The sequence below is a fragment of the Microbacterium sp. UBA1612 genome, assembly GCF_002321605.1.
Classification (GTDB): domain Bacteria; phylum Actinomycetota; class Actinomycetes; order Actinomycetales; family Microbacteriaceae; genus Microbacterium; species Microbacterium luteum.
Genome location: NZ_DCMW01000006.1, coordinates 126,423 through 184,093 on the forward strand (window position 1 = coordinate 126,423; position 57,671 = coordinate 184,093).

A 57,671-nucleotide genomic window follows, 5' to 3' on the forward strand; every position below is an offset into this window, starting at 1 on the left:
CTCGCCGTTCACAACTCCTCAAGATCTCGGCCACGAGGGGTCGAAAAGTCCGTCCCGGGCACATCGGTGGGCGAAATTGAGGAGTTGTGAACGCGCGGAACGTCCGTCTCCGCAGATTCGGGCGCCACGAGGGAGTATGCGGTGCCGGATGGAGTGCGTTCGATCAGGCCGTGGTCGACGAGGTGGCGCCGAAGAACCGCGACATCATGCGTGACGTCGCTCAACCGGGCGTTGATCCGCTGCTCGCTCAGCACCTCGCCGGGCTTCAGGATCGACGGGGCGATCGCGGCGAGGAGCTCGCCGCGGATCGTCGCGTTCGACGGGTAGACCGCGATGCGACCCTGCTCGTCGAAGAACCGGTCGAGCCCGGCGGGTTTCGGCGTCGGCGGTGCCGAGGCCAGCAGGTCTGCGAAGACGGCGTTGCCGGCGACGAGGCGTCCGTCCTTCTCCGAGACGAGGCCGGACTGCGTCAGCACCTTCGTGATCTGGCGACGTCGCGATGGCGACAGGGAGGCCAGGGTGGTGCTCTCGACGCCGAGGATCAGCTCGGCGTAGACGCGTCGCGCCGACTCGTTGGCCAGCGCCGCGATCACCGCGCGCCATCGCCGCGGCGCGACCTCCGCGGGTCCCACCGCCCTGGGCTGCTCGCTCATCCCTCCACGGTAGGCGGTGCAGGGTTGCACGCCATGACCGCCCGCGTCCACCCCTTGTGGCGAGCATCCGATCCACGCCACGGTGGAGCGTGGACTTCATCGATGCGCTCGCGGCCTGGATGACGACTCAGCGCTGGTATGCCGGTAAAGGGCACCAGCCGCGCCTGCGGATCCTCGACGCGCAACCCGGGCCGGCCGGCAGCACCCGCTATCTCGTCATGGACGACGCCGGAACGCTGCCCACCCTCTACCACGTCCCCCTCGTGCAGGCGTCGTCGGCCGACGACGCCGACGTCATCGACCCGCGCGACGGCAGCGCCCTCGTCGATGCCGCTCGGCAGCAGGACTTCGCCATCGACACACTCGCCGAAATGGGGGTGGATGTGCGCCGCGTGACCGGCGCGCGCGTGCTCACCGGCGAACAGTCCAACACGTCCATCGTGTTCGAGGAGCGGGGTGAGCCAACGATCATCCTGAAGCTCTTCCGCACCCTTCACCACGGCGAGAATCCCGATGTGACCGTTCAGCGCGCCCTCAGCGCCGCCGGCTCGCCCTACATCCCGCGGTTCTTCGGCAGCAAGGACGCGTCATGGCCGGATGTCGGACGCGAGGCGGGCTCCGCGCACGGCACGCTCGGCTTCGCGCAGGAGTTCCTCCCGGGCGTGCGCGACGGGTGGGCGATCGCTTTGGATGCCGCCCGCGATGGCCGCGATTTCACCGACGCCGCGCGGGATCTCGCGATCGCGGTCGCCGGCGTGCATGGAGCCCTCAGCGTCACGCTGGACACCGCCGATGCCGCCCCCGACCTGGTGGCGGCCACCGGCGACACCTGGCAGCGGCGGCTGCGGATCGCGGCATCCGAGGTGCCCGCCGTCGCCGATCGGGTCGACGCCATCGACGCCGTCTACCGCGCCGCGCTCGACGAGGCGTGGCCGCGACTGCAGCGCATCCACGGCGACCTGCACCTCGGTCAGGTGCTGGCGGTGCCCGGCCGTGGCTGGCGTCTCGTCGACTTCGAGGGCGAGCCGCTGCGGCCGATGGAGGAGCGGGCGATCCCGGATCTCGCGTTGCGCGACGTCGCGGGCATGCTGCGGTCCTTCGACTACGCCGGCGCGGTCGGCGGCGGCCCCGATGCGGCGACCTGGACGGCCGATTGCCAGCGGGTCTTCATCGACGCCTACGCCACCGCCGCCGGGTCAGCCGACCTCGACGGCACGCTGCTGCGTGCGCTCGTGCTCGACAAGGCGGTCTACGAGACCATCTACGAGGCCCGCAACCGGCCCGACTGGCTGCCCGTGCCGCTCGCCGGAATCGACGCCGCGCTCACCTTCCGCGCCGCCTGAGCCGCATCCGGCACCTCCCGGGCACCGCCCGCCTGGGCACGTCCGCCCGCCTGAACGTCCGCCGCCCGGAGTCAGTCCGCCGGTTCCTCGGATGACTCCGGTGCCTCGAGCAGGAGGAACATCGCGCCGTATGCGGGCAGCGAGACCGAGAAGCTGTGCAGATCGTCGACGGTTCCGACCGACTCGCCGCTCGCCTCGTCGATCACCTCGGCGCCCGGCGTGAGGTGGTCCGAGTGCACGGTTCCCTCGGTCGGCTCGCCGGCGAAGTTCAGCACGGTCACCTGCAACGGGGCCTCGGCCTGCGGATCACCCTCGTCGAGACGGTGCACCAGCACGAGCATCCCGGCGTGGGCGACCTGGGGGATGTCGACCTGGGTCGCGGTGGCGATGCCGTGCCGCCGGCGCAGTTCGAGCACCTCACTGAGCCGCGACGCGAAGGACTCGGGGTCGTCGAGCTGCGCGGGGAGGGGCCCGTAGAGCGAGCGGGCGCGTGGCATCCCCGCCGCCGATCCGGTCGCCTTGGGGGCCACGTCGAGCAGGTCGTGTGCGCCGCGCTCGATCCACCGGGTGTCTCCGGATGCGACGAGGTCGGCGACCTCGTCGGGCGCCACGGTGAGCATCCCGGTGAGATCCCAGCCCGACAGGGCGAACACGCCCGGCTGCCACGCGTTGTACGCGCACAGCAGCAGGTGCGCGTCGCGGATCGTGGGCACGTCGGCTTCGGTGATGTCGTCGAGGCGCGCGAAGCCGCGCGTCGCGGCGATGAGGGAGGTCGTCGTGCACGCGATGCCGTTCTGCGTGAAGACCCGGTTGTAGTCCGCGGTGCCCGTGAGACTCTCGGTGAGCTCCGCCCGCACGAGTTCGGCGAGGTCGCCGCCGGTGATCTCGGCCCCGCGGAAGCGGTACTCATCGTCGGCGTGCCGGGTCGCCCAGTGCACCAGCTCGTAGGTGAGCTCGTCGTGGTTCTGCAGTCCGTGCACGAGCTGCACCGGCTCCACGCCGAGCTCGAGCGACGTCGTGAGCGCGAGGCGCAGGAACTCGGTCTGCCCGGTCGCGAGGGCATGGTGGTACCCGGGGCGACCGACGAAGTCGTAGGACAGGTCGGCACCCACCGCACCGGTGTCGCGGATGTCCTCCATGGTCAGGTTCAGCTCCTGGAAGGTGAAGCCGCCGACCTTGCGAACCATGCCGCCGATGATGTGGTTCGCCGCGTGCGAGAGCGGATGCCCCTCCGACCATGCCGGCAGCCCCTCCGCGCTCTTCTCGACGCCGAGGAAGCCGTTGGCGTCGAGGCGCAGCGCCGTCGTCCCCAGCTCGCCGAGCGAGTGGAGGGCGTCGCCGATCACCAGGCGCATGCCGGCGAACGTGGGGTCGAGCCAGTTGATCGAGGGCTGCCCCTGCTTGAAGTAGTGCAGGTAGACCCACCGCCGGGTGACGCCGTCCGGGCCGGCGACGGGTGCGGTCGCGCTCCAGTTGGTCTCCTTCACGCCCGGCGTGTAGAAGATGACGCGCTGCAGGGCGCCGATGATGTACCCGCGCTCGGCGAGCTCGTGCTCGGTCGCGGGGTCGAGGTTGACGCTGTCGACGCCGTCGGGCACGTCGGGCAGGAGCCCCCAGTCCTCCGGCTGGATCTCGACCATGTGGTAGATCCCGGGGTAATCCTTGTACCCCATCTCGGCGAGGCGGAAGTCGGCGCCCTTGCCGGTGTGACCGGGAACGATGTCGTCGATGATGCTGCCGCCGTGGCCTTCTGCCGCATCGCACAGCGCACGGAACTGGTCATCCGTTCCGAAGGTGGGGTCGATCTGCGTGCTGATGCGGTCGAAGTGACCGTCGACGCTCGGGGTGTCGACCCATCCCGCAATGCCGCCCGCGCGCTTGACCGGACCGGTGTGGATCGCCGTGATGCCGATGCGCTCGAAGGCCGCCCACAGCTGCTCCTCGCCGAGGGCGGACAGGAACGACTGCCCCGGACGGGTGATGAGCGAGATCGGATACGCCGTGAACCACACGTCGGTCGCCGCGATCGCGCGCCGCGCATCCGGTCTCGCGTAGGGGTTGCGCCACATCGCCGGCTGCCCCGACACCTCGCGTGCGAGCACATCGGCGTCGTGGAGCATCGACTGGTTCACGAGCCACTCGACGTAGCGCGGGTTGGTGCCGTTCGCGGTTCGCGGATCCGTCGCCCGGCGCCGCACGCCGCCGCGACGCAGCTGGTCGCGCGGACGCAGCCGCCGCGGACGGGCCGGATAACGCTGCTCGTCGTACGTGATCTCCGGCGGGTCGACCTCGGACTCCGCCTCGGCGAGCTCGCGCAGCCCAGGCAGATCGATGGGACCGGTGTACAGCTCCTCGGGCCGGTGCTCGTGTCGCGCCATGCGTCCAACCTACGGAGGATCCGTCGCGGAAACGAGGAGTCGACACCCTGGCGTGGACGCGGTATGGGACGGCGCGTCGCGCGGGCACGCGCTTCTCCCGTTCACAACTCCTCACGATCGACCGGATGAGGCGGTGGATGGGGCCGGAGCTGCCAGGATGACCCGGATGTGAGGAGTTGTGAACGGCGGCGGCGGGGCGGCACGGCGGGGCGGGATGGCGCGGCTCGCGCGGATGCGGCGACGACGGGCGGCGGTGGGACGGCGCGGCGGCTCGCGCGGTGTCAGGAGCCGGCGGTGTAGATGAGCGCGACGCGGGCGGAGCCGTCGCCGCGGGACTGCCAGCGGTTGCGGAGCGCTCCCGGGTGGGCGATCGCATCCCCTTCGCTCAGTTCCCACACGCCGAGGCCTTCGATCTCGAGCGCGAGGGAGCCCTCGATGACGTAGTGCACGACCTCGCCGTCGGATTCGAACCAGTCGCCGACGCGCTCGCCGGGTCTGACCAGGTACTCCTGGAGCGAGGTGACACCGGCGTGGATCACGCGGGTGTGCGCCGTGTCGGGCGCCTCGGATACCGGCACCCAGCGCGCATCGGCGGCGCGCGAGACGTGCACGACCTCGGGGTCGGGATCGGCCGGCAGCAGGGCCGACGGTGACATGTCCAGCGCGTTCGCGATGCGGTACAGCGTGATGAGCGAGGGCATCGTCTGCCCGCTCTCGATCTGGCTGAGGAACGGCTGGCTGATCTCGGCGGTCGTGGCCAGCGCCCGCATCGACAGCTTCCGCTCGGACCGGGCCTCGCGGATCGCGCGCCCGAGACGGTCGCCGATCAGTTGATCGATCGAGGCGGGCTGGTCGCTGGCGGGCACCGCCTCACCTTAGCCCGTCGCCGAATCGGGCTGCGTCAGCCGCCACACCCGCTCGCGCGTGAACGGCTGGTGGAACGGGCGCGTTCCGAGGGCCCGTGCGATCGCATTGCCGACCGCCGGGGCGACGGGGTTGTAGGGCGACTCGCTCATCGACTTCGCCCCGAACGGTCCGATCGCGTCGTGGGTCTCGGCGAAGTACACCTCGGTGTCGGGGATGTCGGCCATCTGCGGCACCCGATACGTGCGGAAGACCGGGTTCAGCACCCGGCCGTCTTCGACGAGAACCTCTTCGTAGAGCGCGCTGCCGAGCCCCTGTGCGGCACCGCCCTCGACCTGCCCGCGGCACTGCGCGGGGTTCATGACGAAGCCGGCGTCGGCGGACTGGACGCTCTGCAGCACCCGCACCGTGCCGGTCGACCGATCGACGGCGACCCGCACGGCGTGCACGTTGAAGGCGAGGGACCGGATGTCGCCGCGCTCCCACCCCTCGGCGATCAGCCCCTCCGGGCGGCGCTCGTCCTCCGTCGCCGCATCGACGAGCTCGGCGAACGACACCACGCGATCGGCGGTGACGACACCGTCGGGCGTGAGGACGGCCTCGGTCGGCGACGTGCCGGTGAGGGATGCCGCCAGTGACAGCATCCGATCTCGCAGCGCCAGGCACGCGGCGTAGAGCGCCTTGCCCGCAACCGTTGTTCCCGCCGACGCGAACGCACCGGTGTCGTGCTCGACCGCATCCGTGTCGGCCTGCCACAGCCGCACTCGGTCGCCGGGGGCGGAGTACACGTCGGCGGCGATCTGCCGGAGCACGGTCGAGGTGCCGTTGCCGAACTCGGCGGTGCCGACGCCCAGCAGGTAGGTGCCGGCCGGGGTGAGGGTGACCGTTGCGTGCGCGACGTGCCCGCGCGGGGCCATGGTCGAGATCATCGACGCCGCCATGCCCTCGCCGACCGCCCAGCCCTCGGGGGCCTCGACGCCGTTGCCGCGACGGAGCGCATCCTGCGCGAGGTCGAGGCACTGATCGAGACCGTAGCTTCCCCACGCGACGTCGTCGTGGGGGTGGTCGTCCTGCAGCTCGTCGCCCTCGCGCACGGCGTTGATGCGGCGCAGGTCGAACGGATCGATTCCGAGCTTCTCGGCGAGCATGTCCATCGCCGACTCCACCCCGAGGATCACCTGACCCAGGCCGTACCCGCGGAAGGCGCCCGAGGGGACGTTGTTCGTGTAGACCGCCTCGGCGTCGATGCGGCGGGCGGGGCAGCGGTAGAGCATCTGAGACTCGGCGACCGCGTGGAACATCACGCCGATCGCGTGGTTGCCGTACGCGCCGGTGTCGCTCAGCACGTCGATCGTCATCGCCGTCAGCTCGCCGGCCGCGGTCGCGCCGAGGCTCACCGACACGCGCATCGGATGCCGCATCGACGCCCGCTGGAACTGGTCGGTGCGCGAGAACTCGTAGGCCACGCGCCGGCCGGTGCGCAGCACGGCGAGGGCGACGAGGTCTTCGGTGAAGATCTCCTGCTTGCCGCCGAACCCGCCTCCCACGCGCGGGGCGTACACGCGCACCTTCTCGGGCTCGAGGTCGAGCACGTGGCAGAGCTCGTCGCGGGTGAGGAAGGGCACCTGGGTCGAGGACCGGATGACCAGGCGCCCATCGTCGTCCAGCCATCCGATCGCGCCGTGCGTCTCCAGCTGCGCGTGCGAGACGCGGGATGTCTGCCACGTTCCGCTCACGGTCACGGCGCTGTTCGTCAGGGCGGCCTCGGGGTCGTCGCCCACGGTCTTGTGGGCCGCGGCGACCACGTTCCGCGCCGCCTCGACGACGCGGTCCGCGGGCGTGCGGTCGGGATGCAGGAGCGGCGCGCCCGGGGCGCGAGCGGCTTCGGGCTCGAAGACGGCCGGGAGCTCGTCGTACACCACGACCACCGCGGCGACGGCCGCATCCGCTGCTGTGGCGTCCTCGGCGACGACGGCCGCGACCCGCTGGCCGATGTGGCGCACGACGTCGTCGAGCATCCGCATGTCGTCGGGATCGTCGGTGCGGTGCTCGTGCCGCCCGGAGGAGTAGCGGGTCGCGGGCGCATCCTCGTGCGTGTAGACGGCGACGACCCCCGGGATCGCGAGCGCCGCCGTCGTGTCGATCGAACGGATGCGCGCGTGCGCCACGGGCGAGGTGACGACCTTCAGCACGAGGGCGCCGGTGGTCTCGTCGTCGAACGTGTAGGGCTCCAGCCCCTGCACCACGCGCCGCGCCGCTTCCGGCTGCGTCGAGCGCCCCACGCCTGCGGCCGCGCCGGATCCTGCCACACCCGCGCCGGATCCTGCCACACCCGCGCCGGATCCTGCCACACCTGCGCCCGCGCCACCTGCATCCATGTCCCACTTTCCGTCGGTATGAGGTGCCTTTGCCGACGGTTTTCGGGACATGGAAGGGGTGGGTGTGGAAGGGGTGGTGGTGGAAGAGGTGGTGGTGGGGGGATGCGCCGCGGCTGGACCTGTCTCACGGACCGGGCCGAGGACAGCCTCGCGGATCGACGCGCGAATGGGGCGATAGCCGGTGCAGCGGCAGAGGTTCCCCTTCATCCGCCGATCGAGGTCGTCGAGATCGTGCTCGCACAGGGTGGATGCGGTCACGGCCATGCCGGGCGTGCAGAATCCGCACTGGAAGCCGAAGTTCTCGACCAGCGCCTCCTGCACCGGATGCAGCTCGTCGCCCGGGGCGAGACCGGCGGCCGTGGTGACGGTGCGGCCTTCCATGCGCGCGGCGGGGATGATGCAGGAGTGCACCGGCTCGCCGTCGAGGATCACGCTGCAGGCGCCGCAGTCGCCGGCGTCGCATCCCTTCTTCACCTCGGTGTGCCCGTGCTCGCGCAGCAGCGTGCGCAGGCACTGGCCCGGGGCGGGGTCGGCCTCGATGGCGGAGCCGTTGACGTCGAACCTCACGCGGCCTCCTCCAGCTGCGCCCGCACGCGCCGCGCCAGCTCGACGCTCACCCCGCGACGCCAGTCGGCGGCCCCCAGCGGGTCGGTGTAGTAGCCGGATGCGCCGGCGACGGCATCCGTCAGCACCTGCTCCTCGGGCAGCGTAGCGAACCGCCGCACGGTCGGCGTGGCGGTGGCGGCGGTGACGGCGAACACGCTCGTGCCGTCGGGATCGATGCGCCCGGTGACCACGGCACCGGATCGGCCGAGCTCGGCCAGCGCGATCTTGCGCAGCGCGGCACGCGACCGCAGGGCGGCGTCGGGGATCTCGATCGCGCGCAGCACATCGCCGCGTGCGAGCGAGTTCATGCCGTTGCCGGTGATGATCTCGGCGACCGGTCGGCGTCGCTCGCGGAGGGTGCCGGGTGCGTCCGGATCGGGCGACCAGATCACCGCGACCCCGTCGAGGGCGACGGTGAAGGCGACCATGCCGGCTGCCGCGAACGAGCGGCAGATGTTGCCGCCGACGGTGGCGGTGTTCCAGATCTTGAACGACGCGAGCAGCGCGTTGGCCGCGTCGACGGCCAGCGGCGCGGCGGTCCAGGCCGCGGGAGCCTCGCGCTCGGCCCAGCGCACGAGGCGCGCGATCGTGCAGGTGGCGCCGATGCGCAGGCCCTCGGCGGTGACCTCGAGGTCCGGCCAGCCCATCGCCATGAGGTCGACGAAGCCGGTCGTGGCCGGCTGCGGTTCGCTCATCAGCCAGGTTCCGCCCGCGATGACGACCTCACCCTCGGCGAGGGCGAGGTCGTCCGCCGTGCGCGCGGCACGGAAGTCGCGGATGGTCGTGATGTCCACGGGCGCCTCGGGATGTTGATCACATGAACAGGTGTGGAGAGTCAACCACCGCGGCATTACGCCGGTGTTTCGCACGCGTGAGCCGCGCATCCGTGCGCGTGCTCACGGCCGTGTCGAATGCGCGAGAACTCGCCGAGTGCACGCCCTCGAGACCGTCGCCTCCTCGTTCACTCGCCGAGAACGCGTGCACTTGCCGCACCACCGCTGCCGCCCGAGAACCCGGGCCGGTGTCAGAGCGCGAGCTCGGCGGCGGTGTCGAGGGCCGCCTCGATCGAGTGCATCCAGCCGTCCTTGAGCGCCTGCTTGGTGTCGCCGTAGACCGAGGCGCCGTCGACGAGGTTGCTGGATGCCGCGCACACCATGCCGGCACGCATCCCCCGGAGGCGGGCGACGACGTACATCGCCGAGGCCTCCATCTCCATGTTGAGGATGCCCATGCCGTTCAGCTCCGCGATCAGCTCCGGCGTCTCGGCGTAGAAGGCGTCGCTCGATGTGCTGATCCCGGTATACGCGCGCGTGCCGGCGGCCGTGGCGATCCGCTCCGCGTTCCGCTTCAGCGCGAGTGTCAGCTCGGCATCCGGCAGCGACGGGAAGCCGCGAGGGAGGTACGCATCGGTCGTGCCGTCCATTCGGTAGCTGCCTTCGCTCACGAGGAGGTCGCCGGGCGCGATGCCCGACTGCAGCCCCGCCGACGACCCGACGCGGATGACGCTCGTCACGCCCACGCGCGCGAGCTCCTCGACCGCGATGGCCGTGGAGGGGCATCCCATACCCGTCGAGGTCGCGGTGATGTGACGCCCCTTGTACCAGCCGGTCATGGTGCGGTGCTCCCGGTTGTGCGCGACCTCCCGCACGTCGGTGAGGAACTCCGCGACCAGCGGCACGCGGAACGGATCGCCCGGCAGCAGGGCGACGCTCGACACCTCACCCGGTGCGATGCCGATGTGGTACTGACGGGTGTCGAGGCCGGCTTGCGACTTGTCGACGGGAGCGGGCGTGGTGGACATGGTTCTCCTTCGGGTGCAGCGTCGGATGCGCTGGTGTCCCCGCCCTGAACCGCCCGGAATCCGGTGCTCGGCCGAGAGGCCATGGTTGATAGGACCGCGTCGCGCGGCAGGCTAGCACGAGCGCGCCGGCGACTCCGCGCCGTTCGCGCCGTGACGCGCGCGATCGCGGGTGTCGTGCAGCGGGCCCGTCGTCTCGCGGAGGGGTGCGCCCGTGCCTCCGTGTCTGGCGGCGACGATCTCCGCCAGCGCCGCGATGGCCGTCTCGTCGGGTGAGTGTCCGCCGAGGTCGAGTCCGAGGGGCATGTGGATGCGCGCGATCGCGTCTGCGGACACCCCCCGCTCGGCGAGGAGGTGCGCGCGCCGGGCGACGGTGCGGCGTGCGCCGAGCGCTCCGACGAAGCCCACCGGCAGCGTGATGGCGGTCTGCAGCGCTGGGATGTCCAGCCGCTCGTCGTGGGTGAGGACGCACACCGCCGTGCGCAGATCGACGTCTTCCGGACCTTGGTCGGCGAGGTAATCGTGGGGAGCGGCGACGACGCGTCGTGCGGCATCCGGGAATCGCTCCGCGGTGACGAGCACCTCCCACGCGTCGACGATCGTCACCGCGAACCCCGCGGCGGTCGCGATACGGCACAGCGCCGCAGCGTGCTCGCCGGCGCCGGCGATGATGAGTCGCGGGCGCGGCGCGCGACTGAGCGCGACCATCTCCGGTGGGGTGAGCGTTTCGGATGCCGGCCGCTCACAGGCCGGGTCGGTGGAGGCGGCGTCGACGGCGGGATCCAGGCGCCGGCTCTCGCGGAGGAGGGCTGCGCGGGCGAGGTCGGCCTCGAGCGCGGCGGGGAGTCCCGAGGCGTCGTGGGACGCATACGCGCGTCCCGCGTCGGGCCCGGTGGTGATCAGGCCCACGGTGATCGCACGGTCGGCGTCCTCGCGCTCCAGCACGTCGGCAACGACGGGGTCGTCGACGGCGATGGGGTAGGCGAGCACGTCGATGCGGCCACCGCACGCGAGCCCCGCTGCCGGAGCGTCGCGGTCGGGCAGGCCGTATGTCGCGCGATGGGCCGATCCGGTCGCCAGCGCGAGACGGGCGAGCACGACGGCATCGGCCTCGACGCATCCGCCCGAGATCGAGCCGATCACCTCGCCCTCGACGGTGACCGCCATCGACGCCCCGACGCCGCGCGGCGCGCTGCCGGGAACTCCGATCACCGTGGCGACGCCCAGGCGCTCGCCGGCGCGCAGGCGGCGGTGCGCCTCGGATCCCAAGCCCAGCATGCCGTCACGCTACCCCCGTCGTGTTTCCGGCGCGCTACGCTTCCACGCCATGGGAGACCGCGCCGTGCCGATCGTCGGGCTCGTCCTCGCCGCCGGTGCCGGCACGCGATTCGGCGCTCCCAAGGGCCTGGCGCGAGACGCGGCGGGAACCCCATGGCTCGTGCGGGCGGTGCAGGCCCTGAGCCGAGGAGGGTGCGACCGCGTGCTCGTCGCGGTCGGCGCGCGAGGCGACGAGGTCGCGGGCCTCGTGCCGGCGGGGGCCGAAGTCGTGCACGTCGCCGACTGGGCGGCCGGCCTGTCGGCCACCTTGCGCGCGGGCCTCGTTGCGGCGAACGGCGCGGCGGTGGGCGGCGTGACGGCGCCCGGGGTGACGGCGGGCGGGGTGGCGGCCGTCGTGGTGCTGCCGGTCGACGTGCCCGACGCGCCAGCAGCCGCGGTGCGTCGGGTGATCGACGCCGCGGGAACGGACGTCGCCGGCGCCCTGGTGCAGGCGTCTTACGCCGGAGCCCCGGGTCATCCGGTGCTGCTCGGCGGCCGCCACCTGGATGAGATCGCCCAGCAGGTCGCGGGCGATGACGGCGCCCGCGCCTACCTGCGAGCCCACGCCGTCACGCGCGTCGACTGCGGCGACCTCTGGTCGGGCGCCGACATCGACACCCCCTGACCCGCCGCCACGTCCCGCGCGGCGCTACGTCCCGCGCGACGCCGCATCCCGTATCGAGCCGCGCTGCCGTGAACAACGCAGGAGATTCCTCGGTCCAGCCGCCGGAATGGCCCTGTGGCGGCCTTCGCGGCGCGGATCTCCGGTGTTGTTCGCCACGTGACGGCGTGCCGTCCGGCGGAGTCGGCGCGACTAGCCTGGGAGGGTGGAGATCCTCGCTGCCGCCGTGCTGTTCGTCAACGCCGTCTTCAACGTCGTGGTGTGGCCGCGCTTCTATCCGCGCATCGCGAATGATGCTCGCGCGACCGACGCGAGCGGGAAGCGCACGACGTTCTATCGCGTGCACGTCGTGCTCATCACGATCGCGCTGATCCTCGCCGCGCTGTCGATCGTCGCCGGCGTGCTCGTTCTGCTCTAGAGCCGCCCGGACACACCCGAGACCTGGCACACGGTCCGAGACCTGGCCGCACGCACCCGGTCTCGGAAAGACAGCCCGCTCTCGGGTGTCGCGGATCAGCCGCCGAAAACGACGTTCAGCGGCGCCTGGCCTGCGGCGAGCCGTTCGATCTGCGTTCGCACGAGCGCAGCGATGCGCGGCGTCATGGCGGTCGTCGCGCCGCCGACGTGCGGCACGATCAAGACGCCCGGCAGCGTCCACAGCGGATGGTCTGCCGGCAGCGGCTCGGGATCGGTCACGTCGAGCGCGGCACGGATGCGCCCGCGCGTCACGTGGTCGACGAGCGCATCGGTGTCGATCAGGGGTCCGCGTCCGACGTTGACCACGAGGGCGTCGTCGGGAAGCGCCGACAGGAAACCGTCGTCGATGATGTGGCGCGTGCTGTCGCCGCCGGGCAGCGAGGTGATGACGATGTCGGTGTGCGGCAGCAGCTCGCGCATCTCGGCGACGCCGTGCACGCGCACCCCGTCCTCGTCGCGCGCGCGCGAGGCGACGGGCATGATCTCGACCTCGAAGCCCGACAGGCGGCGGGCGATGGCCTTTCCGACGCCGCCGTAGCCGAGCACCATGACGCGCCGGTCGGCGAGGCTGGGGGCGACGAACGGCTCCCACTGACCGTGCGCCTGCGTGCGTGCGAACCGGTCGATTCCGCGCTGTGACGCAATGGCGAGTCCGACGGCCAGCTCCGCCGTCGACGTCTCGTGCACGCTCGAGGCGTTTGCGAAGCGTATGCCGTCGGGGACGAGGTCCTCGACGCCCTCGTAGCCGATCGACTGCGACTGCACGAGCGCCACATCTAGTCCGCTCAGATGCTCCAGCACCGATTTCATCGACATGTACGGCGGCACGACCATGTCGAATCGCTGCTGCGGGGCGGGGCCGTCCATCGGCCATACGACCACCTCGACGCCTTCGGGAAGAGGTTGGATGTCGTGCGCGAGGCGCTCGGTGGGGACGCTGACGACGAGGGATGAGGTGCCGGAAGTCACCTCGCCACGCTATCGCGTGCGCGCAGATCGGATGCGGTCGGCGCCGGTGGGCGATACGCTCGCGCCGAGCACACGCCGTCGGCGTGACGAGGAGGCCGAGATGACCATTCCCGAGATCAACTACTGGGCCGTGTTGATCGCGACTCTGTCTTCCATGGTGGTGGGGTCGATCTGGTACACGCCGAAAGTGTTCGGTACACGGTGGGCCCGGCTGGCGAAGGTCGACATGGACCGGCCCGCCGCGACCGCGCTGTGGCCGATCATCACGACCCTCATCGTGAGCTTCATCACCGCATGGGTGCTCGCCGGTGCCGCGACGATCGCGTGGCACTTCTACGGCGGCGGATACCTGTGGGCGACGCTGGCCACCTCGGTGATCCTCTGGGCGGGCTTCACCGCGGCGCGCTTCATCACCCACGACGCGTTCGAGGGTCGCCCGACCTCATTGACGGTGCTGAACATCGCGCACGAACTGGTCACGCTCGTCGTCATGGCGATCATCATCGGCGTCTGGCCCCCGGCCGGCACCGTCTGATCCCGCTCTCCCGCCCTCCCGCGGCCCGACGAGCCGCTTTCGCGATTCGTTTGTCACGCGATGTCGGCATCCCCGGCGGATGCGACATCCCGTGACAGGTGAACCGGGGAACGCGGGGCGGGGCGGGGTGGGGCGCGGGAAGGCGCCCCGGGTGACGTCAGGCGGCGGCGACGAGAGTCGAGACGGCCGAGGTGAAGAAGGACAGGCCGTCGACGCCGGAGCGCATCGCCGCAGCTGTGTCGGGCCCGAAGCCGGCCTCGACGGCATGTTCCGGATGCGGCATGAGACCGACGACGTTGCCGCGCTCGTTGGTGAGACCGGCGATGTCGTTGAGGGAGCCGTTGGGATTGACGCCCAGATAGCGGAACGCGACCAGCCCTTCTCCCTCGATGCGCGCAAGGGTGTCGGCGTCGGCCGTGTACCCGCCGTCGGCGTTCTTGAGCGGGATGACGATCTCCTGCTCCGCGGTGAACCGCGCCGTCCAGGCGGTGTCGGTGTTCTCCACGCGCAGCCGCTGATCGCGGCGGATGAATTGCTGATGGGCGTTGCGGATGAGCCCGCCCGGCAGCAGATGCGCCTCGACGAGCATCTGGAAGCCGTTGCAGATGCCGAGGATGGGCATTCCCGCCGCGGCGGCGTCCTTCACCTCGGCCATGATCGGCGCGAGGGCGGCGATGGCTCCGGCGCGCAGATAATCGCCGTAGCTGAAGCCCCCGGGCAGGACGAGTGCATCGACACCGTCGAGGTCGTGCGAGCCGTGCCACAGTGCGACGGGCTCTGCGCCGGCGAGGGCGATCGCGCGTCGCGCGTCGACGTCGTCGAGGGAACCCGGGAAGGTGATGACCCCGATGCGGGCGGTCACTCGACCACCTCGATGCCCACGACGTCTTCGATCACGGAGTTCGACAGGATCTCATCGGCGATCTTGCGCGCCGAGGCGAGCACCTCGTCGGTGACCTCGCCGTCGACGGTGAGCTCGAACCGCTTGCCGATGCGGACGTCCGAGAAATCGGTGTTGCCGAGGCGCCCCAGGGCGCCGGAGACGGCCTTCCCCTGCGGGTCCAGCAGCTCGGCCTTGGGCATGACGTCGACGACGATGGTGGGCATACGAGGCTCCGGATGTCGCGGGCAGGGATCGCGACCATCCTATCTGCGCGGGCCGCGTCTCCGAGCCCGGCGATGGCAAGGAGAGGGTGTGGCCGCGGCCCCCACCGCGGCCACACCCTGTCGAAGGCCGCATCGTCCCCCGGACACCCGCGCCTCCGCTGACGGCGCGGATGAACGCCGGTCAGTCATCGTCGCCGCGGCCGGATTCGACGGGCGAGCCTCGCGGCCCCCACTTCGCCCGAGGTCGAGACGGCGGCGACGTGCACCAGTCAACGGGACAGGGCGGTCAGCGCCCCGGGTCGACGCCGATTCCGGACACTCCCGGACAGACAGATCGCGTTCGCGGGCTCGCTCGGGTCGCCGTGTGACGGTGGAATCGATACCTGCCGATTCGGTGTCGTAGCATCAGGATCACTGTGCCGGGGGGGGGCATCGGGGGAGACGATGACAGAAGAAGAGGATGCGTCCACGCGCGCATCTGCACCCTTCGACGCGATCGCCGCGGACCTCCAGCGCCTCCGTATCGAATCCGGCGACGTGTCGTACGCCGACATCGCTGCGCGGATCGCGCGCCGGCGAGAAGCCGAGGGCGCGAGCCCGGCGGGAGCGCGGATCGCCCGCTCGACGGTGTACGACGTGTTCCGGCCCGGCCGGCGGCGCATCAACGCCGACCTCGTCGCCGAGATCGTCCTCGCTCTCGGTGGCGACGAGCAATCCGCCCGCGACTGGCGTCGACGCTGTCTGGCGGCGCGAACCGACCGTGGGGCGGTCGTGGGCGCAGAGGGCCCGGACTCGGATGCCACCGACACGGCCTCGCTGACCACGGCCGCCGACACGGTCCGGTCGCCCAGCACCGGCGCCGTTCCGAGCCCGGGCCAGACGGTCAGCACCAGCCCGCCGCCCAGCACCGGCATCCCCAGCACCAGCCCGACACCCAGTGCCGGCGCGGCACCGACGACGACGCACGCGGACGCTGATGGCCCCACCCTGGCCACGCTGCGGGCGAGCCTGATCGTCGCGATCCTCGTGGGGTCGGTGGGATTGAACCTGTTCGGCACCGCGGTGGCGGGGGAGCTGCGTCTGCCCGTCTACCTCGACATGATCGGCACGGCGACCGCGGCCTTCGCCCTCGGGCCCTGGTACGGCCTGGCGGTCGGGGTGTCCACGAACCTCCTCGCGGCCCTCATCACCTCTCCCGAGACCATGCTGTTCGGGCTCGTCAACGCCGCCGGTGCGGTGCTGTGGGGATACGGGATCCGCCGGTTCGCCCACACGATCCCTCGCTTCGTCGTGCTCAACCTCGTCGTGGCACTCGTGTGCACCCTCATCGCCGCTCCGTTGAACGGACTGCTGTACGACGGCGACGGATCGGGCCATGTCACGGACGCCTACATCAGTGCGCTGCGTACCGCCCAGGGCATGTGGCTCGCGCTGTTCTCCGTGAACTTCCTCGCCTCACTCGCCGACAAGCTCATCGCGGGGTTTGCGGCGCTCGCCCTCGCGCGTCTGGTCGCCCCGCTGCGGCTGCGAGACGAGCCCATCCCACGGCTGCTCCGCCCGCGTTCGCCGCGTCGCTGAGGCCATATTCCCCTTTGTGAATGTGCCCTGATGATGCGTCCGACGGACGTGTGACCAAACTGTGATCACCGCGTGGGAGCGCTCCCTTGACATCATGAGAGCGCTCCCGTAGCGTCTCTCCTCGTTCGGTGAGAGCGCTCTCATGACCAGCATGCGGCGAGCACCGACATCCACCAGGACCCACACCACAAAGGAGTGACCCGTGAAATCACGCGCTTTGCGTCGCGCCGCTGCCGCGGCAGCCGCGGCATCCGCCACAACCCTCGTCCTCGCCGGCTGCGCCGGCTCGTCGGACTCGTCCGGCAGCGGCTCGGGCGATGAAGAGGTCGAGCTGACGATCGCCACCTTCAACGACTTCGGCTACACCGATGAGCTCCTGCAGGAGTACATGGACGAGCACCCGAACGTCACGATCGTGCACAACCGCGCGGCCACCTCGAACGACGCCCGCGCCAACTACTTCCAGAAGCTCGGCAAGACCGGTCTCGCCGATATCGAGGCGATCGAGGTCGACTGGCTGCCCGAGGTGATGGAGTACTCCGACCTGCTCGCACCGGTTCCCGCCGACCTCTCCGACCGCTGGCTCGACTGGAAGGTCGAGGCCGCCACCGACGCGGAGGGCAACCTCATCGGCTATGGCACGGACATCGGGCCCGAAGGCGTCTGCTACCGCTCCGACCTGTTCGCGGAGGCGGGCCTGCCCACCGATCGCGACGAGGTCGCCGCGATGCTCGAGGGCGACTGGTCCACCTACTTCGAGATGGGTGAGCAGTACGTGGATGCCACGGGGAACGCGTTCTTCGACTCCGCCGGCGGCACCTACCAGGGCATGGTCAACCAGCTGCCCGCCGCGTACGAGGATCCCGAGACGGGCGAGATCACCGCGACGGAGAACCCCGAGGTCGCCGACATCTACAACCAGGTGCTCGAGGCGAGCGCGGACCAGTCCGCCCACCTCGGTCAGTGGTCCGACGACTGGTTCGCGGGTCTGTCCAACGGCGCCTTCGCCACCATGCTCTGCCCGGGCTGGATGCTCGGCGTCATCGAGGGCAACGCAGCCGACACCACCGGCTGGGACATCGCGAACGTCTTCCCGAACGGCGGCGGCAACTGGGGCGGGTCGTACCTGACCGTCCCCGGCAACGGCGCCAACGTCGGGGCCGCGCAGGAACTGGCCGACTGGCTGACCGCTCCCGAGCAGCAGATCACGGCCTTCGAGGCCGCCGGAACGTTCCCGAGCCAGAACGAGGCACTGACCGACCCGACGCTGCTGGAGGCCACCAACGCGTACTTCAACGACGCACCGGTCGGATCGATCCTGAGTGACCGGGCCAACGCCGTCACCGTGTCGCCGTTCAAGGGTGAGTACTACTTCCAGATCAACGACGCGATGCAGCAGGCGCTGACCCGTGTCGAAGACGGCACGCAGGACGCCCAGACCTCGTGGGACCAGTGGGTCTCGGAAGTCGATCTCATCGGCTGACGCCTTCCGGGGGCGGGTGCGACCGCGCATCCGCCCCCGGAGCACCGACCGCCGCCGCCGTATCGCACGCATGAAACGAGGACCGTCGTGACCGCGACAACCACCCCGCCGAGGGCCCCGAGCCGGTGGAGCGAGACCCCCGAACCGCAGCGCCCCGTCAGGCGCGTCGCCTTCGGGCATCGGCTGAGCAGGTGGGACCTGAAGTTCTCGCCCTACCTGTACATCTCGCCGTTCTTCATCCTGTTCGCGATCGTCGGACTGTTCCCGATCGCCTACACCGCGGTCATCTCGTTCATGGACTGGGACCTCGTGCGGAACGCGGGCGAGTTCGTCGGCTTCGAGCAGTACAGCTGGATCCTCGGGAACCCGAAGTTCTGGATCGCTCTGCGCAACACCTTCAGCATCTTCCTGCTGTCATCCATCCCGCAGCTGATCGCCGCGATCTTCATCGCCGCGATGCTCGACCAGAACATCCGCGCCAAGACCTTCTGGCGCATGGGGGTCCTCGTCCCCTACGTCATGGCGCCCGTGGCCGTCGCGCTCATCTTCAGCAACCTGTTCGGCGACCAGTACGGCCTCGTCAACACGACGCTGCAGAACCTCGGCATTCCCGCCATCCAGTGGCACTCGGATGCGTTCGCCAGCCACATCGCGATCGCGACGATGGTGAACTTCCGCTGGACCGGCTACAACACCCTCATCCTGCTGGCCGCCATGCAGGCCATCCCGCGCGACTACTACGAGGCCGCGACGGTCGACGGCGCGGGCAAGGTGCGCCAGTTCTTCTCGATCACGGTGCCGAGCCTGCGCCCGACGCTGATCTTCGTGATCATCACCTCCACCATCGGCGGTCTGCAGATCTTCGACGAGCCGCGCATGTACGACCAGTACGGCACCGGCGGACCGAACTCGCAGTGGCTGACGATCACCCTCTGGCTCTACAACATCGGCTGGGGCGAATGGAACTTCGGCCGCGCCGCCGCCCTCGCGTGGATCCTCTTCATCATCATCCTGCTCATCGGCGTGATCAACCTGTTCGTCACCCAGGGGCTGGTGCGCACCGAGGGAACCCGCACCACCCAGACCCGATCCGAACGCCGCGCCGCCGCCCGATCCGCCCGGCTCGCCGTGCAGAGCGACGCCCGTGCGCGCGCCGCATCCGCGACCGGCCCGACCCGAGAGGACGAGCGATGAGCACCACCACCACTCCTCCCGTCACCATCGCCGACGGCGACATCCCCACCGAGGAGAAGCGGCGACCGCGTCGCCGCCGCGCGATCCGCGGATCGCGACCGGGCTGGTTCGTCTACGGCGTGCTGGCGATCGTGCTCGGCGGATCGCTGTTCCCTTTCTACTGGTCGTTCCTCATCGGATCCGGCGACGCCTCCACCATCCGCGACCCCAACATGTCGTGGCTGCCGGGCGGCAACTTCATCGACAACGCCCTCGCGGTCGTCAACGACCCGGCCGTGAACTTCTGGCTGGCGCTCTGGAACTCCATCTACAGCTCGGCGCTCATCGCCCTGTCCGTGGTGTTCTTCTCGACCCTCGCCGGATGGGCATTCGCGAAGCTGCGGTTCCGCGGCGCCAACGGGCTGCTCGTCTTCGTCATCGCCACGATGGCCGTGCCGATGCAGCTGGGCGTCGTGCCGCTGTACATCCTCTTCGCCGACCTCGGCTGGACCGGGCAGATCGGCGCCATCATCGTGCCGGCGCTGGTGACGGCGTTCGGGGTGTTCTGGATGACGCAGTACCTGCGCCAGTCGGTCCCGGACGAGCTCATCGAGGCGGCGCGCGTCGACGGTGCGACATCCTTCCGCACCTTCTGGACGATCGGGCTGCCCGCCGCGCGACCGGCCGCCGCGATGCTCGGTCTGTTCACGTTCGTGACCGCCTGGAACAACTTCTTCTGGCCGTTCATCGTGCTCGACCGGCAGAATCCGACCCTGCCGGTGGCGCTGTCGCTGCTGCAGTCGAACTACTTCGTCGACTACTCCATCGTCCTGGCGGGCGTGCTGCTGGCGACCATCCCCCTGTTGATCCTCTTCGTCTTCGTCGGCAAGCAGCTGGTGAGCGGCATCATGGCAGGAGCCGTGAAGGGATGAGCACCATGACCGCCACCACCTCCCGAGAGGACTCCCCCCGGATGTCAGTTCCCTCGCGCCCATTCCCGTCGGACTTCCTGTTCGGCGCCGCCACCGCGGCCTTCCAGATCGAAGGCGCGGCCCACGAAGACGGTCGTCGCGACTCGATCTGGGACGCCTTCTGCCGCGTGCCCGACGCCGTGATCAACGGCGACAACGGCGACATCGCCTGCGATCACTACCACCGCTACCGCGATGACGTCGCTCTCATGTCGGAGATGGGCCTGAACACCTATCGCTTCTCGACGTCGTGGTCCCGCGTGCGCCCCGATGGCGGTGCGGTGAACGCGGCCGGCGTCGACTTCTACAAGCGTCTCGTCGACGAGCTGCTGGATGCGGGCATCCTGCCCTGGCTCACCCTCTACCACTGGGATCTGCCGCAGGCGCTGCAGGAGAGGGGCGGGTGGGCGAACCGCGACACGGCAGCCCGCTTCACCGAGTACGCGCTCGACATGCACGACGCGCTGGGGGATCGCGTGCGCGTGTGGACGACCCTCAACGAACCGTGGTGCTCGTCGTTCCTCAGCTACACCGCCGGCATCCATGCTCCCGGTCACTACAGCGTGGAAGAGGGCCTGCTCGCCTCGCACCATCTGCTGCTCGGGCACGGACAGACGATCTCCGCGCTCCGCGAGCGCGACGCATCGCTGAACCTCGGCATCACCCTGAACCTCACCGTCGCCGACGCCGTGGACCCAGCCGACCCCGCCGACGCCGACGCCGCGCGTCGCATCGACGGCCAGTTCAACCGCTGGTTCCTCGATCCGATCTTCCGCGGAGAGTATCCGGCGGACGTGGTCGAGGACATCCGGCGAGTGGATGCCGACGCCGTCGCCGCGTTCGAGACCGCCGTGCAGCCGGGCGACCTCGCGACGATCGCGAGCCGCATCGACTCCCTCGGCGTGAACTACTACCACGGCGAATACGTCGGCGGGCACGAGCCGGAAGTCGCACCGGTCGGCGGCGATGCGCCCACCGCCCGTCCCGCGCACTCGGCGTTCCCCTCGCACGAGGGGATCTTCTGGCACGAGCGGGGGCTTCCCCGCACCCCGATGCAGTGGGAGGTGCAGCCGGAAGGACTCACCCGCCTGCTGCAGCGGGTGTCGGCCGACTACGCGGGCCCGGCCGGGACGACGCTGTACGTCACCGAGAACGGTGCCGCCTACGACGACGTCGCGATCGTCGAAGGCGGCGAGACGCGTGTGCACGACGCCGACCGCGTCGAGTTCCTGCGCGGGCACCTGGGTGCCGTGCTCGACGCGATCGAGGCGGGTGTCGAGGTCGGCGGGTATTTCTACTGGTCGATGCTCGACAACTTCGAATGGGCATGGGGCTACGAGAAGCGGTTCGGCATCGTGCGCGTGGACTACGCCACGCAGGAGCGGGCCGTGAAGGACAGCGGTCGCGAGTACGCTCGCATCATCGCCTCGCGCGCGCTGTGATCCCGCACCGCCCGATCGCGCAGGCGTAGGGAAGGAGTCGTGGTGACCACGTCGTCCGCAGCTCGCGGGGCCGTCACGATCGAGGAGGTCGCCGCCGAGGCCGGGGTGTCGAGGTCGACGGTGTCACGCGTCGTCAACGGTTCCCCCGCCGTCAGCCCGGAGGCCGTCGAAGCGGTCACCCGCGCGATCGCCGACCTCAACTACGTGCCCAACCGCGCCGCGCGCACCCTCGCCAGTCGTCAGACCCACGCGATCGCGCTGATCGTGCCCGAGGACACCACGCGGTTCTTCGGGGACCCGTTCTTCGCCTCGGTCGTCTCCGGCATCAATGCACGCCTCAGTCAGTCCGACTACGTGCTCAACCTCGTGATCGCGAGCGACGACCCGGGCGACAAGACCACGAGCTACATGCGCTCGGGTGCGGTCGACGGCGCCATCGTCGTCTCCCACCACACCAGCGACACGTACCTGGATCGCATCGCTGCCGCCGTCCCCGTCGTCTACGGCGGCCGTCCCGTGACCACGCGCGAACGCGACTACTACGTCGACGTCGACAACCGCCGCGGCGGCTACGAGGCGACCGCGCACCTGATCGGCAAGGGCCACCGCACGATCGCCTCGATCAGCGGCCCGCTCGACATGCCGGCGGCGATCGACCGCCTCCAGGGGTATCGCGATGCCCTCGCCGCCGCCGACCTCGCCGAGGGAATCGTCGAGGACGGCGACTTCACCACCGACGGCGGCGCCGCCGCGATGCGCCGCATGCTCGCGGCGGGTCCCTGCCCCGAAGCGATCTTCGTCGCGAGCGACCTCATGGCGCAGGGTGTGCTCAGCGTGCTGGCGGCCGAGGGCATATCGGTTCCCGGTGACGTCGCGATCGTCGGGTTCGACGATTCCCCGGTTGCGACATCCGTCACCCCACGGCTGACGACGGTTCGCCAGCCGTCGTTCGAGCAGGGCGAGCAGATGGCGAGCATGCTGCTCGACCGCCTCGCCGGGCTCGAGCCTGCCCACGTGACGGTGCTTCCCGCCGATCTCATCGTGCGCGACTCCGCCTGATCGCTGCACGGAGCCGCCTCACCCGCGGCCGGAGACCCCCGCGTGCAGCACGTTGTTCCAGGGGTCGTCGAAGGTGACGGTGCGGCCGTCGTCGCGCACCGGCACCCCGCGATCCCGAAGCCGTTCGCCCAGGGCGCCGAGGGCGTCGTCGTCGGGGAGCACCAGGTCCACGCGGCCCAGGCCGAGCGCGGGCATGCGCGGGCCGGCCCCCCGAGAATTCCAGACGTTCATCGCCATGTGATGGTGGTATCCGCCGGCGCTGACGAAGACGGCCTGGTTCCCGAGGGATGCGGTCACATCGAACCCCATCGTGTCGGCGTAGAACGCGCGCGCCGTGGCGGCATCCCCGACGGACAGATGCACGTGTCCGACCGCGGCGGGATCGTCGGCGGTGGCACCGAGCGCCGCCTCATCGGTGAGATGTTCGGAGAGGAACGCGTTCGGGTCGAGGAACAGCGTCGCCATCTCGACCTGGCCGTGGGTCCACGACCACTCCGTGCGCGCTCGATCCCAGTAGAGTTCGATGCCGTTGCCCTCGGGATCGGTGAGGTAGAACGCCTGACTGACGAGATGATCGGCCGAGCCGGTGAAGCTTCCCGGGGCGTGGCGCGCGACGGAGTACAGGGCGGCGGCCAGGGCGCGCTGGCTCTCGAAGAGGATCGCGGTGTGGAACAGCCCTGCCGATCCGGGAACGGCGTGCCGGAGCGTCGGCTCATGCCGCAGCACCAGGATTGCGTGCCCGGCACGGCCGAGGGTCGCCGACGTCGCGTCCTCGGCGAGCACCTGCAGAGTGACGACGTCGCGGTAGAAGCGCATCATCGCGTCGAGATCGGCGACGAGCAGCGTCACCGCGCCCATCGAGGTCGCGGACGCCAGCCGGTCGCCGCGGGTTTTCTCATTCATGGGAATGAACAACCGCGGCGACCGTCGTGGTGTTCCGGATCACTCCGGGTCGCCGCCGAGAGCCCCGACAGCCGGGATGGGGCCACCGTCGTCGGCGCCGGTTCTGCGGGCGCGGGCGATCGCGTTGCCGAGGTGGTAGATCAGCAGCGCCGCGGAGGAGCCGATGACGATGGCTCCCAGCTGGAAGTCGCCCCACTGCATCGTGAATCCGGCGATGGCGACGACCAGCGCGACGGCTCCGGTGTACTGGTTGACCGGACGCGAGAAGTCCACGCGGTTGTCGACCCAGATCTTGATGCCGATGATGCCGATGAGGCCGTACAGCGCGGTCGTCACCCCGCCGAGCACGCCCGCGGGGATCGAGTTGAACAGTTCGCCCACCTTCGGCGACAGGCTGAGCAGGATGGCGGTTGCGCCGGCGACCCAGTACGCCGCCGTCGAGTACACCCGGGTGGCGGCCATGACGCCGATGTTCTCGCCGTAGGTGGTGGTTCCGGAGCCGCCGAACAGGCCCGCGACGGTGGTCGCGGCGCCGTCGGCGATGAGCGCGCGGCCGGTGTGACGGTTGACCGATGCATCCGTCATCGCCGCGACCCCACGCACGTGGCCGACGTTCTCGGCGATCAGCACCAGCACGACCGGCAGGAACATCGCGATCACCCCCCACGTCTGGGGCGAGGCGAAGTCGGCGATCTGGAACGGCGGCAGGCCCACCCAGGCGGCCTCGTTAAGCGCCGTGAAGTCGACCTCGCCGGAGAGCAGGGCGACGACGTAGCCGACGATCACACCGAGGAAGATCGAGATGCGGCCGAGGAAGCCGCGGAAGAGAACGCTGAACAGCACCACGGAGACGAGCGTGATGGTCGCCGTCAGGGGCTGCTGCTGGAAGTTGTCCCACGCCACCGGGGCGAGGTTGAAGCCGATGAGGGCCACGATCGCGCCGGCGACGACCGGCGGCATGAGGCGATCGATCCATCCGAGTCCGGCGACCTGCACGATCACGCCCACGGCCGCCAGCAGCACGCCGACGGCGACGATGCCCGCCAGTGCCGACCCCATGCCCGCGGTGGCGGTGGCGGCGGTGACCGGCGCGATGAATGCGAACGACGAACCCAGGTAGCTCGGAAGCTTGTTGCGCGTGATCAGCAGGAACAGGATCGTGCCCACGCCCGAGAACAGCAGCGTCGTGGGCACGGGGAATCCGGTGAGCACCGGCACGAGGAACGTCGCACCGAACATCGCGATGACATGCTGCATGCCGATCGCTATCGTGGCGGGCCAGTTCAGCCGCTCCCCGGGCGCCACCACCTTGCCGGGCTCGACGGTTCGACCGTTTCCGTGCAGGGACCAGACAGGCATACGTGCTCCTCGAGGCTGGGCGACAGGCGAATCCGCGCCGCCGACACGATATCGGGTGGCGGCATCCGTCACCGCTTCGTCATGCTTTCGGCGCGTCCGGAGAGGGAGGATGGATGCATGAAGCGCGGAACCGTCGTCGCCCTCGCGGTCGCGGGCCTGCTGGTCGTCGGTGTCGGGGGCGCCGTCGCCCTGTCCGTGGCCGGCGGCGGAGAGCCCGCCGCGGTCGAGACATCCACGAGCGAGGCGGATCCCACGGGGGAGGCGGATCCCACGGGCGAGGCGGATGAGTCCGACGCCGATGCCGGGGGGCCCGACGCGGCCGATGGCGACGAGACGGCGGATGCCGGCGACGCGGCCGCCGGGGCCTCGCCCGGTGCGTACGTGGAGTACAGCGAGAGCGCGCTCGCCGCGGCCGAGGGCACGCGCGTGCTGTTCTTCCACGCCACGTGGTGTCCGCAGTGCCGCGCGCTCGACGATGACATCGTCGCGCAGGGCGTGCCCGACGGGGTGACCGTGCTCAAGGTCGACTACGACACGCAGCAGGACCTGCGGCAGCGATACGACGTCCGTCAGCAGACGACGGTCGTCGCGCTGGACGACAGCGGTGCCGCGACGGCGTCGTTCGTGCCCTATGACGACCCGACGCTCGAGACGGCGCTGACCGGCCTCGGCCTGGACTGATGCTCGGGCTCACGCTGGTGGCGTTCGCGGCGGGTGTGCTCACGGTGCTCGCGCCGTGCGTGCTGCCGCTGCTGCCCGTGATCGTCGGCGGCACCGCGGCGCGCACCCGGGCCGATGCCGGCATCGCCGAGCGGCAGTGGTTCCGGCCGTTGGTCATCGCGGGATCCCTGGCGGCCTCGGTGATCGCCTTCACCCTGCTGCTGAAGGCGACCTCGGCGCTCCTCGGCGTGCCGGCATGGATCTGGCAGGCCGTCTCGGGCGTCATCGTCGCCGTGCTCGGCCTCACGATGCTCTTCCCGGCGCTGTGGGAGCGGGTCACCGTCGCCACCGGGCTGCAAGCCGGCGGCGGTCGCCTGCTCGATCGCGGATACCGTCGCGGCGGGCTCACGGGCGACGTCGCCCTGGGCGCCGCGCTCGGTCCGGCCTTCAGCAGCTGCTCGCCCACCTACGCGCTCATCGTGGCGACCGTGCTTCCCGCGAGCTTCGCCGCCGGCACGGTCTACGTCACCGCCTACGCGATCGGTCTCGCGCTCGCTCTGCTCGGGGTGGCGCTCGCCGGCACGGCGATCGTGCGCAGGCTCGGCTGGCTGAGCGACCCGCACGGCGTGTTCCGCCGCGTTGTCGGCGGCATTCTGCTCGTCGTGGGGGTGGGTGTCGCGCTCGGGTGGGACCGCGTGCTGCAGACCTGGGTGCTCGACCAGGGCTGGTACGAGCCGATCGAGAACCTCGAGCGCCTTCTCCTCGGCTGACGACGCCGGGAGGGGTCAGGCGGTGAGGCGGTCCAGGAGCTCGCGGTAGCGGGCGGCGGTGCGCTCGACGATCTCGGCGGGAAGCTCGGGAGGCGTGCCGGTCTTGTCCCAGTGCGCGGCGAGCCAGTTGCGCACGATCTGCTTGTCGAAGCTCGCCATACGCTCGGCGGGTGTCGAGCCGTCTTGCCACGCAGCCGCATCCCAGTACCGCGACGAGTCGCTCGTGAGCACCTCGTCGGCCAGGGTCAGGGTGCCCTCGGCATCGAGGCCGAACTCGAACTTCGTGTCCGCGAGGATCAGCCCCGCAGCCTCGGCAGTGGCGGCGGCGCGGGTGTAGATCGCCAGCGACGCGTCGCGCAGGGCCGCCGCCTGATCCTCGCCGACGAGCTCGACGGACTGCTCGAACGTGATGTTCTCGTCGTGCTCGCCCAGGGGGGCCTTGTAGGCCGGGGTGTAGAGCGGCTCGGGAAGGCGGTCGCCGTCCTCGAGCCCCGCCGGCAGCGGGATGCCGCAGACGGTGCCCGACGAGACGTACTCCTGATAGCCGGAACCCGTGAGGTAGCCCCGCACGACGCACTCGATCGGCAGCATGTCGAGAGAGCGCACGACCATCGCGCGGCCCGCCACCGCAGCCGGCGGCTCGGCGCCGTCGACGATGTGATTCGGAATGCGCGGACCGCCGTCGGAGCCCGCGAGGCGGTCGAACCACCACATGCTGAGGCGCGTCAGCAGTTCGCCCTTGCCCGGGATGCCGGGGGAGAGCACATGGTCGAAAGCCGACACGCGGTCGCTCGCGATCACGAGCATCCGATCGGCGTCTGCAGCGTCGGCCACGTCGGCGGGAACGTACAGGTCGCGGACCTTGCCCGAGTAGACGTGACGCCAACCGGGCAGGTCGGCCGAGGCGGGGGCGGGTGCGTCGGTGCTCACCCGGCCATTATCCCGGTCACCGCGGCGGCGACGTGCCGCTCCACCCGGCCGCGCGGTTCACAACTCCTCAAACGGGACATGCGCAGCGGTGAAATCGCCCCGTTCTGCCGTCGCGGCAGCCGTTTGTGCGGAGTTACGCACGCGCCGCCGCGTGGGCGGGGCGCCGCCGCGTGGCAACCGATGCGACGTGGCGGTCGGCATCCCCCGGGCGGCGACCTGCCGCTCCGCCCCGGGCGCGGTTCACAACTCCTCAAACGTGCGCGCATGTCGGGCGAAACGGCGGCGGATGAGCCCGTGGCGGTCGGAATCTGCGGAGTTGTGAACGAGCGAGCGAGGCTGCGGGAGGCGGAAAGGCCTCGAGGGCGCGTGGTTGGGGCTCAGGCGACGGAAGTGTGCACCGCGAGCGAGGCTGCAGGCGGCAGCGTGGTCGGCGTGGCCGCCGCGGCGCGATCCGAATCAGGCGTCGGCGGCGCGTGCGGCGATGTCGCGGCGGTGCTGGCCGCCCTCAAGGCCGATCGCGTCGACGCCGCGGTAGACGCGATCGCGCGCGTCTGCCAGTGACGACCCGACGCCGACGACGCTCAGCACGCGTCCGCCGGTGGCGAGGAATTCGCCGTCGTGCAGCGCGGTCGCGGCGTGGGCGAGGTGCACCCCGTCGAGGGCTTCGGCCCGGTCGAGGCCTGACAGTGTGCGTCCGGTCGCCGGGGATGCGGGATACCCCTCGCTCGCGATCACGACGGTGACCGTCGCGGCATCCGAGAACGACGGGCGGTCGTGGTCCTCGAGGTGTCCCGACGCCGCGGCCAGCAGCAGCTCCGACAGCGGATCGGCGAGGCGCGGAAGCACGACCTGCGTCTCGGGGTCGCCGAACCGCGCATTGAATTCGATCACCTTCACACCCGTGTCGGTGAGGATGAGGCCCGCGTACAGAAGCCCGATGAACGGCGTACCCTCGGCATCGAGCTGGCGGATGACGGGCTCGGCGATCTCGCGGGTGACGAGGTCGACGAAGGCGTCTTCGCCGCCGAAGCCGTCGGCCAGCCACGGCAGTGGTGAGTAGGCGCCCATGCCGCCGGTGTTGGGACCGGCGTCGTCGTCGGCGAGGCGCTTGAAGTCCTGTGCCGGGCTGAGCGGTAGTACGTGGTCGCCGTCGGACACGAAGAACAGCGAGACCTCGGGGCCGGCCAGGAACTCCTCGACGAGCACCGGCCCGCTCGGGAGATACTGCGCGGCGTGGGCGAGGGCGGCGTCGCGGTCGCCGGTGACGATGACGCCCTTGCCCGCGGCGAGTCCGTCGGCCTTCACGACGTGCGGCGAGCCGAGGTCGTCGAGGGCGGCCTCGACCTCGTCCGGCGTGGCGGCGCGCACGGCGCGGCCGGTCGGCACGCCGGCGGCATCCATCACCCGCTTGGCGAAGGCCTTCGAGCCCTCCAGCTGCGCGGCGGCGGCGCCCGGACCGAAGACGGGGATGCCGCGCTCGCGGAGTGCGTCGGCGACGCCCGCCACGAGGGGCGCCTCAGGGCCGATGACGACCAGGTCGACGGTGTTCTCCATGGCGAACGTGGTCACCGCGACGGGATCGTTCGGGTCGAGGCTGACCAGAGTGGCGTCACGCCCGATGCCGGCATTCCCCGGCGCAGCGAGGATGTCGTGCGCGGCCTGCTCGGACCGGAGAGCGAGGATGATGGCGTGCTCGCGGGCACCCGAGCCGAGAACGAGGATCTTCACCCCGCCAGCCTAACCGCGGCCTTCTTCCGCCTTCTCGTCTTCCGGCCCTTGACCTTCGCCGTCTGGGCCCTCCTCCGCCTTCTCGTCTTCCGGCGCTTGACCTTCGCCGTCTGGACCCTCCTCCCTCATCCGCGCCTCAACTCAGGCTGTGTGTCGGCTTGTGGCTGAAGACAGCCGGGTTTCGGGGGTAGATCCCGCTCCCAGCCTGAGTTAGGGCCGGGTGGCCGGGTGGCCTGGGTCGGAGGGCCGGGTGGCCGGGTGGCCGGGTGGTCGAAGGGCCGGGTGGCTGGGTCGGAGGGCCGGGTGGTCGGAGGGTCGGGTGGCTGGTGGCGAGCGGCCGGTGGCGGGTAGGTCAGCGTCGGCCGTGGTGTGTGGCCGTGCGGCGGGGCTGCTCGGCGATTGCGCCTCCTGCGCCGTGCCCCAACTCAGGACGGGTGTCGGGTTGTGGCCGAATAGGCCGGGTTTTGGAAGTCGATGCCGCCCCCAGCCTGAGTTAGGACCGGGTGAGACGGGGCGGGGCCAGGATCCGCCGGTGGCCGGTGGCCGGTGGCCGGTGGCCGGTGGCCGGTGGCCGGTGCGGGTGGCGGGGAGGTCCGGGATCGCCGGTTGCCGGGATGGCGGGTGGCGGGTGGCGACGGCCGAGCGGGGATAGCCTCAAGGAATGGCTCGGAAGATCACGACGGATGACGGCCGCGCCGCGCTCGCGGCTGTGAGCGGCGCCGCGGCGGCCGGCGGCGAACCCGTCCGCGCCGACCTCGGCACCGGCGTGCGTTACCTGCTGCAGTTGCTCGCCGAGAAGGCGCCGGGGAACTCCGTCGAGGTGCGCGTGCCGCCGTTCGGCGCCGTCCAGGTCGTGGAAGGTCCGCGCCACACCCGAGGAACTCCGCCGAACGTCGTCGAAATGACGCCCGCCACGTGGATCGCCCTGGCGACGGGAGAGTCGACATGGTCGGATGTCGCCGGCACCGCGCAGCTGAGCGCGTCGGGCACGCGTGCCCGGGAGATCGCCGCTCTGCTTCCGCTCCGGCCCTGACGGACTGTGCGATGCCCGGGCGGGTGCGGGAATGCGCCGGCGCGGCGGGTGGGATAGATTAGGTTAGCCCACCCTAAGTAGGCGATTTTTCGCCTCGTGCATGTCAGGAGTCCGCGTGCGCTCTGCCCGTTCGACCCCCTCTCCCCGCCCCATCGGACCCGCGCACGCCGCCGGCCCCGCCCGCCGGGTCCGTGTCGTCCTGGCTTCCGCCCTCGCGACATCCGTTGGCGCTCTCACCGCGGTCGCCGCGGCGCCCGCCGCGACCGCGGCGACGACGCCGACCCCGGAGGCGACCACCTGTCAGGTCGTCGAGGCCGACGCGTCATGGGGGTTCAAGGAGTCCTTCCGGTCCTACATCTCGGGATCGATCGCGCACGGTGAATGGGAGACCTCGGGGGACGTGTCCTACGCCACGCCGGAGTTCCTCTTCGCGTCATCGGCGGGTGAGGTCTCCTCCGACGGTTCTGCCGGGACGGTCCCGGTCGACGGCGGCATCCACTTCACCGGCCACGACGGGCTTCTCGACACGACGGTCGAGAACCCTTCGCTCGTCATCGTCGACGCCGCCACGGCGCAGATCGTCGTCGACATCACCGGCGTCTCGATGGAAGATGCGATGGCCGGAGACGCGACCGCTGAGACGCTGACCGAGGTCGGCTTCGTCGAGGTCGACCTCGAGGGGATGACCGTGACCACCGACGGCGACAGCGTCACCCTCGCGGTCGAGGATGCTCCGACAGCGATCACCGAAGACGGGTTCGCCGCGTTCGGCAGCTACGAGCCGGGTACCGCCTTCGATCCGCTGAGCTTCACCATCGTCGCCGAGTGCCCGGCCGCTGCCTCTCCGACCCCCGAGCCCAGCACGTCGACCGTTGACCCCGCCGCCGTCGACGTCGATCCGCCGGCGGCGACCACCGACAACGCCTCGTGGCTCGTGTGGACCGGCATCGGCGCGCTGATCGCGGCGGCGGCGACGGCCGCCGCCGTCGTCGTGCTGCGCCGCTGGCGTCGCGGAGGCGATTCCGAGGTGGCCCCGTGAGACGACGCGCGACGGTCATGCTCTTGGGCGTCCTTCTGATCGTCACGGGATGCGCAACCGCGCCTTCCGCTGCGGAGGAGACCGTGACGGCCTCCGCCCAGGTGCCGTTGAGCGACGTCGTGCCGCTGGCGGATCCGCGCGCGTGGACGGGGGAGTCCACGGCGGTCATCGACGAGGCGGAGATTGTGCCGGTGGTCGAATCCCCGTCGCAGGAGCTGCCGGCCGAGGTCGTCTCGCACGACCGCGGCGGCGACACCGACGTCGTCGTCTCCGACACGTCGCGCGTGGTCGCGATGGATCTCTCGGGGTCGCTCGCCGCCACCGTGTGGGGCCTCGGCTTCGGTGAGACGCTCGTCGGCCGCGACGTGTCGACGACCTTCCCAGGCGCCGTGGATCTGCCCGTCATCACCACCGACGGCCACAGCGTCAATGCCGAGGCGGTCATCGCCCTGGCGCCCACACTGGTCCTCACCGACGGGAGCATCGGGCCACGGGATGTGGTCGAGCAGCTTCGTGACGTCGGCATCACGGTCGTCTTCGTCGAGGAGTCCGCCTCCCTCGAGGGGGCCGCCGAGCTCGCGCGCGACGTCGCTGCGGTGTTCGGTGCCCCCGAAGCCGGAGAGCTCCTGGCCGATCGGATCGACGCCGAGCTCGCCGAGGTGTCCGCCCAGATCGCACGTCTCGCGCCTTCCGATCCGGATGATCGGCTGCGCATGGTGTTCCTCTACCTGCGGGGCACGGCCGGGGTCTACTACCTGTTCGGCGAAGAATCCGGGGCCGACACCCTGATCGAAGGCCTCGGGGGCGTGGATGTGGCCGGAGAACTCGGGTGGCGGGGGATGCAACCGCTCACGGACGAGGCCATGGTCGCCGCCGATCCTGACCTCATCCTCGTCATGACCGGTGGCATCGAATCCGTAGGCGGTGTGGATGGACTGCTCGCCGACAAGCCGGCCATCGCCCTCACCTCAGCCGGCGAGCACCGCCGCTTCGTGGACATGGCCGACGGGCAGATCCTCTCCTTCGGGCCGCGAGCGGCCGACGTGCTCGCTGCTCTCGCCCGGGCGATCTACGCCCCGGACGAGCGGTGACCGCTCCCGCGGCGACCGCTCCGGCCGCTACCGCGCGTCGTGTGCGTCGGAGTGTCGTCATCGGAGCAGGACTGCTGCTGCTGGTCATCGGCATCGTGCTTTCGGCCGGCATCGGGCAGCTGCCGATCGGCCCCCCGGAGGTGGTCGGATCGCTGTTGCGCGCCGCCGGGATCGACAACGCCTGGGCGCCGGTGGACCCGCTCATCGAGCAGACGCTCTGGCAGATCCGGCTCCCTCGCGTGGTGATGTCGGTCGCGGTCGGCGCGCTCCTCGCCGTTGCCGGGGCCGTGATGCAGGCGATCTTCGCCAATCCGCTGGCCGAGCCCGGCGTCGTCGGTGTCTCCTCGGGCGCCGCCGTCGGTGCGGCGATCGCCATCACGATCGGCGCGACGGCCTTCGGCTCCTGGGGCAGCGCGCTCTTCGCGTTCGCCGGCGGACTCGCGGCCACGCTCGTCGTCTATGCCGCGGCGCGCTCGCAGGGGCGCACCGAGGCCGTCACCCTGCTGCTCACCGGAATCGCCGTGAACGCGTTCGCGGGAGCGGCGCTGGCTCTGCTCATGTTCGTCGGCGACACCGCCTCGCGGGAGCAGATCATCTTCTGGCAGCTCGGATCGATGAACGGCACCCGGTGGTCGGAGGTGGCGATCACGGTCGTCGTGGGCACGGCGGCCGCGGCCGCCACGATCGGCCTCGCGCGGCGGTACGACCTTCTCGCGCTCGGCGATCGCACCGCGGCGCACCTCGGCGTGAAGATCGAGAGGCTGCGTCTGGTCTCGATCGTGCTGGTGGCTCTCCTCACCGGTGTCGCGGTCGCGTTCGTTGGCATCATCGCGTTCGTGGGCCTCGTCGTGCCGCATGTCGCCCGCATGCTCCTGGGTCCCTCGAACCGGGTCCTGCTTCCGGTGTCGTTGATCGGAGGCGCGACGATGCTCGTCTACGCCGACCTCCTCGCCCGCACCATCGTGCCCGCGGCCGACCTGCCGATCGGCGTTCTCACCTCGCTCATCGGCGGCCCCTTCTTCTTCTGGCTCATCCGCCGCAACCGGCGCCGCGCGGGAGGATGGGCATGACCGCCGCGGCGATCGCCGCGCGGCACGTCACGTATCGCGTCGGGTCGACGACCATCCTCGACGACGTGTCCATCGAGGTCGCGTACGGGCGCCTTCTCGCGCTCGTCGGGCCCAACGGCGCAGGCAAGTCGTCGCTCCTGCGTGTGCTCACCGGTGACGCGCATCCCGCCCCTGGCGAGGTGCTGATGGATGGCGCGCCGATGCGCGCCCTGTCTCCGCGCGAGCTCTCCCGCCGGCGTGCGGTTCTGCCGCAGGAGGATCAGGTGGCCTTCGCGTTCACGGCCCGCGAGGTGATCGACATGGGCCGCTCTCCCTGGATCGGCACGGATCGCGCCGACCTCGACATCGACGTGATGAGCCGGGCGATCCAGCGTGCTGACGTCGGCCATCTGCTCGACCGCGAAGTGCCCTCGCTGTCCGGGGGCGAACGAGCTCGCGTCTCGCTGGCACGCGTGCTTGCGCAGGACACCGCCGTGGTGATGCTCGACGAGCCGACCGCCGCTCTGGATCTGAGGCATCAGGAGGACGTGCTCGGCACCGCGCGGGATCTCGCCCGGGATGGCCGGGCCGTCGTGGTCGTGCTGCACGATCTCTCCCTCGCGGCCGCCTATGCGGACGACGTTGCGATGGTCGACCGTGGAACGGTGGCGGCGCACGGATCTCCGCAGACGGTGCTGACGCAGGATCGGGTCGCGGAGATCTACGGCACGCGGGTGCGCGTGGTTGCCGACCCGGATACGGGGCGGCCGCTCATCCTGCCGCGCCGAACGACCGGCTGACAAGCTACTGAGAATAGGTTAGGTTAACCTCAGCAAGGTTTGCCTAACCTCAAACTTTGACGCGCAACGGAGCGCATTTTCGTTCCCTTCCTTCCCGAGGAGTACCCGTGGATATTGCTGTGCGCGCACGTTGGCGCGCTCTGGCGAGCGTTCTCATCGCCGCCCTCATCGCCTCCGCCTCCATCGTCGGCGTCGCGCTTCCCGCGCACGCCGCGGTCGGTGTCACCGTCCCCCAGGCTCCCCGAGAGGGCGGCACGGTCACGGTGAGCGGTTCGGGCTTCGATCCGTCGGGGTTCGGCATCTACTTGGGACTGCGTGTCGTCGGTGCGGCTGAAGACACCTACACCGTGTGGATCGACGACACGAACACCACGGGAGAGATCCCCGGCCTCGGTGCCACGGCTCCGATGAACGCCGACGGCTCCTTCGCCGTCGAGGTGCCCGTTCCCGCCTACGCCGAAGGCGTGTCGTACGCGATCGTCACGCGCGCGGCGCACGGTGTCGACGACCCGACGCAGGCGTCGACGACGCCCGTCGCGTACGCCGCGGCGCCTGAGCCGGAGCCGGAGCCGACCGTGGATCCCGAACCCGAGCCGACGACGGAGCCGGAGCCGGAGCCGACCGTCGACCCGACGCCGGAGCCCACTCCGACGACCTCTCCGACCCCTGAGCCGGTTGTGCCGACGCTGAGTGTGTCGGAGACGACGGGTCTGGATCCGGAGGGTGCGACGATCACTGTCACGGGTGAGGGGTACAGCACGGAGGCGCTGGCGATCTACGGTCCTTCCGCCGGTCAGCCCGCCGGTGTGTATGCGCAGGTCGGTTGGCTTGCTGACACGTGGCGTCCGTCGGAGGGTGCGGCTTCGTCCGACCGTTCGAACGCGTACTCGGTGTGGGTGCAGGGTGCCAACGAGGTAGCGCCGTATGTGAAGTGGACCGACAACGGCGACGGCACCGCCGACTTCGTGTGGGAGGTCACGATCGACCAGGAGGCTCTCGCGGAGGAGGAGATCCCGGGTGGGCGCCTGGCCGTCTTCACCGTCGGTGCCGGTGGTGTCGTTCAGGCGGTCAACGAGCTCGCCGTCGACATCGCCTTCGCCGAGCCCGAGCCCGAGCCCGAGCCCGTCGGACCGACGCTGACGGTCGCTCCGGATGCGGATCTCGACCCGGCCGTGGAGAACATCCTCACGGTGAGCGGCGAGGGGTACGAGGGTGCGGGCGCTGTCAACGGCGTCTACGTGCTCTTCGGCGAGACCGCCGTGTGGTCAGGCGAGACGCCGCTTCCGAGCGATGGGTGGATCACGCAGGGATGGGTCATGCCCGCTCAGATCGTCGACGGTGCCTTCACGACGACGGTGACCGTTCCTGCGGGCTCGTTGGAGACCGGGGTGGACTACCAGGTCGCCACGAGTGCGGCGCACGGCCTCTCGCAGACCGACCGGTCGATGGATGCCTTCGCGGCCGTGACTGTCGCCGAGCCGACGGAGCCGTACATCGCCTTCCAGGGCGGCTCGACCGTCCGCCAGGGCGAGGAGCTGACCATCACGGCGGGCGGGCTCGAGGCCGGGAGCACGGTCACCGCGACCGCGTTCTCCGACCCGGTCGTGATCGGGTCGCAGACGGTGACCGACTCCGGCCGTGCCTCGTTCGCGTGGACCGTGCCTGCGGACTTCCCGGTCGGCGAGCACCGCATCGAACTCTCCGCGGCGGGAGAGGTGATCGTCTCGGCTCCCTTCGTGGTCGAATCGGCCGCCCAGCTGCCGACGGTCGACGCGGACCCGGTCGCCGTCGACACAGCCGATGCCTGCGTGGCGCGCGACGTCTCCGGAGCGACCCTGCAGTGGAGCGTGAAGGAGAGCTTCCGGTCCTACATCGACGGTCCGATCGCGAACGGCTCGTACTCGATCGGGTGGGGAGCGGGATCGGGCGCCTACAGCACCGAGACCGACCGCGGACTCGTCTCGTACGGCGGATCGGCCACCTTCACCGGCCACGACGGACTTCTGGACCTGACGATCTCCAGCCCGCGCATCCAGGTGCACAGTGCGACCTCCGCGTCGTTGATCGTCGACGTGCAGTCGGCGGGCTACAACGGCAGCCCTGACGTGAACGCATCGGGCGTGGTCTTCGCTTCGCTGTCGTTGCCGGCGGCAGCGGAGTCCGGGTCCCAGGTCAGCTGGACGGGCGCCGCCGCCACCCTCACGGCCGCCGGCGCAGAGGCCTTCGCCGGCTTCTACGAGGCGGGCACGGCGCTCGACCCGGTGTCGTTCGCCTTCCCGCTGGGGGCGGAGGTCGAGTGCGACTCGACCACCGATGGAAGCCTCGCTGCCACGGGTGGCGAGCAGCAGGGCGGTCTCGCGTGGGCGGCCCTCGGAATGCTGATCGCCGGCGCCGCTCTGGTGGTCGCCCGCCGCCGCACGGCCGCATCCGTGCGATGAGACTCACGGCGCGTCGCCCCGGGTTCCGCGGCGCGCCGTGACACATCCCTCCGTCGAGTGTCCGCACTCGGCGGAGGGATTCTCGTCGTTGGGGAGGGGCACAGCCTCGAGTGGGATGATGGAGGCATGGACGAGAAGCTCACCGTGCGCCGCGCGCCCAAGTACGGCGTGTTCCTCGCCCTCGGCGCGGCCCTCGGCATCCTCGCCGCGATGATCCTCACCTTCTCGTTCAGCGGAACGTTCGACGAGAGCCCGAACACCGGGCTCGTCTACGACCAGGGGCAGGTCTTCGGCTTCCTCCTGCTGATCTGCATTCCCGTCGGTCTCGCCGTGACGGGAGGCCTCGCGCTCATCCTGGACCGCACGGTCGGACGCCGCACCCGGTCGGTGCGCGTCGATCACACGGTCGACCACGACGACGAATAGGGGATTGTCCCGGCGTCGGCGCGGGGCGAGAATGGGGGCATGAGCCGCGCGAGGCTCGGCCTCACCCCCGAAGACGACGGACACGAACACGTCGTCCATGAGGAGTGGGATTCGGTGCGGGTCCGGCGCGCCCCGAGAGTCGGCCGGATCATGGGAACGGGCCTTGTCGCCGGTCTCCTCGTCGCTGTCTTACTGACCATGACGTCGGCGGCCGACCCCGACGGCCCGATGTCCACGGGCCTGTCCGGTGTCATGCGCGTCTTCGGGGTCATGGCGATCCTCTCGATCGGCGCCGGTCTTCTCCTGGCGGGCCTGGTCGTCATCGTTCTCGACCGATTCACCTCTCCCCGCGGCCGTTCGGGCGTGGCCGAGCACGCCACGACGCTGACCGACGACCTCGTCTCGCCGATGACGGATGAGATCCCGCAGTGGGTCCGCGACGCCGACGAGATCGATCCCGATCGGCGGTGACCTGAGGGGCGGACCGGTTCAGGCCAGCTCGGCGATGATCGGATGGATGGCCGCGTCGAACGCGGCGACATCCCCCCGCAGTCCATCGGTCACCGCGATCGTGAGCGATCCGATCCACCACACGCCGCGCTGCGTGAGCGGGAGCACCTGCACGTTCAATTCGAAGGAATGCGCACGCCGTCCCACCTGCCTCTCGTGCTCGGCGATCGCGCTGGCGTAAGCGCGGTAGGCGGAGTGCGTGCCGCTGGCCGACGCATGGCGGTATCGCTCGGCCGCGGACTGCGAATACGCCAGCGCCGCCTCCGCGTGCGGGACCACCGCGCGTCGCAGCACGTCGCTGCCTTCGACCGGCAGCGCCAGGAGGGTCTCGAAGTCTTCGACGAGATCCAGCGGAACGGTCGAGGGATGCGCCTGCGGCTCGACCGTCATCGCCCAGTACTCCCGCCACTCGCGTTCGAGGCGCAGATGGCGCTCATCCGGCATCGGCGGAACGACGCTCGGCACGCCCCGCAGCGCGGGGAGCTCATCGGGCGAGCGGATGCCGAGCGCCTGGCGCAGGTAGAGCGCGAGCAGCACCGGCCGGCTCGCGTCTTCGCGAACCCTCCAGTCCGGCCCCCCGGCGTTCATGCGGCCATTGTAGGGCCGGGCGGGTCGCCGGCATCGGGGTAGGCTGTCCCCGTGGCCTCTCCCTCGAGCGAAGCCGCCGCGAACCCCTACGCCCAAGCCGGTGTCGACACCGCAGCCGGTGACCTCGCGGTAGAGCTGATGAAGTCCGCCGTCCGACGCACCCACGGTCCCGAGGTGCTCGGCGGTGTCGGCGGATTCGCGGGGCTGTTCGACGCCTCCGCGATCCGCGAGTACCGTCGCCCGCTGCTGGCGACGAGCACCGACGGCGTCGGCACGAAGGTCGCGATCGCGCAGGCGATCGACAAGCACGACACGATCGGCATCGACCTCGTCGGCATGGTCGTCGACGACATCGTCGTGGTGGGCGCGAAACCGCTCTTCATGACCGACTACATCGCGTGCGGCAAGGTCGTGCCCGAGCGCATCGCCGACATCGTCGCGGGCATCGCGCACGGCTGCTCCGAGACCGGCACCGCTCTGGTCGGCGGCGAGACCGCGGAACACCCGGGGCTGCTCGGCCCCGCCGACTACGACGTCGCGGGAGCGGCCACCGGCGTCGTCGAAGCGGATGCGGTGCTCGGCGCAGAGCGCGTGCGCCCCGGCGACGTCGTGCTCGCGCTCGCCTCGAGCGGCCTGCACTCCAACGGATACAGCCTCGTGCGGCACATCGTCTCCGGAGCGGGCCTGCAGTACGGCGACCGCGCCGCCGACTTCGGAGACGCCACCTGGGGCGACGTGCTGCTGGAGCCGACGCGGCTGTACACGCGGCCGCTCCTCGACGCCATCGCCGAGACCGGCGACGCCGTGCATGCTCTGAGCCACGTCACCGGCGGCGGGATCGCCGCCAACGTCGCACGCGTGCTGCCGCAGGGCACGTGGGTCGACATCGACCGCTCGACCTGGGCACCGCCGGCGGTCTTCCAGGTGCTCGCCGACCTCGGCGACCTCGACCTCGCCGCCACCGAGGGAACGTGGAACCTCGGCGTCGGGTTCGTCGCCGTGGTCGCGGCCGACCGCGCCGAGCAGACGGCATCCGCCCTCACCCGTTCCGGGATCGCCACGTGGCAGATCGGCGTCGTCGAAGACGGCGAGCGCCCCGAGGGCGACTACGAGCAGGGCGCCAAGGGCGTCGACGGCGGTGCCGTGCGCCTGGTCGGCGCCTTCGGCGACGCCGTCTTCACGAACAGAGACGCGTAACACGCATGTGCGGAATCGTCGGCATGGTGGGCCGTGGGCCCGTCAACCAGGAGATCTACGACTCCCTCCTCCTCCTGCAGCATCGCGGTCAGGACTCCACGGGGATGGCGACGGCCGAACCCTCCGGCACGTTCCACGTGCACAAGGCGAAGGGGCAGGTGCGCGAGGCGTTCCGCACCCGCGACATGCGAGCCCTCATGGGCAACCTCGGCCTCGGTCACGTCCGATATGCCACGAAGGGCAGCGCCGGCAATGAGGAGGAGGCGCAGCCCTTCTACGTCAACGCGCCCTACGGCATCGTGCTCGTGCACAACGGCAACCTGACGAACACGCGCGAACTCACCCAGGAGCTCTTCCGCAAGGATCGGCGTCACCTGAACACCACGAGCGACACCGAACTGCTCGTGAACGTGCTCGCCAACGAGCTGCAGTCCTCGATCTCGGGTCTCGAGCTCGACCCCGAGCAGGTGTTCCAGGCCGTCTCGCGCGTGCACGAGCGGGTGGAGGGGTCCTACGCGGCGATTTCGCTGATCGCCGGCTACGGGCTCCTCGCCTTCCGTGACCCGTTCGGTATCCGACCGCTCATCCTCGGCACCCGCAAGGCTCCCGACGGGTCCTACGAATGGGTCGTCACGAGCGAGTCGCTCGTGCTGGAGAACGGCGAGTTCGAGATCGTGCGCGACGTGATGCCCGGCGAGGCGGTCTTCGTCGACCTCGACGGCAACCTCCACACCCGTCAGTGCGCGACCGAGACGCAGCTGAAGCCCTGCTCGTTCGAGTACGTCTACCTCGCGCGCCCCGACTCGGTGATGAACGGCATCTCGGTCTACGAGGCGCGGCTGCGCATGGGCGACCGCCTCGCCGACACGATCGCCCGGCACACGCCCCGCGAGGCGATCGACGTCGTCATGCCGATCCCCGACTCCTCGCGCCCCGCGGCGATGCAGGTGGCACGAAAGCTCGGCATCGAGTACCGCGAGGGCTTCTACAAGAACCGCTATGTCGGCCGCACGTTCATCATGCCCGGGCAGGCCGTGCGCAAGAAGAGCGTCCGCCAGAAGCTCAACGCCATGTCCAGCGAGTTCAAGGGCAAGAACGTGCTGCTCATCGACGACTCCGTCGTGCGCGGTACGACCAGCAAGGAGATCATTCAGATGGCCCGGGATGCCGGCGCCAAGACGGTCACCTTCGCCTCCGCGGCTCCGCCCGTGCGCTTCCCGCACGTGTACGGCATCAACATGCCGTCGCGTCACGAGCTGGTCGCCCACGGACGCACGATTCCCGAGATCGCCCAGGAGCTCGGCGCGGACTACATGGTCTACCAGGAGGTCGACGACCTGAAGGCGGCCATCCTCGAGGGGTCCGACATCGACGACCTCGACCTGAGCTGCTTCGACGGACGCTACGTCACCGGCACGGTGAGCGAGGAATATCTCGCCTGGGTCGAGGGCTCGCAGGAGAGCTGATCCGCGCCCGCGCGTCCGGCGCGTCGAGCTCGACCGCCGCATGCGCCGCGCACGCGAAACGGCGCGATGCCGCAGGGCACGCGCCGGTTTCGCGTCAGACTCGGAGGGAAGGGCTCACGCTCGCTCGAGCGATTCCTCTTCCTCGTCTTCGTCTTCGTACTGGTCGGCCCACTTGTCGACGTAGGCGTCCTCGTCGGTGTGCGTTCCGAGCTCGCGCTCGAGCGCAGCATAGTTGACGCTCGGACTGAACGACTTCAGCTCGCGAGCGATCTTGGTGTGCTTCGCCTTCTGACGGCCACGCCCCATGCCTGACCCCCTCATATCTGAGTTGCGGGCCATGTGCTCTTCGCTGCCACAGCCCGGGCATTTCGAAATCCGGATTCGAACCGGGAAGAGTAGCATTCAGAATATCACGGCGCCCCCGGCCGCGGCGGTGCCGGCGGCAGAGGAGGACCAGCGACATATGGCCGAAGAGGCATCCGACACGCGCGACACCCAGATCCCCGCGGGGCTTCACGGTGCGGTGATCGTCGGCATGATCCCGGAACTTCCCGACCGGGTTCTCAAGGAGGCCGGGCGCTACGCGTCGCTCCTGGGCGTCCACCTGCTCGTCGTGCACGTGGACGTGACCCGTTTCGTCACGTACGAGGATCCCGATGGGTACGTGCACACGGCCCCGATCGACATCAACATCGCCGCTGGCGAGACCGACCTGGCCGAGGTGAGCCGGATGGCCGCCGAGGTGCTCGACGGCCACGACCTCGACTGGAGCGTGCGGCAGCTGGTCGGCGATCCCGCGCTGGCGATCAAGCACCTCGCGGAGCAGGTCGACGCGAAGCTCCTGGTCGTCGGCACGCGCAAGCGCGGTATCGGCGAGTCCATCCGGGAATTCTTCACCGGATCGGTCGCCGCGCGACTGGCCCACCGGCAGCACCGTCCCGTGCTGGTGGTGCCGCTCGGTGAGCCCGTCGCCGACGACGAGGAGATCTGGCCCGCCTGAACTCAGTCCGCGAGAGTGCGGGTGAGCTCCCGCGCGATGCGGTCGAGGTCGTCCACGATGACGTCGACGAGTGACGCGCTCAGTTCCCCGCCGCGGGCGACATGCGTGCGCAGGTCCGCGCGCACACGACCGCGGAACTCGTTGACGGCGGCATCCGCCCGCTGGAGCTGCTCGCGGCTGCGAGTGCGAGCGTCCTCCGAAGGCGCGGTGGTTTCGGCGCGCTGCTCGGCGGTCGCGGCCGCCAGATCGGCCCGCAGGCTCCGCATCGCGTCGCGCACGCTGCCGCGCACCTCATCCGCGATGAGGCGCACCGAGTCGGCAAGGCCCGCCTCGATGCCCGCGAGGTCATCGCGTCGAGCCGCCACCTCGGCGCGGCCGCTCTCGGTGATCTCGTAGATCGTCTTGCGGCCGTCGACGGACTTCGTGACCATCCCCTCCTCCTCGAGCTTGGCCAACCGCGGATAGATCGTTCCGGCACTGGGCGTGTAGGTGCCGCCGGTGCGGTCCGAGAGCGCCTGGATGATGTCGTAGCCGTGGCGCGGACCGTCGTCGAGCAGGTTCAGCAGGTAGAGGCGCAGGTCGCCGTGCGAGAAGACGGGGGGCATCACCAGGCTCCTTCCGCGTCGGAATCGGCCGTTGCGGCGCCGGCGTCGGTGGCCCCGTCTCGGCGCAGGATCGTGAGGTCGCCGGAGACGGAATTGGTGCGGATGTCGGCGAACATGCCGCTGAGCTCGCCGGTCGACCCCGAGTAGTTGGTCGGGCCCGAGCCGGAGCGCACGACGCCGTCGACCTGCACACGTCCGCTCACGCTGCGCGCGACCACGTTCACCGGCAGCGACCGGTCCAGGCGCACGGTCGCGTTGCCGCTGACGGTGTTGAGTCCGATGGTGTGCGTCGGACCGGTCGAGTCGACGACCATCGCGCCCGAGACGGTGTCGATCGACGTCTTGCGGATCTCGCCGGTGGCGGCGATGTCGCCCGAGACGCTGTTGGCGCCGAGTGTCCCCACCAGTTCGCGGATCTGCACGTCGCCCGAGACGGCGTTGACGGCGATGTCGCCCTCGAGGCCGTCGCCGATGATGTCGCCGGAGACGGTGTTCAGGCGGGTGTCGCCATGGACGCCTGAGACCAGGGCGCTCGCGTTGACGACGCCGAGGTTCACCGCGACGGCGCGCGGCACCACGACGCTGATCTCGGCCTTCGGGCCGCCCGCGCCGAAGTTGCGGAACACCTCGAGGAAGTTGTCCCAGCGCAACTGCGGGTGGTCGATCTCGACCGCATCGTCGTTCGCCTCGATGCGCAGGTCTTTGACGGTGACGCCGTGCACCTCGATGCGCGCGCCGGGTTCGTCGTGGGCGATGACGTCGATCTGCCCGCCGACCATGCCGATCTTGAGGGAGCGCACGTCTTCGATGTCGATGACGCGCGTCTCACCCGGGTGGATGATCCACTTCTCCAGAGCCATGTCCGTCTCCTTCTCGCGAGCCCCATACTCGCGATGTATCGTGACTCGAACATAACACGATATATCGCGATGTGGAAGAGCTCTGCGCGCCGAGACACACCTTCGGGCGCGAGACACCACGCGTTGCGGTGTTTCTCGCGCCCGAACGCGTTTATCGCCGGATGCGCGGGCGGAGGGGCGAGTGAACGGGCCGCGAGTGGGCGGGCGGGTTGGGCGGGGCCGGGGTTGACATTGACGTTGCGTCAACGCATAGCGTCGGTGGCGTGGAAAGGACGGGCATGGAATGGTCGATTCACGAGGTCGCGCGCCTGACCGGCACGACGAGCCGCACCCTGCGTCACTACGACGACATCGGATTGCTGGCGCCGTCGCGCGTCGGCTCCAACGGCTACCGGCACTACGACGATGCCGCGCTCGTGCGTCTGCAGCGCATCCTGCTGCTCCGCGAGCTCGGAGTCGGCCTGTCCCGGATCGCCGAGGTGCTGGAACGACGCACAGACCCCGCGGAGGCGCTGCGGGTGCACCTGGACTGGCTGCGACGCGAGCAGGAGCGCACCGCGCAGCAGATCGCCTCGGTGGAGGCGACCATCGCATCCCTGGAAGGAGGTGAACAGATCATGGCGGAGAAGATGTTCGACGGCTTCGACCACACGCGGTACCGCGACGAGGTCGAGCAGCGCTGGGGCAGCGACGCGTACGCGCGAAGCGATGCCTGGTGGCGCGGAATGGATGCCGCCGAGAAGACGACGTGGCAGGAGCGCACAGCGCAGCTGGCGCGCGACTGGGTCGCCGTCGCGGAGAGCGGCGTCGCACCCGGCTCGGATGAGGCGCAGGCGCTCGCCGCCCGGCACGTCGCGTGGCTCCGGAGCGTGCCCGGCACGCCGGCGGCCGACCCGGGCGGCGACGTGAGGGGATACGTCCTCGGCCTCGCCGACATGTACGTCGCGGACCCGCGTTTCGGCGCGAACTACGCGACGGCAGCCGGCGGAACCGAAGGCGCCGAGTTCGTGCGTGACGCGCTGCGAGCTTACGCCGACGCGCACCTGCCCGGTGCGCACGCGTAACGGTCGGAAACGACGGATGCCGCGACCCCGAGGGGCCGCGGCATCCGTGTCATGAGACGGAAGTCAGGGGCGCCGACTTCCGCTGATCACCCGGAACAGCAGAGCGATGAGCGCGATGATGCCGACGATCAGCGCCACCCACAGCAGCCAGCTGAGGGCTTCACCCAGACCGCCGACGATCGCGAGCACGATCGCGACGACGATGATGATGATCAGTGCGAGGTTCATGAAGGGCTCCTCTTCGGTGGTCGACTGCGCGCGGGGTGCGGCGGCCGGATGCCTCGTGGGCACAATGACGACAGTGGCACCGGGACGGCGGCGGCCCCAGGGGGTTGACGGCGTCAGAAATCCGGTGGTAAGTCCATGCGACGGGGGTCGCGAGCTGTCGTGTCCGCGGCTCGCTCTCGTGTCAACCCCGCTTCACAGCCACGCGCTCGGCAGTATCGTCTCGATATTCGAACGGAGGAGGTCGTCATGCCCGAAGGACGCGGGTCGAACCTGAAGAACCCCGACATGTACGAAGAGCTGCGCAAGGACGGTGCGTCGAAGGAGAAGGCCGCGCGCATCTCCAACGCGGCGGCGAACGAGGGCAAGAGCACCGTGGGCCGTCGCGGCGGCGCGTCGGGCAGCTACGAGGACTGGACCGTCGACGACCTGAAGAAGCGCGCCAAGGAACTGGGACTGAGCGGGTACTCCGACAAGCGCAAGGCGGAGCTGATCTCCCTGCTCCGCAACCACTGACCGTCGATGGTGCGACTGGTCCGGGTTCATCCGACCGATGACCCGGGGATCACCCGCGTGCGCTCGCGCAACGGATTCCGCTACGTCGACCCGAGCGGAGACGACATCGGGGCAGAGGATCGACGGCGCGTCGAACAGTTGGTGATCCCGCCGGCGTGGGAAGAGGTCTGGGTGTGCACCGAGGACTGCGGGCACATCCAAGCGGTGGGCATCGATGATGCCGGGCGTCGCCAGTACATCTACCACCCCAAGTGGCGCGAGCGTCGCGACAGCCGCAAGTTCGCCCGCGCCCTGGATCTGGCCGGCGCGCTTCCTCATGCGCGACGGCAGGCGACGACCGCCTTGCGACGCGACGCGCTCGATCGGGAGAAGGTGCTCGGAGCGGCGTTCAAGCTGCTGGACGAGGGAGCACCGCGCATCGGCTCCGCCCGCTACCTCGAACGCCACGGCAGCCGCGGGCTGACGACCCTGCAGCGGCGCGACGCCGAGGTCGACGGCACGGTGGTCACGCTGTCCTTCCCGGCCAAGAGCGGGCAGCGCGCGCACATCCAGATCGACGACGCCGACCTCGCGCCGGTGATCACCGACCTCGCGGCCGGTCGGGCCCGTTCGCACCTGCTGTCGTATCGGAAGGGTCGCCGACGCGCCCCGCTCAGTCCGACCGACGTCAATGCGCACGTGCGGGCGCTCACCGGCGGGCTGTTCACGGCGAAGGACTTCCGAACGCTCCGCGGTACCATCCTCGCCGCCGAGGCCCTTGCCCGCATGGGAACGGTGGACACCGAGCGTGAGCGCAAGCGCGCCGAAACGCTCGCGGTGCGCGCCACCTCCGAGGCGCTCGGGAACACCCCGGCCGTCGCCCGCGCCTCGTACATCGATCCGCGGGTCTTCCGCCGCTACGCCCGAGGTGACCTGCTCGACCTGTCGGTGCGGCCCGAGTCGGCGATCCGCAAGCTCATCCTCGGCTGACGGTCCGGACTATCGTGGGCGCGTGACCCGATCCCCGCTCGTGCGCCCGCGCATGCTCGGCGCGGTCGTCGCGGGAGGAATCCTCGGCGTGGCGTTGCGGGAGCTGGCGCTGCTCCCGTTCGCCGGGCAGGCCACGACGCCGCTCGTCGTGGCAACCGTCGCGGTGAACGTGGCCGGATCGTTCCTCCTCGGCGTCGTCGTCGCCGCGCTCGGAGACCGGCATCCGCTGTGGCGGGCCTTCGCCGGCACAGGGGCGCTCGGCGGGTTCACGACGTACAGTGCTTTCGCGGTAGCCGGGGCGCAGACCCTCGCGGTCGCGCCGCTGTGGGGGATGCTGCTGGTGGCCGGCGCCGTCACGCTCGGCCTGGGCGCCGCGATGGCCGGGGTGGCGATCACACGCCGGTGGCGCTCGCGTCAGGGGAACGCCGCATGAGCGCCGGACTCTTCCTGATCGTCGCCGCGGCCGGAGGGGCCGGTGCGGGCCTCCGCTACCTCGTGGATGTGCTCGTGACGGCGCGCACGCCCGCGAGATTCCCGCTCGGCATCTTCGTCGTCAATGCCGTCGGGTCGTTCGTCCTGGGGCTTGTCACCGCACTCGCCGGTCACGTGTTCCCGGGTGACGTGGCCACGATCCTCGGGACGGGGCTGCTCGGGGGCTTCACCACCTTCAGCACCGTCTCGGTCGACACCGCGCTGCTGTTCGGCGATGGCGAGGCGCGGCGCGCCTGGCTCAACGTCGCCGGCACGGCGGTCGTGTGCGTGGCCGCCGCCGCGGTCGGAATCGGTCTCGGCGCGCTGGTGATGTGAGGTTCTGCTTCGGGGGATAACCCCCGGGGATCACGGGTGCGGCCCGTGAAATACTGAACCGGATACATCCGAGTATCGTCGCCCGCACCGCAGCCCCCTTTCAAAGGTCACACGTGTCGAATCTCGCCGTCCTGAGCCTCAAGAACCGCGCGCTGATCGCCTTGATCACCATCGTCGCCGCCATCTTCGGCGGCATCGCGCTCAACAGCCTCAAGCAGGAACTGATCCCCTCGATCGAGTTCCCCGCCCTCATCGTCGTCTCCACCTACCCGGGTGCCTCGCCCGAGGTGGTCAACACCGACGTCTCCACGCCGATCGAGTCGGCGATCCAGGGCGTCCCCGGGCTGGAGTCGAGCACGGCGACCAGCACCACGAACGCGTCGATCGTGCAGGCATCCTTCGACTACGACACCGATCTCGCCACGGCCGAGCAGAAGATGACGCAGGCGATCAACCGCATCTCGTCGCAGCTGCCCGACGGGGTCGAGCCCAACGTCATCTCCGCGAGCATCGACGACTTCCCGGTCATCCAGCTCGCCGTCACCGGCTATGACGACGCCGAGACCGTCCAGGCGCAGCTCGAGTCCAGCGTCATCCCCGACATCGAAGACGTGGACGGGGTCGATTCCGCCGAGGTCGTCGGTGCGATCGGTCAGCGCATCACCATCACTCCAGATGACGCCGAACTGGCTGCGGCGGGCTACACGCAGCAGGCGATCACCGATGCCCTCGATCAGAACGGTGTGCTCTTCCCGGGTGGCGAGATCACCGAGGACGGGGAGACCCTCACGGTCCAGACCGGCGTGAAGATCACCAGCGTCGACGAAGTCGGGCAGCTGCCCCTCGTGCCCGGCGACGCGGAACAGGCGCAGGCGGGGCTGGTCACCATCGGCGATGTCGCCGAGGTGCAGCTCACCGAGGACCCGCAGACGAGCATCTCCCGGGTCGACGGCGAACCCGCCCTCACGATCGCCGTCACCAAGCTCCCCGCCGCGAACACGGTTGAGGTGTCGCAGGGGGTGACGGCCCTCCTCGGCGGATTCGAGGACGCCCTCGGCGGGGCGGAGTTCACCGTCGTGTTCGATCAGGCGCCGTACATCGAGCAGTCCATCGAGACCCTCGCCGTGGAGGGGATGCTGGGCCTTGTCTTCGCGGTGCTCGTCATCCTGGTCTTCCTGCTGTCGGTGCGCTCGACCCTCGTCACGGCGATCTCGATCCCGACAAGCGTGCTCATCACCTTCATCGGCATCCAGACCTTCGGCTACTCGCTGAACATCCTCACCCTCGGTGCCCTCACCATCTCGATCGGGCGCGTCGTGGACGACTCGATCGTCGTCATCGAGAACATCAAGCGGCATTACGTCGGCGACGCCGACAAGAAATCGTCGATCCTGCTGGCCGTGCGCGAGGTCGCGACGGCGATCACGTCGTCGACGATCACCACGGTCGCGGTGTTCCTGCCGATCGCGTTCGTCGGCGACATCACCGGGGAGCTGTTCCGCCCCTTCGCGCTGACGGTCACGATCGCCATGCTGGCCTCGCTCCTGGTCGCGCTCACGATCGTGCCGGTGCTGGCGTACTGGTTCCTCAAGCCGGGCAAGCCGGTGCTCGACGAGCAGGGCCGGGCGATCGATCCCGAAGATCCTGCGGCTCCGCCGACCCGCCTGCAGAAGGGCTATCTGCCGGTCCTGCGCTGGACGCTGCGCCACTCGTGGGTGACGCTGACCCTCGCGGCGCTCGTGCTGGGAGGAACGGTCGCGGCCGCCCCATTCATGAAGACGAACTTCCTTGGGGACTCGGGCCAGAACACCTTCACGATCAGCCAGACGATCGGTGCGGCTCCGAGCCTCGAGGCCGAGGCGGCCGCCGCCGAGCAGGTCGAGGACGCCCTCGCCGACATCGACGGCATCGACACCGTGCAGGTCTCGATCGGCACGACCGGTTCGTCGCTGAACGACGCGTTCTCCGGCGGCGGCGCGGGCATCACCTACTCGGTCACCACCGACGAGGACGCCGATCAGGTGGCTCTCCGCGAAGAGGTCACCGATGTTGTCGGAGACCTCACGGATGCCGGCGACATCGTCGTGTCCGCTGCCGGCGGTGGGGGGTTCGGCTCGAGCGACATCGAGATCGACGTCACCGCCCCCGATTCGGCGACGCTGCAGGAGGCGACCGACGACGTCGTCGCTGCGACCAGCGATCTCGACGGCATCAGCCAGGTGGCCAGCAACCTGTCGGCGTCGCTGCCCTACATCGCCGTGGTGGTCGATCGGGATGCGGCCGCCGAGAGCGGCCTGTCGGAGGTCGCCGTGGGCGCCTTGGTCTCCAACACCATGCAGCCGCAGTCGATCGGCTCGATCGAGATCGATGACACCGCGGTCACCGTCTACCTCGATGCCCCCGACCCGCCCGCGACCCTCGAGGAGCTGCGCGACCTGCAGGTTCCGACCGCGACCGGGCCGATCGCGCTGGAGGAGATCGCGTCGGTCGAGCAGACCGAGGGCCCGACCTCGATCACCACCGAGCGCGGTCAGCGCACGGCGACCGTCACGGTCACACCGTCGACGGACGACCTCACCGCGGCGACGGCCACGGTGACCACGGCGCTGGACGACCTCGAACTGCCGCAGGGCGCCGACGCCGAGCTCGGCGGCGTCGTCACCCAGCAGACCGACGCCTTCGCGCAGCTCGGTCTCGCACTGCTCGCGGCGATCCTGATCGTCTACATCGTCATGGTCGCGACCTTCAAGTCGCTGCGGCAGCCGCTGCTGCTGCTGGTGTCCGTGCCGTTCTCGGCCACCGGCGCGATCCTGCTGCAGATCGCCACCGGCGTGCCGCTGGGCGTCTCGTCGCTGATCGGCGTGCTGATGCTCATCGGAATCGTCGTCACCAACGCCATCGTGCTCGTCGACCTGGTGAATCAGTACCGCGAGAAGGGATTGTCGGCGCACGACGCCACCGTCGCGGGCGGCGCGCGACGCCTGCGCCCCATCCTCATGACGGCGCTGGCGACCATCTTCGCGCTCACGCCGATGGCGCTCGGCATCACCGGACACGGCGGCTTCATCTCGCAGCCGCTCGCGATCGTCGTGATCGGCGGTCTCGTCTCGTCGACGGTGCTCACCCTGCTCGTGCTCCCGACCCTCTACAACCTCGTCGAAGGCGCGAAGGAGCGGCGCCTGGCCCGTCGCGCGGCGAAGGCCGGTTCGACGGATGCCGCCGACCGCGATGCCGAACCCGCTCTCGTGGGCGCCGGCGCCGGTGCGGCCGACGGCGTCTTCGAGACGCGTCGCGAGCGTCGCGAGCGTCACGCTGTGGCCGCGACCGCGTCGGAGGTCGCCGAGGTGGATGTGCCGATGATCGAAGAGGCGCCCGATGTCGAGACGCCGGCCGATGCGCCGGCCCCGGCGGCCGCGGCCGACGCGGCCGACCCATCGTTCGCCGACGCGGCCGACGGTGCGGCTCCGGCCGTGCCGGCGGAGACGCCAGACGACGTGCCGCCCGTCGAGCAGGCGCCCGATGTCGAGGTGCCCTCGGATGCGCCCGCCCCCGAGGCCGCAGCGGACGACTCCGGTGACGATCAGGCCGAGGCGGCCGAACCGGAGGACGAGCTCGAGCCCTCGGCGGGCGCTGACGACGAGGGCGGCGAGGAGTCAGCCGACGGCGACCGCCGCGACTGAGCCCTGTTCCCTCACCGCGACGGCGGGATCGATGACCGCGACTGCGGTTCGATCACCACGAGGAACGGTGAGCGATCACGCCGCCAGGGTGATCACGTCGTCGTCACGCATCCGGATCGTGCGACGAAGCGGGATCGTGACTCGTGCCGCGCGTTCGGTCGCGGTCGGGCCGCGGTGGGCGGTCGGTCCGGTGGTCGTGACGCGCTGGGCGATGCGGCCCGCGCGCGGAGCACGGACGGCGGGGCGGGTGAGGCCGACGGGGTCGGCGAGGTCGCTGCGTTCCGATTCGGTCGTGCGCGCGGTGACCGTGTTGCGGCGAGCGGGGCGCACGGCGCGAGCAAGCCGGTGACGGCGGTGCGGCTGCACGACGCGGGTGGCGGGCATCTCGGAGACGGCGGCGGTCTCCGGCTTCGCCTCGACGTCGACGTGTTCCGTAGCGACGGCGTCAGACAGTTCGGCCTGCGTGCGCAGGACGCGCGGTAGTGAGACGAGCCAGCATCCGACAACCGAGAAGGCGGTGAACTCGAACAGCGCGAGCGTGATGAAGCCGGCGGTGAGCACGACGATGCCGGTGGCCAGCACGATCACGAACACGAGCGTGAAGCGGCGGAACACGCGAGGAAGACCGGGCAGGCCGAGGCTCCACGCGACGAGGGAGAGGAAGGACAGGCCGAGGGTGGAGGCGGCGAGGTCGTGCATGACCACGCTGACCGGAATCGGGATGAGACCCACGACCGTCATCGCCAGGCCGGCGGTGACGAGCGACCCGCGCAGTCCGCGGCGGGTGTGGCGACCGGTGGTGGCGGGCAGAGTCATGCCGATCACGACACCGTAGACGGCGAGGAGCGAGCCCGAGACGATCACCGTTGTGTTGAAGGTGCGCGCGGAGAAGTCGCCGACCGTACCCAGCTGCGAGAAGTGCAGCGTCCACCAGGTGGTGTCCTTGGTGGTGAGGATCGCCGTCACGACACCGACCGCGAGAACTGCCATCGCCGTGCTCCCGAAACGGTGAGCAGAGTGAAGGCGCGCCCGAGACGTCATCGTTTCGGCGACCGTCGGTGAGACGGGTTTGCGTCGTTCCGGCGCGTCGAAGGCGGCGAGGGCGGCAGAGGTCATGAGACAACATTATTGAAATGCCCGCGCGGAAATGTACGTCTTGCGCTAATTCCATGTTATGAATTCGTGTCCTGGTGGCTCCCAGGTATCTCCCGGTAGTGTTGATCGGTCGGCTCTGGACACTGCGATGATCTGTTCGCGGGCGGTGTGTGAAGTCCTTGGGGCCGATGATGGGCGCCGACCCCGGCGTGCATGACCATCATCGAAATGGCCCCGGTTGACCGGGTGATCCGTCATGAGCGGAAGCTGTTTCTCGTGCGATCACTGGCGAAAGGCATCACCATGCCCAAGAACAAGAAGCCGCAGGGCGGACGCCCCGCGAAGAACTTCGAACCCCGATACGGCGCGAAGACCTCCTACCAGGACCGCAAGCGTCGTCCGGGCGAGTCCTCCTCGGGCACGACGGGCAGCCGGAGCCCCGGTCACCGCGGCTACCGCGCGGCGGAGGAGGGCTCGACCCCCAAGCGTCGTTGGACCGCTCAGGAGAAGGTCGCGCGAGATGAAGCCCGCGGCATACGCAGCCGCGCCGGGAATGATCGGCCCTCGCGTGAGGATCGCCCCCGCCGTGACGACCGCGCGTACGACCGCCCCCGCCGTGACGACCGTGCCGGTGGCTACCGCGAGGACCGCCCCCGCCGGGACGACCGCCCCCGCCGTGATGACCGTGCCGGTGGCTACGACCGTCGGAACCGCGACGACCGCTCCGGCGGGTACGAGCGCCGTGACGAGCGTCCGCGCCGTGACGAGCGTGACGGTGGCTACGGCCGTGACGGCGGGTACGACCGTCCTCGCCGCGATGACCGTTCCGGCGGGTATGACCGTCGACAGCAGGGCGACCGCTCCGATCGTCCGCGCCGCGACGATCGCGCCGGTGGGTATCGCGGCGATCGCACCCGCCGTGATGATCGCGCCGGGGGGTACGACCGTCCGCGCCAGGATGACCGGCGGTACGACCGTCCGCGTCAGAGTGACCGCGATGAGCGCCCGCGCCGTGACGACCGCGCCTTCGAGCGTCCTCGCCGTGACGACCGCCCGCGTCGGGACGACCGGGGGTACGACCGCCCGCGCCGGGAGGCGGCACCGTCGCGCGACGCGGCGCGCGACGCTCATGTCGACGTGGTGCACGAGCGGCTGCAGGCCGAAGCGATCCAGGCCGACAACATCGCCGACGCGACGTTCGCCGACCTCGGTCTCGGCCAGAACATCGTCACGCGACTGACCGAACTCGGCGCCGAGAAGCCCTTCCCCATCCAGGCCGCCACGGTTGCCCCGATCCTCGAGGGTCGCGACGTGCTCGCGCGCGGCCGCACCGGTTCGGGCAAGACGATCGCCTTCGGCGCTCCGCTCGTGGAGTCGGTGCTGCGCTCGCAGGCGGGCACCCGGCGTGAATTCGGTCGCGCGCCGAAGGCCCTCATCATGGCTCCGACGCGCGAACTCGCGCTGCAGATCGACCGCACGGTGCAGACGCTCGCGCGGAGCGTGGGCCTGTTCACCACGCAGATCTACGGCGGCGTCCCGCAGGCGCGTCAGGTCGGTGCGCTGAAGAAGGGCGTCGACATCGTCATCGGCACCCCGGGCCGCATCGAGGATCTCGAGCGCCAGGGCAAGCTCGACCTGTCCCAGGTGCAGATCGCGGTCCTCGACGAGGCCGATCACATGTGCGAGCTGGGATTCCTGGAGCCGGTGCAGCGCATCCTGCGTCTGACGGCGGGCGACAGCCAGAAGCTCCTGTTCAGCGCCACGCTCGACCGCGAGGTCGCCGCGCTGGTCGACGAGTTCCTGGTGGAGCCCGCCGTCTACGAGGTCGCGGGCGAAGACCAGGACTCGGGCACGATCGACCACCGCGTGCTGGTCGTCGACCACCGCGACAAGGCCGAGATCCTGCGTTCCCTCGTCGACCGCGAGGGCAAGACGCTGGTGTTCGCGCGCACGCGCGCCTACACCGAGATGCTCGCCGAGCAGTTCGAAGACGCGGGCATCGCCGCGCTCGCACTGCACGGCGACCTCAACCAGTCCAAGCGCACGCGGAACCTCGAGAAGCTCACCTCGGGTCGCGTGAAGGTGCTGGTGGCGACCGACGTTGCCGCGCGCGGCATCCACGTCGACGACATCGACCTCGTCGTGCAGGCCGACGCGCCCGACGAGTACAAGACGTACCTGCACCGCTCGGGCCGCACCGGCCGTGCCGGCCGCGAGGGCAGGGTGGTCACGCTCGTGACCCGCCAGCGTCGCCGTCGGATGACGGAGCTGCTCGACCGTGCCGAGATCGAGGCGCCGTTCGAGGACGTGCGTCCCGACGACGACCTTCTCGAGGAGATCTCGGGCCGTCAGGCCGCCGACGTCGCCAGCTGATCCGCGACGCGGGCGACCCCGCGGGCGGGTCGCCCGCGTCAGAAGAGCATGGCGGGGGCGTCGGGGGTCGTGCGGCGCGCAGCCACGCGCCCCCGCGAGGTGACGACGATCGGCGGAGGCGATGCGGCCAGGCCGGGCACCGGCATCCGTCGATCCGGCCGGTCGTCTTCGACCGTGCCGCTCAGCCCGTGTGCGCGCAGCAGCGGCTGCACGCGCTTGGCGAGCCATGAGCGATAGCCCTTCGGCGCGTACGCGGACACCCCCGGATAGAGCCCCAGGTACGACGACACCAGCTCCGGGTGGTCGCGCTCGAGCCAGGACATGAACCACGCCTTCGCGCCCGGACGCAGATGCAGGGCGCCGTAGACGACGCGAGCGGCCCCGGCCTCTTTGATGCGCCGCAGCGCGTCGTCGAGCGCGGCGATGGAGTCGGTGAGGTGCGGCAGGATCGGCATCAGGAAGACAGTCACATCGAAGCCCGCGTCGGTCGCGGCGCGCACGGTGTCGAGTCGGGCAGCGGCGGTGGGCGTTCCCGGCTCCACCGCCTTCTGGAGATGGTCGTCGAACACGGCGATCGACATGGCGAGGGTCACTCTCACCTCACGAGAAGCTTCCGCGAGCATCGGCAGGTCGCGCCGCAGCATCGTGCCCTTGGTGAGGATCGAGAACGGGGTGCCGGAATCGGCGAGGGCTGACACGATGCCCGGCATGAGGCGGTAGCGGCCCTCGGCTCGCTGGTAGGGATCGGTGTTGGTGCCCAGCATCACCGGGTCGTGGTGCCAGTTGCCGCGGGCGAGCTCGCGGCGGAGCACCTCTGCGACGTTCACCTTGACGACCACCTGGGTGTCGAAGTCGCGTCCGGCGTCGAGGTCGAGATACTCATGGGTTCCGCGGGCGAAGCAGTACGAGCAGGCATGACTGCAGCCCCGGTACGGGTTGACGGTCCAGTCGAAGGGCATCGACGAGCCGCCCGGAACGTGGTTCAACGCGGACTTCGCCATGACCTCGTGGAACGTGACGCCCGAGAACTCGGGCGTTGTGACGGACTGCACGAGTCCGTCGAGGTGCTCCAGACCCGGCAGTGCCGCCGTGTCGGCCACTCCGAGTTCCTGTCCCCGCCAACGCATGTGTCCATGGGAACAAAGCTTCGAACAGATGTCAACCATCTGACGGCAAGAATCGAAGGGTGGCGGGGTCGCGGGTCATGACGTCGAGATCGTGCACGTGATGAACGACAATGAGGAGGTGGCGGACCCCGACCCGCCCGAATCTCCGGGCGCACCCCTCACTCGTCGCGCATTGCGCGAGAGAGCGGTGGCCTCGCGCGCCGAGGCAGGTGCGCCGGGCGACGGCACCGGCGTCGTCGCCGGATCGTCTCCGGCACATGCCCGTCGCCGACGGGCAGGGCGCATCGCGACCGTCTTCGCCGTCGTGGGCACGGCCGCCCTCGTGTTCGGCTCCGCCGTCGCGGTGACCGCTGCCGTGACGGCCCCGCCGCTCGTAGACGCACCGGCGAGTGTCGCGAACGGCGACCTGGACGTCTCGGTGCAGGGGGCGCAGAGCGAGCCGCTCCCGCCGGTGACGGAGTCGCTGCCGTCTCCGGTCGTCGCTCCCGAAGTCACCGGCGACGACATCTGCGCCTCCGCCGACCTCACCGCGGCCCTCGATGCCCGCGACACCGCCGCGGCTGTGGCCGCCGCCGGCGGGGCCGAGTCATTCCGCTCGGCCGTCGCAGCCGGCACGGCGCCCTGCGTGCACCTCGACGACCCGACGTTCGAGTGGGTCGTGGTCAACAAGTCCCGGCCGTACGACCCGGTGGACTATCGTCCCGCCGACCTCGTCGCGCCCGACGGTGTGCGCAACATCCCGGGCACCGCGCTGCGTTCTGCGGTCTCTTCCGCCCTGTCGGCGCTCGTCGCGGACGCCGCAGCCGATGGAGCGGGCGAGATCGCACTCCTCAGCGGCTTCCGCTCCTACGACACCCAGGTCGACACCTACTCGTCGCACGTCAACGAGCGCGGCACGGACGGCGCCGACGAGATCAGCGCCCGCCCCGGACACAGCGAGCACCAGGCGGGGCTCGCCGCCGACGTGGTGGCGTGCGGTGCCGGCGGATGCGGGGGCCTCGACGATCTGGCCGGCACGGCTCAGGGCGACTGGGTCGCCGAGCATGCGTGGGAGTACGGCTTCATCGTGCGATACGAGGAGGGCTTCACGGGCGTGACCGGGTATGTGCCCGAGCCCTGGCATCTTCGGTACGTCGGGACCGACCTCGCCCGGCACTATCACGAGGGCGGCTGGCACACCCTCGAGAGCTTCTTCGGCCTCCCTGCCGCGCCCGACTACGACAGTTGACGGCATCCGACAAGTCGCGACACCGAGTGCCGGGGATCGAGGGACCCGATCTCACAGCGCTCGCGCTCCGCTGCCGACGTCGGAACTAGGATGACGCCCGGGGAGACCCGCACCTGCAGCCACTCGAGGAGGAGATCCGCATGGAACGCGACATCTACGACGAGGATCACGAGGCCTTCCGCGACGTCGTCAAGGAATTCATCAAGCGCCACGTCACCAACGATGTGCGCGAGAGGTGGGACGCCGAGGGCGAGGTCGACCGCGGGACGATGCTCGCCGCGGGTGAGGCGGGATTGATCGGCCTGTCCGTGCCGGAGGAGTTCGGCGGGGCGGGCATGCTGCAGGACTACCGCTTCCGCGCGATCGTGAACGAAGAGGTCATCGCCGCCGGGGCGGGGTCGCTCGCGGGGGCGTTCGGCATCCAGGATGACCTGGCGGTGCCGTACCTGGTGCACATGGGCACGCAGGAGCAGAAGGAGAAGTACCTGCCACGCATGGCCACCGGGGAGATCATCGGTGCGCTCGCGATGACCGAGCCCGGCGCGGGGAGCGACCTGCGCGGCATCTCGACGACGGCGAAGAAGGTCGACGGCGGCTACGTCGTCAACGGGGCGAAGACCTTCATCTCGTCGGGGGCGAGCGCCGACCTCGTCGTCACATTCGTGAAGACCGGCGAGGGAAACCGTCCCGACGCGTTCAGCCTGCTCCTGATCGAGACCGCCTCCGAGGGGTTCGACCACGGCAAGAAGCTGGACAAGATGGGCTTCCACGGTCACGACACCGCGGAGCTGTCGTTCTCGGATGTGTTCGTGCCCGAGGAGAACCTCATCAGCGGCCGCGAGGGGCAGGGCTTCGTGCAGCTGATGATGAACCTGCCGCTGGAGCGTCTGTCGATCGGGGTCGCGGCTGCTGCGGCGGCGGGCGCCGCGCTCGATTGGACGGTCGCGTACACGAAGGAGCGCGAGGCCTTCGGCCAGCGGGTCATCGACTTCCAGAACACGCGCTTCCAGCTCGCCGACATCGCCGCGACGGTGGACGCACTGTGGGCGTACGTCGACCGTGCCATGCGCGCCTACGGCGAGGGCAAGCTTTCGGCCGAAGAGGCGGCGAAGGTGAAGTTCTGGACGACCGAGCGCGAGTGGGATGTGCTCGACACGTGCGTGCAGCTGCACGGCGGATACGGCTACATCACCGAGTACCCCATCGCCCGCGCCTTCCTCGACGCCCGCGTGCACCGCATCTACGGCGGCACGAACGAGATCATGCGCGAGATCGTCGGCCGTCAGCTCGCCGGCAAGAAGTAACCCGTGCTCCGCAGTCACCTTCTGCGGGTCCACCCGGCCGGGTACCCGCAGAAGGTGACTGCGGAACGGGGATGAGGC

At 70.3% G+C, this 57,671-nt stretch carries 52 protein-coding genes and 1 pseudogene; 32 read left to right on the forward strand and 21 right to left on the reverse strand.

The window, feature by feature from the left end:
* Positions 1-8: 8 nt before the first annotated feature.
* Complete coding sequence (locus B3S45_RS03790; protein WP_194384297.1) at positions 9-653, reverse strand: DUF2087 domain-containing protein; 645 nt, start codon at positions 651-653, stop codon at positions 9-11.
* An 89-nt stretch (positions 654-742) separates the two neighbouring features.
* On the opposite strand from B3S45_RS03790, the gene B3S45_RS03795 reads away from it, so the two are divergent.
* The gene (locus B3S45_RS03795; RefSeq protein WP_286717483.1) at positions 743-1,996 is read left to right on the forward strand and encodes a maltokinase N-terminal cap-like domain-containing protein; all 1,254 of its coding nucleotides are present in this window, start codon (positions 743-745) and stop codon (positions 1,994-1,996) included.
* Positions 1,997-2,067: 71 nt separating this feature from the next.
* Here B3S45_RS03795 and treS read toward each other — a convergent pair whose 3' ends face one another.
* The 6 genes from treS to B3S45_RS03825 all read right to left on the reverse strand — a co-directional run bounded on the left by treS (position 2,068) and on the right by B3S45_RS03825 (position 11,298).
* Positions 2,068-4,374, reverse strand: coding sequence for a maltose alpha-D-glucosyltransferase (gene treS / locus B3S45_RS03800; RefSeq protein WP_286717485.1), 2,307 nt, complete (start codon positions 4,372-4,374; stop codon positions 2,068-2,070).
* A gap of 281 nt (positions 4,375-4,655) precedes the next feature.
* Entirely contained in the window at positions 4,656-5,240 is a 585-nt protein-coding gene (locus B3S45_RS03805) for a helix-turn-helix domain-containing protein (RefSeq protein WP_286717487.1), read from the reverse strand.
* Between the two features lie 9 nt (positions 5,241-5,249).
* Entirely contained in the window at positions 5,250-8,183 is a 2,934-nt protein-coding gene (locus B3S45_RS03810) for a molybdopterin-dependent oxidoreductase (RefSeq protein ID WP_286717488.1), read from the reverse strand.
* Positions 8,180-9,016 carry an FAD binding domain-containing protein gene (locus B3S45_RS03815; protein WP_286717490.1) on the reverse strand — a complete coding sequence of 279 codons (837 nt, stop codon included), beginning with the start codon at positions 9,014-9,016 and terminating at the stop codon, positions 8,180-8,182. Before B3S45_RS03815 ends, B3S45_RS03810 begins: the two co-directional genes overlap by 4 nt.
* Positions 9,017-9,246: 230 nt before the next feature.
* On the reverse strand, positions 9,247-10,023 hold the full coding sequence (locus B3S45_RS03820; RefSeq protein ID WP_286717492.1) for a nucleoside phosphorylase: 777 nt from the start codon (positions 10,021-10,023) through the stop codon (positions 9,247-9,249).
* 111 nt (positions 10,024-10,134) lie between these two features.
* Complete coding sequence (locus B3S45_RS03825; RefSeq protein ID WP_286717493.1) at positions 10,135-11,298, reverse strand: XdhC family protein; 1,164 nt, start codon at positions 11,296-11,298, stop codon at positions 10,135-10,137.
* Positions 11,299-11,347: 49 nt separating this feature from the next.
* Between B3S45_RS03825 and B3S45_RS03830 the strand changes: the two genes are divergently transcribed.
* Positions 11,348-11,962 (forward strand): nucleotidyltransferase family protein, encoded by a 615-nt coding sequence (locus B3S45_RS03830; RefSeq protein WP_228480891.1) that lies wholly within the window; start codon positions 11,348-11,350, stop codon positions 11,960-11,962.
* A 202-nt stretch (positions 11,963-12,164) separates the two neighbouring features.
* A complete protein-coding gene (locus B3S45_RS03835; RefSeq protein WP_194384304.1) occupies positions 12,165-12,377 on the forward strand; it encodes an SCO4848 family membrane protein in 213 nt (70 codons plus the stop codon).
* Between the two features lie 95 nt (positions 12,378-12,472).
* On the opposite strand, the gene B3S45_RS03840 is transcribed toward B3S45_RS03835, so the two are convergent.
* Positions 12,473-13,405 (reverse strand): 2-hydroxyacid dehydrogenase, encoded by a 933-nt coding sequence (locus tag B3S45_RS03840; RefSeq protein WP_228480892.1) that lies wholly within the window; start codon positions 13,403-13,405, stop codon positions 12,473-12,475.
* Between the two features lie 100 nt (positions 13,406-13,505).
* Between B3S45_RS03840 and B3S45_RS03845 the strand changes: the two genes are divergently transcribed.
* Entirely contained in the window at positions 13,506-13,940 is a 435-nt protein-coding gene (locus B3S45_RS03845) for a DUF1761 domain-containing protein (RefSeq protein ID WP_194384305.1), read from the forward strand.
* Positions 13,941-14,097: 157 nt separating this feature from the next.
* Here the strand turns inward: B3S45_RS03845 and purQ are convergent, their stop codons facing one another.
* The gene (gene purQ, locus B3S45_RS03850) at positions 14,098-14,802 is read right to left on the reverse strand and encodes a phosphoribosylformylglycinamidine synthase subunit PurQ (protein WP_286717496.1); all 705 of its coding nucleotides are present in this window, start codon (positions 14,800-14,802) and stop codon (positions 14,098-14,100) included.
* Entirely contained in the window at positions 14,799-15,047 is a 249-nt protein-coding gene (gene purS / locus B3S45_RS03855) for a phosphoribosylformylglycinamidine synthase subunit PurS (RefSeq protein ID WP_194384306.1), read from the reverse strand. The genes purQ and purS overlap by 4 nt, the downstream gene beginning before the upstream one ends.
* Before the next feature lie 444 nt (positions 15,048-15,491).
* Here purS and B3S45_RS03860 point away from each other — a divergent pair, with 444 nt between their 5' ends.
* The 6 genes and pseudogenes from B3S45_RS03860 to B3S45_RS03885 all read left to right on the forward strand — a co-directional run.
* On the forward strand, positions 15,492-16,625 hold the full coding sequence (locus tag B3S45_RS03860; protein WP_286717498.1) for a hypothetical protein: 1,134 nt from the start codon (positions 15,492-15,494) through the stop codon (positions 16,623-16,625).
* 202 nt (positions 16,626-16,827) lie between these two features.
* On the forward strand, positions 16,828-18,108 hold the full coding sequence (locus B3S45_RS03865; RefSeq protein WP_286717500.1) for an extracellular solute-binding protein: 1,281 nt from the start codon (positions 16,828-16,830) through the stop codon (positions 18,106-18,108).
* A gap of 87 nt (positions 18,109-18,195) precedes the next feature.
* On the forward strand, positions 18,196-19,302 hold the full coding sequence (locus B3S45_RS03870) for a carbohydrate ABC transporter permease (RefSeq protein ID WP_414683066.1): 1,107 nt from the start codon (positions 18,196-18,198) through the stop codon (positions 19,300-19,302).
* Positions 19,299-20,213, forward strand: a complete 915-nt coding sequence (locus B3S45_RS03875) for a carbohydrate ABC transporter permease (protein WP_286717501.1) — start codon at positions 19,299-19,301, stop codon at positions 20,211-20,213. Before B3S45_RS03870 ends, B3S45_RS03875 begins: the two co-directional genes overlap by 4 nt.
* Before the next feature lie 5 nt (positions 20,214-20,218).
* Positions 20,219-21,694, forward strand: coding sequence for a GH1 family beta-glucosidase (locus B3S45_RS03880; protein ID WP_414683067.1), 1,476 nt, complete (start codon positions 20,219-20,221; stop codon positions 21,692-21,694).
* Between the two features lie 30 nt (positions 21,695-21,724).
* Positions 21,725-22,753: pseudogene (locus B3S45_RS03885) on the forward strand (LacI family DNA-binding transcriptional regulator); the annotation flags it as partial.
* Between the two features lie 18 nt (positions 22,754-22,771).
* On the opposite strand, the gene B3S45_RS03890 reads toward B3S45_RS03885, so the two are convergent.
* A complete protein-coding gene (locus B3S45_RS03890; protein WP_071043405.1) occupies positions 22,772-23,656 on the reverse strand; it encodes a VOC family protein in 885 nt (294 codons plus the stop codon).
* A gap of 39 nt (positions 23,657-23,695) precedes the next feature.
* On the reverse strand, positions 23,696-25,015 hold the full coding sequence (locus B3S45_RS03895; RefSeq protein WP_286717502.1) for a uracil-xanthine permease family protein: 1,320 nt from the start codon (positions 25,013-25,015) through the stop codon (positions 23,696-23,698).
* A 117-nt stretch (positions 25,016-25,132) separates the two neighbouring features.
* On the opposite strand from B3S45_RS03895, the gene B3S45_RS03900 reads away from it, so the two are divergent.
* Positions 25,133-25,696: a thioredoxin family protein gene (locus B3S45_RS03900; protein ID WP_286717504.1), complete on the forward strand. Its 564-nt coding sequence runs from the start codon at positions 25,133-25,135 to the stop codon at positions 25,694-25,696.
* On the forward strand, positions 25,696-26,445 hold the full coding sequence (locus tag B3S45_RS03905; RefSeq protein WP_286717506.1) for a cytochrome c biogenesis CcdA family protein: 750 nt from the start codon (positions 25,696-25,698) through the stop codon (positions 26,443-26,445). The genes B3S45_RS03900 and B3S45_RS03905 overlap by 1 nt, the downstream gene beginning before the upstream one ends.
* 15 nt (positions 26,446-26,460) lie before the next feature.
* Here B3S45_RS03905 and B3S45_RS03910 read toward each other — a convergent pair whose 3' ends face one another.
* A complete protein-coding gene (locus B3S45_RS03910) occupies positions 26,461-27,375 on the reverse strand; it encodes a phosphoribosylaminoimidazolesuccinocarboxamide synthase (protein WP_286717508.1) in 915 nt (304 codons plus the stop codon).
* A 456-nt stretch (positions 27,376-27,831) separates the two neighbouring features.
* Positions 27,832-29,103, reverse strand: coding sequence for a phosphoribosylamine--glycine ligase (gene purD, locus B3S45_RS03915; protein ID WP_286717509.1), 1,272 nt, complete (start codon positions 29,101-29,103; stop codon positions 27,832-27,834).
* A 661-nt stretch (positions 29,104-29,764) separates the two neighbouring features.
* On the opposite strand from purD, the gene B3S45_RS03920 reads away from it, so the two are divergent.
* The 8 genes from B3S45_RS03920 to B3S45_RS03955 all read left to right on the forward strand — a co-directional run bounded on the left by B3S45_RS03920 (position 29,765) and on the right by B3S45_RS03955 (position 37,450).
* The gene (locus B3S45_RS03920; protein WP_071045882.1) at positions 29,765-30,136 is read left to right on the forward strand and encodes a sterol carrier family protein; all 372 of its coding nucleotides are present in this window, start codon (positions 29,765-29,767) and stop codon (positions 30,134-30,136) included.
* Between the two features lie 115 nt (positions 30,137-30,251).
* Entirely contained in the window at positions 30,252-31,175 is a 924-nt protein-coding gene (locus B3S45_RS03925) for an HtaA domain-containing protein (protein ID WP_286717510.1), read from the forward strand.
* On the forward strand, positions 31,172-32,266 hold the full coding sequence (locus B3S45_RS03930) for a heme/hemin ABC transporter substrate-binding protein (RefSeq protein ID WP_286717512.1): 1,095 nt from the start codon (positions 31,172-31,174) through the stop codon (positions 32,264-32,266). Before B3S45_RS03925 ends, B3S45_RS03930 begins: the two co-directional genes overlap by 4 nt.
* Positions 32,263-33,336: a FecCD family ABC transporter permease gene (locus tag B3S45_RS03935; protein ID WP_414683068.1), complete on the forward strand. Its 1,074-nt coding sequence runs from the start codon at positions 32,263-32,265 to the stop codon at positions 33,334-33,336. The genes B3S45_RS03930 and B3S45_RS03935 overlap by 4 nt, the downstream gene beginning before the upstream one ends.
* The gene (locus B3S45_RS03940; protein ID WP_286717514.1) at positions 33,333-34,115 is read left to right on the forward strand and encodes a heme ABC transporter ATP-binding protein; all 783 of its coding nucleotides are present in this window, start codon (positions 33,333-33,335) and stop codon (positions 34,113-34,115) included. The genes B3S45_RS03935 and B3S45_RS03940 overlap by 4 nt, the downstream gene beginning before the upstream one ends.
* Positions 34,116-34,222: 107 nt before the next feature.
* Positions 34,223-36,553, forward strand: coding sequence for an HtaA domain-containing protein (locus tag B3S45_RS03945; protein ID WP_286717515.1), 2,331 nt, complete (start codon positions 34,223-34,225; stop codon positions 36,551-36,553).
* Positions 36,554-36,679: 126 nt separating this feature from the next.
* On the forward strand, positions 36,680-36,979 hold the full coding sequence (locus B3S45_RS03950; RefSeq protein ID WP_194384321.1) for a potassium transporter Trk: 300 nt from the start codon (positions 36,680-36,682) through the stop codon (positions 36,977-36,979).
* Positions 36,980-37,018: 39 nt separating this feature from the next.
* The gene (locus B3S45_RS03955; RefSeq protein ID WP_286717517.1) at positions 37,019-37,450 is read left to right on the forward strand and encodes a hypothetical protein; all 432 of its coding nucleotides are present in this window, start codon (positions 37,019-37,021) and stop codon (positions 37,448-37,450) included.
* Between the two features lie 18 nt (positions 37,451-37,468).
* On the opposite strand, the gene B3S45_RS03960 is transcribed toward B3S45_RS03955, so the two are convergent.
* A complete protein-coding gene (locus B3S45_RS03960; protein ID WP_194384323.1) occupies positions 37,469-38,077 on the reverse strand; it encodes a zinc-binding alcohol dehydrogenase in 609 nt (202 codons plus the stop codon).
* A 138-nt stretch (positions 38,078-38,215) separates the two neighbouring features.
* On the opposite strand from B3S45_RS03960, the gene purM reads away from it, so the two are divergent.
* Together purM and purF are read left to right on the forward strand one after the other, a co-directional pair.
* Complete coding sequence (gene purM, locus B3S45_RS03965; protein ID WP_414683070.1) at positions 38,216-39,274, forward strand: phosphoribosylformylglycinamidine cyclo-ligase; 1,059 nt, start codon at positions 38,216-38,218, stop codon at positions 39,272-39,274.
* 5 nt (positions 39,275-39,279) lie between these two features.
* A complete protein-coding gene (gene purF, locus B3S45_RS03970) occupies positions 39,280-40,740 on the forward strand; it encodes an amidophosphoribosyltransferase (RefSeq protein ID WP_286717519.1) in 1,461 nt (486 codons plus the stop codon).
* Between the two features lie 114 nt (positions 40,741-40,854).
* On the opposite strand, the gene B3S45_RS03975 is transcribed toward purF, so the two are convergent.
* Positions 40,855-41,046, reverse strand: coding sequence for a DUF3073 domain-containing protein (locus B3S45_RS03975; protein ID WP_071045863.1), 192 nt, complete (start codon positions 41,044-41,046; stop codon positions 40,855-40,857).
* A 157-nt stretch (positions 41,047-41,203) separates the two neighbouring features.
* On the opposite strand from B3S45_RS03975, the gene B3S45_RS03980 reads away from it, so the two are divergent.
* Positions 41,204-41,740 (forward strand): universal stress protein, encoded by a 537-nt coding sequence (locus B3S45_RS03980; RefSeq protein ID WP_071045862.1) that lies wholly within the window; start codon positions 41,204-41,206, stop codon positions 41,738-41,740.
* A gap of 2 nt (positions 41,741-41,742) precedes the next feature.
* Here B3S45_RS03980 and B3S45_RS03985 read toward each other — a convergent pair whose 3' ends face one another.
* Positions 41,743-42,345 carry a PadR family transcriptional regulator gene (locus B3S45_RS03985; RefSeq protein WP_194384326.1) on the reverse strand — a complete coding sequence of 201 codons (603 nt, stop codon included), beginning with the start codon at positions 42,343-42,345 and terminating at the stop codon, positions 41,743-41,745.
* Positions 42,345-43,205, reverse strand: a complete 861-nt coding sequence (locus B3S45_RS03990; protein ID WP_194384327.1) for a DUF4097 family beta strand repeat-containing protein — start codon at positions 43,203-43,205, stop codon at positions 42,345-42,347. Before B3S45_RS03990 ends, B3S45_RS03985 begins: the two co-directional genes overlap by 1 nt.
* Before the next feature lie 278 nt (positions 43,206-43,483).
* Between B3S45_RS03990 and B3S45_RS03995 the strand changes: the two genes are divergently transcribed.
* Complete coding sequence (locus B3S45_RS03995) at positions 43,484-44,269, forward strand: MerR family transcriptional regulator (RefSeq protein ID WP_286717583.1); 786 nt, start codon at positions 43,484-43,486, stop codon at positions 44,267-44,269.
* Between the two features lie 63 nt (positions 44,270-44,332).
* Here the strand turns inward: B3S45_RS03995 and B3S45_RS04000 are convergent, their stop codons facing one another.
* Positions 44,333-44,497 carry a hypothetical protein gene (locus tag B3S45_RS04000; RefSeq protein ID WP_176759463.1) on the reverse strand — a complete coding sequence of 55 codons (165 nt, stop codon included), beginning with the start codon at positions 44,495-44,497 and terminating at the stop codon, positions 44,333-44,335.
* 246 nt (positions 44,498-44,743) lie between these two features.
* On the opposite strand from B3S45_RS04000, the gene B3S45_RS04005 reads away from it, so the two are divergent.
* The 5 genes from B3S45_RS04005 (at position 44,744) to B3S45_RS04025 (ending at position 50,466) form a co-directional block, all read left to right on the forward strand.
* Positions 44,744-45,010: an SAP domain-containing protein gene (locus tag B3S45_RS04005; RefSeq protein WP_286717521.1), complete on the forward strand. Its 267-nt coding sequence runs from the start codon at positions 44,744-44,746 to the stop codon at positions 45,008-45,010.
* Between the two features lie 6 nt (positions 45,011-45,016).
* Positions 45,017-45,979: a DNA topoisomerase IB gene (locus B3S45_RS04010; RefSeq protein WP_286717522.1), complete on the forward strand. Its 963-nt coding sequence runs from the start codon at positions 45,017-45,019 to the stop codon at positions 45,977-45,979.
* A 22-nt stretch (positions 45,980-46,001) separates the two neighbouring features.
* Complete coding sequence (locus tag B3S45_RS04015; RefSeq protein ID WP_286717523.1) at positions 46,002-46,412, forward strand: fluoride efflux transporter FluC; 411 nt, start codon at positions 46,002-46,004, stop codon at positions 46,410-46,412.
* A complete protein-coding gene (locus B3S45_RS04020; RefSeq protein ID WP_071045852.1) occupies positions 46,409-46,786 on the forward strand; it encodes a fluoride efflux transporter FluC in 378 nt (125 codons plus the stop codon). Before B3S45_RS04015 ends, B3S45_RS04020 begins: the two co-directional genes overlap by 4 nt.
* 113 nt (positions 46,787-46,899) lie before the next feature.
* On the forward strand, positions 46,900-50,466 hold the full coding sequence (locus tag B3S45_RS04025) for an efflux RND transporter permease subunit (RefSeq protein WP_286717524.1): 3,567 nt from the start codon (positions 46,900-46,902) through the stop codon (positions 50,464-50,466).
* A gap of 75 nt (positions 50,467-50,541) precedes the next feature.
* Here B3S45_RS04025 and B3S45_RS04030 read toward each other — a convergent pair whose 3' ends face one another.
* Entirely contained in the window at positions 50,542-51,582 is a 1,041-nt protein-coding gene (locus B3S45_RS04030; protein ID WP_286717525.1) for a DUF998 domain-containing protein, read from the reverse strand.
* A gap of 282 nt (positions 51,583-51,864) precedes the next feature.
* Here B3S45_RS04030 and B3S45_RS04035 point away from each other — a divergent pair, with 282 nt between their 5' ends.
* Positions 51,865-53,934, forward strand: a complete 2,070-nt coding sequence (locus tag B3S45_RS04035) for a DEAD/DEAH box helicase (protein ID WP_286717585.1) — start codon at positions 51,865-51,867, stop codon at positions 53,932-53,934.
* A 38-nt stretch (positions 53,935-53,972) separates the two neighbouring features.
* Here the strand turns inward: B3S45_RS04035 and B3S45_RS04040 are convergent, their stop codons facing one another.
* Entirely contained in the window at positions 53,973-55,061 is a 1,089-nt protein-coding gene (locus B3S45_RS04040; RefSeq protein ID WP_286717526.1) for an Rv2578c family radical SAM protein, read from the reverse strand.
* 100 nt (positions 55,062-55,161) lie between these two features.
* Here B3S45_RS04040 and B3S45_RS04045 point away from each other — a divergent pair, with 100 nt between their 5' ends.
* Complete coding sequence (locus B3S45_RS04045; protein ID WP_286717527.1) at positions 55,162-56,289, forward strand: M15 family metallopeptidase; 1,128 nt, start codon at positions 55,162-55,164, stop codon at positions 56,287-56,289.
* Positions 56,290-56,429: 140 nt separating this feature from the next.
* Positions 56,430-57,593, forward strand: a complete 1,164-nt coding sequence (locus tag B3S45_RS04050) for an acyl-CoA dehydrogenase family protein (protein WP_286717528.1) — start codon at positions 56,430-56,432, stop codon at positions 57,591-57,593.
* Positions 57,594-57,671: the final 78 nt, after the last annotated feature.

Coding starts and splice junctions, on each gene's coding strand:
- B3S45_RS03990 (WP_194384327.1), bottom strand. CDS start 43,205: ATGGCTCTGGAGAAGTGGATCATCCACCCGGGTGAGACGCGCGTCATC.
- B3S45_RS03960 (WP_194384323.1), bottom strand. CDS start 38,077: ATGAACGCCGGGGGGCCGGACTGGAGGGTTCGCGAAGACGCGAGCCGG.
- B3S45_RS03825 (WP_286717493.1), bottom strand. CDS start 11,298: ATGCTGGGCTTGGGATCCGAGGCGCACCGCCGCCTGCGCGCCGGCGAG.
- B3S45_RS03880 (WP_414683067.1), top strand. CDS start 20,219: ATGACCGCCACCACCTCCCGAGAGGACTCCCCCCGGATGTCAGTTCCC.
- purS (WP_194384306.1), bottom strand. CDS start 15,047: ATGCCCACCATCGTCGTCGACGTCATGCCCAAGGCCGAGCTGCTGGAC.
- treS (WP_286717485.1), bottom strand. CDS start 4,374: ATGGCGCGACACGAGCACCGGCCCGAGGAGCTGTACACCGGTCCCATC.
- B3S45_RS03940 (WP_286717514.1), top strand. CDS start 33,333: ATGACCGCCGCGGCGATCGCCGCGCGGCACGTCACGTATCGCGTCGGG.
- B3S45_RS03900 (WP_286717504.1), top strand. CDS start 25,133: ATGAAGCGCGGAACCGTCGTCGCCCTCGCGGTCGCGGGCCTGCTGGTC.
- B3S45_RS03955 (WP_286717517.1), top strand. CDS start 37,019: ATGAGCCGCGCGAGGCTCGGCCTCACCCCCGAAGACGACGGACACGAA.
- B3S45_RS03920 (WP_071045882.1), top strand. CDS start 29,765: ATGGCTCGGAAGATCACGACGGATGACGGCCGCGCCGCGCTCGCGGCT.
- B3S45_RS03975 (WP_071045863.1), bottom strand. CDS start 41,046: ATGGGGCGTGGCCGTCAGAAGGCGAAGCACACCAAGATCGCTCGCGAG.
- B3S45_RS04040 (WP_286717526.1), bottom strand. CDS start 55,061: ATGCGTTGGCGGGGACAGGAACTCGGAGTGGCCGACACGGCGGCACTG.
- B3S45_RS03820 (WP_286717492.1), bottom strand. CDS start 10,023: ATGTCCACCACGCCCGCTCCCGTCGACAAGTCGCAAGCCGGCCTCGAC.
- B3S45_RS04050 (WP_286717528.1), top strand. CDS start 56,430: ATGGAACGCGACATCTACGACGAGGATCACGAGGCCTTCCGCGACGTC.
- B3S45_RS03995 (WP_286717583.1), top strand. CDS start 43,484: ATGGAATGGTCGATTCACGAGGTCGCGCGCCTGACCGGCACGACGAGC.
- B3S45_RS04000 (WP_176759463.1), bottom strand. CDS start 44,497: ATGAACCTCGCACTGATCATCATCATCGTCGTCGCGATCGTGCTCGCG.
- B3S45_RS04035 (WP_286717585.1), top strand. CDS start 51,865: ATGCCCAAGAACAAGAAGCCGCAGGGCGGACGCCCCGCGAAGAACTTC.
- B3S45_RS03790 (WP_194384297.1), bottom strand. CDS start 653: ATGAGCGAGCAGCCCAGGGCGGTGGGACCCGCGGAGGTCGCGCCGCGG.
- B3S45_RS03860 (WP_286717498.1), top strand. CDS start 15,492: ATGACAGAAGAAGAGGATGCGTCCACGCGCGCATCTGCACCCTTCGAC.
- B3S45_RS03830 (WP_228480891.1), top strand. CDS start 11,348: ATGGGAGACCGCGCCGTGCCGATCGTCGGGCTCGTCCTCGCCGCCGGT.
- B3S45_RS04045 (WP_286717527.1), top strand. CDS start 55,162: ATGAACGACAATGAGGAGGTGGCGGACCCCGACCCGCCCGAATCTCCG.
- B3S45_RS03890 (WP_071043405.1), bottom strand. CDS start 23,656: ATGAATGAGAAAACCCGCGGCGACCGGCTGGCGTCCGCGACCTCGATG.
- B3S45_RS03895 (WP_286717502.1), bottom strand. CDS start 25,015: ATGCCTGTCTGGTCCCTGCACGGAAACGGTCGAACCGTCGAGCCCGGC.
- B3S45_RS03980 (WP_071045862.1), top strand. CDS start 41,204: ATGGCCGAAGAGGCATCCGACACGCGCGACACCCAGATCCCCGCGGGG.
- purF (WP_286717519.1), top strand. CDS start 39,280: ATGTGCGGAATCGTCGGCATGGTGGGCCGTGGGCCCGTCAACCAGGAG.
- B3S45_RS04010 (WP_286717522.1), top strand. CDS start 45,017: ATGGTGCGACTGGTCCGGGTTCATCCGACCGATGACCCGGGGATCACC.
- B3S45_RS04020 (WP_071045852.1), top strand. CDS start 46,409: ATGAGCGCCGGACTCTTCCTGATCGTCGCCGCGGCCGGAGGGGCCGGT.
- B3S45_RS04030 (WP_286717525.1), bottom strand. CDS start 51,582: ATGACCTCTGCCGCCCTCGCCGCCTTCGACGCGCCGGAACGACGCAAA.
- B3S45_RS03875 (WP_286717501.1), top strand. CDS start 19,299: ATGAGCACCACCACCACTCCTCCCGTCACCATCGCCGACGGCGACATC.
- B3S45_RS03905 (WP_286717506.1), top strand. CDS start 25,696: ATGCTCGGGCTCACGCTGGTGGCGTTCGCGGCGGGTGTGCTCACGGTG.
- B3S45_RS03985 (WP_194384326.1), bottom strand. CDS start 42,345: ATGCCCCCCGTCTTCTCGCACGGCGACCTGCGCCTCTACCTGCTGAAC.
- B3S45_RS04005 (WP_286717521.1), top strand. CDS start 44,744: ATGCCCGAAGGACGCGGGTCGAACCTGAAGAACCCCGACATGTACGAA.
- purM (WP_414683070.1), top strand. CDS start 38,216: ATGAAGTCCGCCGTCCGACGCACCCACGGTCCCGAGGTGCTCGGCGGT.
- B3S45_RS03845 (WP_194384305.1), top strand. CDS start 13,506: ATGACCATTCCCGAGATCAACTACTGGGCCGTGTTGATCGCGACTCTG.
- B3S45_RS03950 (WP_194384321.1), top strand. CDS start 36,680: ATGGACGAGAAGCTCACCGTGCGCCGCGCGCCCAAGTACGGCGTGTTC.